At 70.4% G+C, this 55,991-nt stretch carries 56 protein-coding genes, 2 rRNA genes and 1 riboswitch (1 of these 59 running past the window's edge); of the genes, 17 read left to right on the top strand and 41 right to left on the bottom strand.

Features of this window, described 5'->3' with window-relative positions; genetic code table 11:
• On the bottom strand, positions 1-352 hold the 5' portion of the coding sequence (locus JD276_RS12870; protein WP_200116058.1) for a type II toxin-antitoxin system VapC family toxin. It extends 32 nt beyond the left edge of the window; only the first 352 of its 384 coding nucleotides appear in the window; it begins with the start codon at positions 350-352; its stop codon lies off the left edge, out of view.
• Positions 349-573, bottom strand: coding sequence for a FitA-like ribbon-helix-helix domain-containing protein (locus JD276_RS12865; protein WP_200116057.1), 225 nt, complete (start codon positions 571-573; stop codon positions 349-351). The genes JD276_RS12870 and JD276_RS12865 overlap by 4 nt, the downstream gene beginning before the upstream one ends.
• A 269-nt stretch (positions 574-842) precedes the next feature.
• Between JD276_RS12865 and JD276_RS12860 the strand changes: the two genes are divergently transcribed.
• Positions 843-2,035 (top strand): IS3 family transposase gene (locus JD276_RS12860; RefSeq protein WP_200116056.1). Its coding sequence is split into 2 segments (ribosomal slippage): positions 843-1,127 and positions 1,130-2,035, totalling 1,191 coding nucleotides; the frame shifts between segments, so codons are not numbered across the junction.
• Positions 2,036-2,254: 219 nt separating this feature from the next.
• On the opposite strand, the gene JD276_RS12855 is transcribed toward JD276_RS12860, so the two are convergent.
• Complete coding sequence (locus tag JD276_RS12855) at positions 2,255-3,295, bottom strand: hypothetical protein (protein ID WP_200116055.1); 1,041 nt, start codon at positions 3,293-3,295, stop codon at positions 2,255-2,257.
• Positions 3,296-3,388: 93 nt separating this feature from the next.
• On the opposite strand from JD276_RS12855, the gene JD276_RS12850 reads away from it, so the two are divergent.
• Positions 3,389-3,973: an HhH-GPD-type base excision DNA repair protein gene (locus JD276_RS12850; protein ID WP_200116054.1), complete on the top strand. Its 585-nt coding sequence runs from the start codon at positions 3,389-3,391 to the stop codon at positions 3,971-3,973.
• Between the two features lie 86 nt (positions 3,974-4,059).
• On the opposite strand, the gene JD276_RS12845 is transcribed toward JD276_RS12850, so the two are convergent.
• From JD276_RS12845 to JD276_RS12835, 3 genes are all read right to left on the bottom strand, one after another.
• Positions 4,060-5,052 (bottom strand): SRPBCC family protein, encoded by a 993-nt coding sequence (locus JD276_RS12845; protein WP_200116053.1) that lies wholly within the window; start codon positions 5,050-5,052, stop codon positions 4,060-4,062.
• A gap of 101 nt (positions 5,053-5,153) precedes the next feature.
• Positions 5,154-5,516, bottom strand: coding sequence for an ArsR/SmtB family transcription factor (locus tag JD276_RS12840; protein WP_200116052.1), 363 nt, complete (start codon positions 5,514-5,516; stop codon positions 5,154-5,156).
• Positions 5,517-5,586: 70 nt separating this feature from the next.
• Entirely contained in the window at positions 5,587-5,913 is a 327-nt protein-coding gene (locus JD276_RS12835; RefSeq protein ID WP_200116051.1) for an ArsR/SmtB family transcription factor, read from the bottom strand.
• Positions 5,914-5,929: 16 nt separating this feature from the next.
• Between JD276_RS12835 and JD276_RS12830 the strand changes: the two genes are divergently transcribed.
• The gene (locus JD276_RS12830; RefSeq protein WP_200116050.1) at positions 5,930-6,406 is read left to right on the top strand and encodes an SRPBCC domain-containing protein; all 477 of its coding nucleotides are present in this window, start codon (positions 5,930-5,932) and stop codon (positions 6,404-6,406) included.
• Positions 6,407-6,451: 45 nt separating this feature from the next.
• Here JD276_RS12830 and JD276_RS12825 read toward each other — a convergent pair whose 3' ends face one another.
• A complete protein-coding gene (locus tag JD276_RS12825) occupies positions 6,452-7,201 on the bottom strand; it encodes a VTT domain-containing protein (RefSeq protein WP_200116049.1) in 750 nt (249 codons plus the stop codon).
• A 461-nt stretch (positions 7,202-7,662) separates the two neighbouring features.
• Between JD276_RS12825 and JD276_RS12820 the strand changes: the two genes are divergently transcribed.
• The 3 genes from JD276_RS12820 (at position 7,663) to JD276_RS12810 (ending at position 10,851) form a co-directional block, all read left to right on the top strand.
• A complete protein-coding gene (locus tag JD276_RS12820) occupies positions 7,663-7,944 on the top strand; it encodes a helix-turn-helix domain-containing protein (protein ID WP_200116048.1) in 282 nt (93 codons plus the stop codon).
• A gap of 71 nt (positions 7,945-8,015) precedes the next feature.
• Positions 8,016-8,453 (top strand): DUF6907 domain-containing protein, encoded by a 438-nt coding sequence (locus JD276_RS12815; protein WP_200116047.1) that lies wholly within the window; start codon positions 8,016-8,018, stop codon positions 8,451-8,453.
• A gap of 337 nt (positions 8,454-8,790) precedes the next feature.
• Entirely contained in the window at positions 8,791-10,851 is a 2,061-nt protein-coding gene (locus JD276_RS12810) for a DUF5979 domain-containing protein (RefSeq protein ID WP_200116046.1), read from the top strand.
• 111 nt (positions 10,852-10,962) lie between these two features.
• On the opposite strand, the gene JD276_RS16465 is transcribed toward JD276_RS12810, so the two are convergent.
• The 6 genes from JD276_RS16465 to JD276_RS12785 all read right to left on the bottom strand — a co-directional run bounded on the left by JD276_RS16465 (position 10,963) and on the right by JD276_RS12785 (position 16,423).
• Complete coding sequence (locus JD276_RS16465; protein WP_504739342.1) at positions 10,963-11,076, bottom strand: DUF8730 family Cys-rich protein; 114 nt, start codon at positions 11,074-11,076, stop codon at positions 10,963-10,965.
• A 1-nt stretch (position 11,077) separates the two neighbouring features.
• On the bottom strand, positions 11,078-11,956 hold the full coding sequence (locus tag JD276_RS12805; RefSeq protein WP_200116045.1) for a bifunctional methylenetetrahydrofolate dehydrogenase/methenyltetrahydrofolate cyclohydrolase: 879 nt from the start codon (positions 11,954-11,956) through the stop codon (positions 11,078-11,080).
• A gap of 4 nt (positions 11,957-11,960) precedes the next feature.
• Positions 11,961-13,244 (bottom strand): serine hydroxymethyltransferase, encoded by a 1,284-nt coding sequence (gene glyA, locus JD276_RS12800; RefSeq protein ID WP_200116044.1) that lies wholly within the window; start codon positions 13,242-13,244, stop codon positions 11,961-11,963.
• Between the two features lie 41 nt (positions 13,245-13,285).
• A riboswitch (ZMP/ZTP riboswitch) is annotated at positions 13,286-13,368 on the bottom strand.
• 62 nt (positions 13,369-13,430) lie between these two features.
• Positions 13,431-14,399: an ArsA family ATPase gene (locus JD276_RS12795; protein ID WP_200116043.1), complete on the bottom strand. Its 969-nt coding sequence runs from the start codon at positions 14,397-14,399 to the stop codon at positions 13,431-13,433.
• Positions 14,390-14,689 carry a cory-CC-star protein gene (locus JD276_RS12790; RefSeq protein ID WP_372432871.1) on the bottom strand — a complete coding sequence of 100 codons (300 nt, stop codon included), beginning with the start codon at positions 14,687-14,689 and terminating at the stop codon, positions 14,390-14,392. Before JD276_RS12790 ends, JD276_RS12795 begins: the two co-directional genes overlap by 10 nt.
• A 6-nt stretch (positions 14,690-14,695) precedes the next feature.
• Positions 14,696-16,423 carry a carbon starvation CstA family protein gene (locus tag JD276_RS12785; RefSeq protein WP_200116042.1) on the bottom strand — a complete coding sequence of 576 codons (1,728 nt, stop codon included), beginning with the start codon at positions 16,421-16,423 and terminating at the stop codon, positions 14,696-14,698.
• A 165-nt stretch (positions 16,424-16,588) separates the two neighbouring features.
• Here JD276_RS12785 and purU point away from each other — a divergent pair, with 165 nt between their 5' ends.
• Positions 16,589-17,473 carry a formyltetrahydrofolate deformylase gene (gene purU / locus JD276_RS12780; RefSeq protein ID WP_200116041.1) on the top strand — a complete coding sequence of 295 codons (885 nt, stop codon included), beginning with the start codon at positions 16,589-16,591 and terminating at the stop codon, positions 17,471-17,473.
• On the opposite strand, the gene JD276_RS12775 is transcribed toward purU, so the two are convergent.
• The 3 genes from JD276_RS12775 to JD276_RS12765 all read right to left on the bottom strand — a co-directional run bounded on the left by JD276_RS12775 (position 17,470) and on the right by JD276_RS12765 (position 20,492).
• Positions 17,470-18,150: a TetR/AcrR family transcriptional regulator gene (locus JD276_RS12775; protein WP_200116040.1), complete on the bottom strand. Its 681-nt coding sequence runs from the start codon at positions 18,148-18,150 to the stop codon at positions 17,470-17,472. The two genes, purU and JD276_RS12775, sit on opposite strands and share 4 nt — an antisense overlap.
• Positions 18,147-19,523: an APC family permease gene (locus tag JD276_RS12770; protein ID WP_233615688.1), complete on the bottom strand. Its 1,377-nt coding sequence runs from the start codon at positions 19,521-19,523 to the stop codon at positions 18,147-18,149. Before JD276_RS12770 ends, JD276_RS12775 begins: the two co-directional genes overlap by 4 nt.
• A gap of 144 nt (positions 19,524-19,667) precedes the next feature.
• Positions 19,668-20,492, bottom strand: a complete 825-nt coding sequence (locus JD276_RS12765; protein WP_200116039.1) for a biotin--[acetyl-CoA-carboxylase] ligase — start codon at positions 20,490-20,492, stop codon at positions 19,668-19,670.
• Positions 20,493-20,629: 137 nt separating this feature from the next.
• Between JD276_RS12765 and JD276_RS12760 the strand changes: the two genes are divergently transcribed.
• The 3 genes from JD276_RS12760 to JD276_RS12750 are packed head-to-tail and all read left to right on the top strand — an operon-like array spanning position 20,630 to position 23,347.
• Positions 20,630-22,258, top strand: a complete 1,629-nt coding sequence (locus tag JD276_RS12760) for an acyl-CoA carboxylase subunit beta (protein WP_200116038.1) — start codon at positions 20,630-20,632, stop codon at positions 22,256-22,258.
• Positions 22,259-22,282: 24 nt separating this feature from the next.
• Entirely contained in the window at positions 22,283-22,657 is a 375-nt protein-coding gene (locus tag JD276_RS12755) for a hypothetical protein (RefSeq protein WP_233615687.1), read from the top strand.
• Positions 22,658-22,660: 3 nt separating this feature from the next.
• Complete coding sequence (locus JD276_RS12750) at positions 22,661-23,347, top strand: NUDIX hydrolase (protein ID WP_200116037.1); 687 nt, start codon at positions 22,661-22,663, stop codon at positions 23,345-23,347.
• 38 nt (positions 23,348-23,385) lie between these two features.
• Here JD276_RS12750 and JD276_RS12745 read toward each other — a convergent pair whose 3' ends face one another.
• A complete protein-coding gene (locus JD276_RS12745; protein ID WP_200116036.1) occupies positions 23,386-24,696 on the bottom strand; it encodes a HipA domain-containing protein in 1,311 nt (436 codons plus the stop codon).
• Complete coding sequence (locus JD276_RS12740; protein ID WP_307866570.1) at positions 24,680-25,336, bottom strand: helix-turn-helix transcriptional regulator; 657 nt, start codon at positions 25,334-25,336, stop codon at positions 24,680-24,682. Before JD276_RS12740 ends, JD276_RS12745 begins: the two co-directional genes overlap by 17 nt.
• A 220-nt stretch (positions 25,337-25,556) precedes the next feature.
• On the opposite strand from JD276_RS12740, the gene JD276_RS12735 reads away from it, so the two are divergent.
• Complete coding sequence (locus JD276_RS12735; protein WP_200116035.1) at positions 25,557-26,525, top strand: diacylglycerol/lipid kinase family protein; 969 nt, start codon at positions 25,557-25,559, stop codon at positions 26,523-26,525.
• A gap of 14 nt (positions 26,526-26,539) precedes the next feature.
• On the opposite strand, the gene panB is transcribed toward JD276_RS12735, so the two are convergent.
• The 5 genes from panB to JD276_RS12710 all read right to left on the bottom strand — a co-directional run bounded on the left by panB (position 26,540) and on the right by JD276_RS12710 (position 32,178).
• Entirely contained in the window at positions 26,540-27,391 is an 852-nt protein-coding gene (gene panB / locus JD276_RS12730; RefSeq protein WP_200116034.1) for a 3-methyl-2-oxobutanoate hydroxymethyltransferase, read from the bottom strand.
• Complete coding sequence (gene panC / locus JD276_RS12725; RefSeq protein ID WP_200116033.1) at positions 27,388-28,245, bottom strand: pantoate--beta-alanine ligase; 858 nt, start codon at positions 28,243-28,245, stop codon at positions 27,388-27,390. The genes panB and panC overlap by 4 nt, the downstream gene beginning before the upstream one ends.
• Positions 28,242-29,102 carry a DUF2520 domain-containing protein gene (locus JD276_RS12720; RefSeq protein ID WP_307866569.1) on the bottom strand — a complete coding sequence of 287 codons (861 nt, stop codon included), beginning with the start codon at positions 29,100-29,102 and terminating at the stop codon, positions 28,242-28,244. The genes panC and JD276_RS12720 overlap by 4 nt, the downstream gene beginning before the upstream one ends.
• Positions 29,099-30,799, bottom strand: coding sequence for a deoxyguanosinetriphosphate triphosphohydrolase family protein (locus JD276_RS12715; RefSeq protein ID WP_200116032.1), 1,701 nt, complete (start codon positions 30,797-30,799; stop codon positions 29,099-29,101). Before JD276_RS12715 ends, JD276_RS12720 begins: the two co-directional genes overlap by 4 nt.
• Positions 30,800-30,990: 191 nt before the next feature.
• Positions 30,991-32,178, bottom strand: a complete 1,188-nt coding sequence (locus tag JD276_RS12710; RefSeq protein WP_200116031.1) for a RimK family alpha-L-glutamate ligase — start codon at positions 32,176-32,178, stop codon at positions 30,991-30,993.
• Between the two features lie 26 nt (positions 32,179-32,204).
• Here JD276_RS12710 and JD276_RS12705 point away from each other — a divergent pair, with 26 nt between their 5' ends.
• The 4 genes from JD276_RS12705 (at position 32,205) to JD276_RS12690 (ending at position 36,460) form a co-directional block, all read left to right on the top strand.
• Positions 32,205-32,834 carry an ATP-dependent zinc protease family protein gene (locus JD276_RS12705; RefSeq protein ID WP_307866568.1) on the top strand — a complete coding sequence of 210 codons (630 nt, stop codon included), beginning with the start codon at positions 32,205-32,207 and terminating at the stop codon, positions 32,832-32,834.
• Positions 32,810-33,517, top strand: coding sequence for a YceI family protein (locus JD276_RS12700; RefSeq protein ID WP_200116029.1), 708 nt, complete (start codon positions 32,810-32,812; stop codon positions 33,515-33,517). The genes JD276_RS12705 and JD276_RS12700 overlap by 25 nt, the downstream gene beginning before the upstream one ends.
• A 94-nt stretch (positions 33,518-33,611) precedes the next feature.
• Complete coding sequence (locus JD276_RS12695; protein WP_200116028.1) at positions 33,612-35,039, top strand: MalY/PatB family protein; 1,428 nt, start codon at positions 33,612-33,614, stop codon at positions 35,037-35,039.
• Positions 35,036-36,460, top strand: a complete 1,425-nt coding sequence (locus JD276_RS12690; protein WP_200116027.1) for an O-acetylhomoserine aminocarboxypropyltransferase/cysteine synthase family protein — start codon at positions 35,036-35,038, stop codon at positions 36,458-36,460. Before JD276_RS12695 ends, JD276_RS12690 begins: the two co-directional genes overlap by 4 nt.
• 21 nt (positions 36,461-36,481) lie before the next feature.
• On the opposite strand, the gene JD276_RS12685 is transcribed toward JD276_RS12690, so the two are convergent.
• Genes JD276_RS12685 through JD276_RS12650 form a run of 8 tightly spaced genes read right to left on the bottom strand, consistent with a single transcriptional unit; the run spans position 36,482 to position 45,143 of the window.
• Positions 36,482-37,603 carry a site-specific tyrosine recombinase XerD gene (locus JD276_RS12685; RefSeq protein WP_307866567.1) on the bottom strand — a complete coding sequence of 374 codons (1,122 nt, stop codon included), beginning with the start codon at positions 37,601-37,603 and terminating at the stop codon, positions 36,482-36,484.
• The gene (locus JD276_RS12680; RefSeq protein WP_200116026.1) at positions 37,600-38,331 is read right to left on the bottom strand and encodes an NUDIX domain-containing protein; all 732 of its coding nucleotides are present in this window, start codon (positions 38,329-38,331) and stop codon (positions 37,600-37,602) included. The genes JD276_RS12685 and JD276_RS12680 overlap by 4 nt, the downstream gene beginning before the upstream one ends.
• A gap of 18 nt (positions 38,332-38,349) precedes the next feature.
• On the bottom strand, positions 38,350-40,038 hold the full coding sequence (gene pyrG, locus JD276_RS12675) for a CTP synthase (protein ID WP_307866566.1): 1,689 nt from the start codon (positions 40,036-40,038) through the stop codon (positions 38,350-38,352).
• Positions 40,039-40,079: 41 nt separating this feature from the next.
• Positions 40,080-41,342 (bottom strand): AI-2E family transporter, encoded by a 1,263-nt coding sequence (locus JD276_RS12670; RefSeq protein ID WP_200116024.1) that lies wholly within the window; start codon positions 41,340-41,342, stop codon positions 40,080-40,082.
• Positions 41,343-41,398: 56 nt separating this feature from the next.
• On the bottom strand, positions 41,399-43,078 hold the full coding sequence (gene recN, locus JD276_RS12665) for a DNA repair protein RecN (protein ID WP_200116023.1): 1,680 nt from the start codon (positions 43,076-43,078) through the stop codon (positions 41,399-41,401).
• Complete coding sequence (locus JD276_RS12660; protein WP_200116022.1) at positions 43,075-44,004, bottom strand: NAD kinase; 930 nt, start codon at positions 44,002-44,004, stop codon at positions 43,075-43,077. The genes recN and JD276_RS12660 overlap by 4 nt, the downstream gene beginning before the upstream one ends.
• Positions 44,005-44,038: 34 nt before the next feature.
• Positions 44,039-44,890 (bottom strand): TlyA family RNA methyltransferase, encoded by an 852-nt coding sequence (locus tag JD276_RS12655; RefSeq protein WP_200116021.1) that lies wholly within the window; start codon positions 44,888-44,890, stop codon positions 44,039-44,041.
• Complete coding sequence (locus JD276_RS12650) at positions 44,883-45,143, bottom strand: hypothetical protein (RefSeq protein WP_200116114.1); 261 nt, start codon at positions 45,141-45,143, stop codon at positions 44,883-44,885. Before JD276_RS12650 ends, JD276_RS12655 begins: the two co-directional genes overlap by 8 nt.
• Before the next feature lie 96 nt (positions 45,144-45,239).
• Here JD276_RS12650 and JD276_RS12645 point away from each other — a divergent pair, with 96 nt between their 5' ends.
• A complete protein-coding gene (locus tag JD276_RS12645; protein WP_200116020.1) occupies positions 45,240-46,031 on the top strand; it encodes a FadR/GntR family transcriptional regulator in 792 nt (263 codons plus the stop codon).
• Between the two features lie 35 nt (positions 46,032-46,066).
• Here the strand turns inward: JD276_RS12645 and JD276_RS12640 are convergent, their stop codons facing one another.
• The 8 genes from JD276_RS12640 to JD276_RS12605 form a co-directional block, all read right to left on the bottom strand.
• Entirely contained in the window at positions 46,067-47,707 is a 1,641-nt protein-coding gene (locus JD276_RS12640; protein ID WP_200116019.1) for an amidohydrolase, read from the bottom strand.
• Between the two features lie 22 nt (positions 47,708-47,729).
• Positions 47,730-48,584: an ABC transporter permease gene (locus tag JD276_RS12635; protein WP_200116018.1), complete on the bottom strand. Its 855-nt coding sequence runs from the start codon at positions 48,582-48,584 to the stop codon at positions 47,730-47,732.
• Positions 48,581-49,528 (bottom strand): ABC transporter permease, encoded by a 948-nt coding sequence (locus tag JD276_RS12630; protein ID WP_307866565.1) that lies wholly within the window; start codon positions 49,526-49,528, stop codon positions 48,581-48,583. The genes JD276_RS12635 and JD276_RS12630 overlap by 4 nt, the downstream gene beginning before the upstream one ends.
• A gap of 4 nt (positions 49,529-49,532) precedes the next feature.
• The gene (locus tag JD276_RS12625) at positions 49,533-50,672 is read right to left on the bottom strand and encodes a polyamine ABC transporter substrate-binding protein (RefSeq protein WP_200116017.1); all 1,140 of its coding nucleotides are present in this window, start codon (positions 50,670-50,672) and stop codon (positions 49,533-49,535) included.
• Positions 50,673-50,717: 45 nt separating this feature from the next.
• On the bottom strand, positions 50,718-51,812 hold the full coding sequence (locus JD276_RS12620) for an ABC transporter ATP-binding protein (RefSeq protein ID WP_200116016.1): 1,095 nt from the start codon (positions 51,810-51,812) through the stop codon (positions 50,718-50,720).
• A complete protein-coding gene (locus JD276_RS12615; RefSeq protein WP_233615693.1) occupies positions 51,809-52,324 on the bottom strand; it encodes a gluconokinase in 516 nt (171 codons plus the stop codon). Before JD276_RS12615 ends, JD276_RS12620 begins: the two co-directional genes overlap by 4 nt.
• A gap of 199 nt (positions 52,325-52,523) precedes the next feature.
• Positions 52,524-53,573, bottom strand: coding sequence for an HAD-IIA family hydrolase (locus JD276_RS12610; protein WP_200116014.1), 1,050 nt, complete (start codon positions 53,571-53,573; stop codon positions 52,524-52,526).
• A complete protein-coding gene (locus JD276_RS12605; protein ID WP_307866564.1) occupies positions 53,574-54,437 on the bottom strand; it encodes a tetratricopeptide repeat protein in 864 nt (287 codons plus the stop codon).
• Positions 54,438-54,482: 45 nt separating this feature from the next.
• On the opposite strand from JD276_RS12605, the gene JD276_RS12600 reads away from it, so the two are divergent.
• Entirely contained in the window at positions 54,483-55,535 is a 1,053-nt protein-coding gene (locus JD276_RS12600) for a hypothetical protein (RefSeq protein ID WP_200116013.1), read from the top strand.
• A gap of 87 nt (positions 55,536-55,622) precedes the next feature.
• Here JD276_RS12600 and rrf read toward each other — a convergent pair.
• Together rrf and JD276_RS12590 are read right to left on the bottom strand one after the other, a co-directional pair.
• A 5S ribosomal RNA gene (rrf, locus tag JD276_RS12595) occupies positions 55,623-55,739 on the bottom strand.
• A gap of 159 nt (positions 55,740-55,898) precedes the next feature.
• A 23S ribosomal RNA gene (locus tag JD276_RS12590) occupies positions 55,899-55,991 on the bottom strand; the annotation flags it as partial.

The raw sequence follows: 55,991 nt of genomic DNA, 5'->3' as shown, positions 1-55,991 counted from the left end.
CCGAGAGACGAGCGTCGAGAGTCAGCAGTGAGCACTGCGCTGCCCGCGCGAGCACGACGTACATGGCGTCATAGGCGCTGACATTGTGCCGCAGGGAATAGACGGCGGGCAGCATGGACATCATCGGCACCTGCTCGATGCCGAGCGCGTCGAACTCGCGGAATGCACGCAGCGCCTGCTCGTCGGTGACCTGCTGGCTGAGAGACCAGCCGCGGATGACGGAGGCGACCTCGGCCGTGAGGTGCTGCGGCGCCAGCAGTTCGTGCTGGCCTATCAGCGCAGCCGCCCGTCGCCCTGCTTCGGTTCCGAATAGGATCTCGGCGACCGCAGATGCATCGACGACGAGCGTCATCGACCGCGTCGCTGCTCGGCGAGCACCTGTGCCGCCGGTTCGAGTGCGACAACGCTACGGCTCGCGATCCGCTCCAGCAGTTCGGCCCGGCTCGGACGCGTCGCGAGGCGGTCGAGCTCGCGCAGCAGGTAGTCGCTCAGCGAACGACCCTCGAGCGCCGCCTTCGCTTTGAGCGCACGGCTCGTCTCCTCGGAGACGTTGCGAACCTGGATCGTTGTCATGCAACTAGCATATAACACATGCATTCTACATGCAATGCTCATCGAATGACCTGACCCGTCCTCCCGCGGCATCCGTTCAAGTGCCAGACCAGCCGAGGTACAGTTCGCAAGCCTTGGCACGCATCGTCACCGAGTGTGATTGCGCATGTGGAGTCACGTCGAGCCGCCGGAGTGGACACCCCGGAACCCCTCGGGCAAGAGGGTCTGATGCAGGAACAGGTGACATCAAACGTGGCTAGCCGAGAGGGCTGGCCTGGAAGGATGTCATCATGCCCAAGCCGTTTCCTAAGGAGTTCCGCGACGACGTGATCCGCGTCGCCCAGAACCGTGATCCAGACGTCACTCTCGCGCAGATCGCGAAAGATTTCGGCGTCCATGTTGGAACGCTCGACAAGTGGATGCGTCAGGCACGTGTCGAGGCCGGCGAACAGCCGGGTGAGACGAAGTCGGAGTCCGCCGAGCTGCGTGAGCTCCGCAAACGCAATCGCCTCCTCGAACAAGAGAATGAGGTGCTGCGTCGCGCAGCGGCGTATCTGTCGCAGGCTCATCTGCCGGGAAAAGGCTCTACCCGCTCGTGAGCGAGCTCGCCGCGGACGGGATTCCCGTCGTGGTGTCGTGCCGGGTATTGAAGCTCGCCCGCCAGCCCTACTACCGCTGGTTGAAGACGCCAGTCACCAGCCGGGAGTTGGGCGAGGCGTATCGCGCGAACGCGCTGTTCGACGCACATCGTGACGACCCCGAATTCGGGTATCGGCTCCTCGCCGACGAAGCCCGCGACGAGGGACAAGCGATGTCGGACCGGACGGCGTGGCGGATCGCATCGGTGAACGGCTGGTGGAGTGTGTTCGGGAAGAAGCGGAGCAAGAATGGGAAGAAGCCTGGCCCTGCTGTTCACGACGATCTCTGTGTCGTTATCGACGAGCACGGGCGTGAGCGTCACCAGTTCACAGCTTCCCGACCGAACCAGCTCTGGCTGACAGACATCACGGAACACAAAACGAGTGAAGGCCGACTCTATCTTTGCGCGGTCAAGGACGCTTTCAGTGGTCGGATCGTGGGCTACTCGATCGACTCGAGAATGAAAGCATCACTCGCGGTCCGCGCCGTCCGAAACGCGGTCCGGATGCGCCAAGACGTGAACGGCTGCATCGTGCATTCCGACCGTGGATCGCAATTTCGAAGCAGGAAACTGCGTCGAGAACTCGCCGCGCACAACCTCGTCGGCTCGATGGGCAGGGTCGCGTCCTGCGGCGATAACGCGGCAATGGAATCGTTCTTCAGCCTGCTGCAGAAGAACGTCCTGAACCGGCGCTCCTGGGCCACACGTGAAGAACTGCGGATCGCGATCGTGACCTGGATCGAGCGGACCTACCGCCGGCGACGCAGGCAGGTCCGCCTGGGCCGTTTGACGCCGATCGAGTTCGAGGCCATCATGAACAACGACCTGGCCCTCGCGGCCTAACCAGAACTGTCACCTGTTCCTACATCAGACCCCGCTGCCGACCGCCTGCTCACGGAGAATCCGCTCGCGCTGCTCAACGGCATGCTGCTCGACCAGCAACTCCGTTAACCAGGAGATAGCAACTTGTATTTTAGCGCGCTACCCAGAGCTCCAATCAAAATGCTTCAGCCAAGAACGCAACGAACACATGAAAATTTGCTCCACTGATTCATCGGGGCGTTAGTCAAGAGGCTCAAAGTATGGCTTGGGTGCAACGGCAGGGACCCTTGACGCGTTCAAATGCAGCCAGCCTGGTGCATCCACCGAAACCAGACGCCGTTCGACTCCAACGAGTTGCTGCTGAGCGGCTTCATTCAGGGCGTATTCGATATCGACCACTTTCGCTGTTGGGTACTTTTCTAGCTGTTCTTGGAGACGGCGACCCATAGGGGTCGGCTTATAGAAGTAGTGACCGCGTTCATGCTTACCGAGGGTATAGATTGCTTCCGCCACAGCCTCGTACGCATCGTTGAAGAGACCCATGAACCCACCTGGATCAGGTAGCACCGTAAGCCAAAGCCCATGCTTTTGTGAAAAGCGAACACCAGCACGAAGATCCGGCGCCTCAGGAACAATCGCCACTCGTAGGCCCGCTCCTCCTTCTAGCGTGTGCCAATTACTCTTGATTGTCGTGGCGAGATGTCTATGACGTTCCTCATCGCTGAGGAACAGATCGGTCTTCCAAATCTGTTTGATTCGCGAGCGCAGGAGGGGCTCAGAGGCTTTACCACCAGCAGCTACTGATACCCAAGTATCGAATTTGAAGGGCCGACCTTGACCATCGGGAAGTAGAACTGCCATGTCCGCAGCCTCCTCAACCATGGCGTCGATAAATCCTAGATACTTTGCCCTTTCATACCCAAAAAGCAACGATCTAGGCACCTCAAGAGTTCTAAACCGTGGAGGAGAGGCCTTCTTCATCACATTTACCAGCGGCTCCAGTACCGACGGCTCTTCGCCGAGAATGGCCTCGTGAACAGCCCACTCGAAACCGTCCCCACGCATTCCTTTGTCACGGTTCAACCGGGCCATCTTGGCTAGCTGTCGCATCGTCACATCAGCGCGGTCTCGGTCCAAATCTTCCAGGTCCGAGTGGGTCAGCTGATCAAGCTGAGCTCGTAGTATTGATCTGGCAATTGCGTACAGCGCGCGCCCACGTTCATCGACCGGCGCTTGCTGCGTAATGAAACTAATATCGCCTGCAGATCGAGGTTCAGTCATGGAACCAGACTATTGTACAGAGGCAAGACAAGGTACTTTCATCTCACACTCAAAGGTGCCCTGTTGCGACTCAAGGATTGGAATAATCTACCCATGAAGCTCCAGCTGACCGGCGACGCCGCCGCCGATGAATTGCTCACGAACAACCCCCTCGCACTTGTTCTGGGCATGCTGCTCGACCAGCAGGTGGCGATGGAGGTCGCGTTCGTCGGGCCGCTGAAGATCGAGCAGCGGCTCGGCGCGTTCGACGCCGCGGCGATCGCGGGGGCGGATCCCGAGGCCTTCGTCGAGGTGTTCAGGCAGACCCCGGCCGTGCACCGGTTCCCGGGATCCATGGCCGGCCGCGTGCAGACGCTGTGCCAGCAGCTGCTCGACGACTGGGGCGGGGAGGCGAGCGCGATCTGGACGACGCCCGACGGGAGCGGCGCCGGCCCCGACGGCCCGACGGTGCTGAAGCGCCTGCGGGCGCTTCCGGGCTTCGGCGAGCAGAAGGCGAAGATCTTCCTCGCGCTGCTCGGCAAGCAGTGTGGTTTCGAGGGCGACGGCTGGCGCGAGGCGAGCGCCCCCTACGGCGAGGAGGGGGCATTCCGCAGCGTCGCCGACATCGTGTCGCCCGAGACGCTCGCGAAGGTGCGCGAGACGAAGCGGGCCGCGAAGGCCGCTGCGAAGCGGAAGTAGACGCCCGCCCGGCTCCGTGCGAAGCGCGGAACCGGGCGGGCGAGCACGGGCGCGGAACTGCGGTCTCGCCTCCCGCCTGCACCGAACTATGCGGCGATCACCTCGTTCTCGAGGCGGGCGTAGCTCGCCTCCATGCCGTCGACCATGCCGGTCGAGAGGATCATCTCGCGCGTGGCGGAGTCGGGGTAGGTGATCAGCAGCGAGACGAGCGTGCCGCCCTCGACGGGGGTGAGGGTGAGCTCGTTGATCGTCTCGGGGCTGTTCGCCGCATCCGGATCCTCGAGGGTCCACATCGCCTCGGTGCTCACCGAGCGGTGCGGCGGCGCGATCTCCTGCACCACGCCGGTGAAGCCGAACCGCTGACCGTCCGCCGAGTTCTCCCAGCCGCTGCGATGGCGCTGCCCCGGCTCGGTGCCGACCTCGCAGATCGGCATCGTCCAGCCGTCGGGCCCCAGCTGCCACCGGCGCAGCAGGTCGGGGTCGTGGTGGGCCCGCCAGACCTGTTCGACGGTGCCGCGCACGATCCGCGAGGTCCGCGCCTGGTTCTCCCCGATGAGCTGCAGCTCGGTGCCCCGGCCCGCCGCGAACGACGCGAGATCCTCGACGACCGCGTCGATCTGCCCCATCGCTGCGCTCATGCCCTCGACCATGCCCATGCCCTGCAGCTGCTCGAGCTCCTCGAGTGAGCTGAAGTGGGTCGTCGTGGTGAGGCGGGAGCCGAGCGCGGTCTCCGCGAACTCGAAGACCATGCGCATGCTCGGCATCTCGGCGTTCGGGGTGCCGTCGTCGTGCGAGAACCCGTCGCGCACCTCGAAGGCGCGCGGCTCGTCGACGGCGACCCATTCCCAGTAGCCGTGGCTGCGGTCGCCCTCGGGCCCGGTCATGTAGTAGTTGGTGAGCCCTCCGGGGAAGGCGTCGTGACGCAGGAAGGTCGCGGGGTACTCGGGCGGCCCCCAGAAGCGCTCGATCTGGCGCGGATCGAGGTAGGCGTCCCAGAGCCTGCGCACGGGGACGGTGAAGTCGGCGACGACGGTGAGCGTCAGCGCCTCGGGATCGGTGTTCACAGCGGTGATGGGCATGATGCGCCTTTCGGTGAGGGTGATGCGGATCCGGGCTCCGACGGTCGTCGGCGGTGCCCGGAGGGTTCGGGGAGCGATCCTCCCCGTGGACTCGGGGCGGCTCAGCCCTGGCGGGTCGGGCCGGGCGGCTCCTCCGCGAGCAGCGCGTCGAGACGATCGATGCGCGCTCGCCAGATCTGCTCGAAGTGCCCCAGGAGCTCCCGGGTGCGACGGATGGTGTCGGGGTTGCCGCGGATGATGCGCTCCCTTCCCCTCGGGATCCTGGCGACGAGGTCGGCGGCCTCGAGCACCGCGACGTGCTTCTGCACGGCGGCGAAGGACATGTCGTAGTCGCGCGCGAGCTCCGAGATCGAGGCCTCGGCGTCGAGCGTGCGGCGCACGATGTCGCGTCGCGTCGCGTCCGCGAGCGCCCGGAAGATCCGGTTCACCCGTTCGTCTGAGAGATCCTGCTCATTTACAACCATTTGGTTGTACATTACGTCGGGAAGGGCACTCGGTCAAGCCCCCGTGGAGGATCGCCCAACCCCGGCACCCTCACTCCCCGTCGAGCCGGGCGAGCAGGTCGACCGCCGCGTTCATGTAGCCGCCGATCCAGCGGTCATGGATGCGCTTGATCGGCAACGGCGCAAGGGAAAGGTGGCGCTCCCGGCCCGCCTTGCGCCCGGAGACCAGCTCGGCGCGCTCGAGCACCCGCAGGTGCTGCAGCACGGTGGTGCGATCGAGCTCCGAGAAGCGCGCGCAGAGCGATCCGGTGGTGCGGGGAGACACCTTCAGCTCATCCAGAATCCTGCGGCGCACCGGGGAGGCCAGCGCCTTGAACACCCGATCATCATCGGAATCCTTGTCGATCGCGCTATTCATGTTGTAATTTTATAACATGAATAGCGACGCCCCTCTCTCCGAACTCTCCTTCACCGTCTCGGGGCGTGTCGCGCGCCCGCGCGCGCAGGTGTACGAGGCCGTGGCCGATCCCGAGCAGCTCTCGCGGTACTTCACCACCGGCGGTGCCCGCGGGCGCCTGTCGCCCGGCGAGCAGGTGGAGTGGGATTTCGCCGACTTCCCCGGCGCGTTCCCCGTTACGGTGGTCGCCGCCGACCCCCCGCACCGGCTGGTCATCGAGTGGGACGGCGAGGCCACGACCGACCGGAGGGGCTCCACGCGGGTGGTCTTCGAGTTCGAGTCGCTCGACGGGGACGCCCGGACGCTGGTCACCATCACCGAGACGTCCTGGCAGGCGACCGCCGCGGGCGCCGATGCCGCGTTCGGCAATTGCGAAGGATGGACCGGCATGCTCGCGGCGCTCAAGGCCTGGCTGGAGCACGGCATCAACCTGCGGGACGGGTTCTACCGATAGACGCCGCGCAGCCGCGCCCTCGGCGCGCCGTCGGGGGCGAGCGCCCTACTCGGGGGCCGAGCTCGGCTCGGCCTCCCGCCCCGCTGCAGCGCGGCCGTCGCGATCAGCGCGGCCGGCGCGCCACGTCGAGAACGCGCGCCACAGCTCGATGAGGATCGGGACGCCGGGGATCAGCACGAGCACGATGATGAAGACCTCGCTGTACTCGCGCACGAACGGCACCTGTCCCAGGAAGAACCCGAGCAGCGTGACGCCGACGCCCCAGAGCAACGCCCCGATCGCGTTGTACGCCGCGAAGTGACGGTACTCCATCCGCCCGACGCCGGCGGCCGCGGGCACGAACGCCCTGAAGACGGGCAGGAACCTGGCGATGATGATCGCCTTGGGGCCGTGCTTCTCGAAGAACACGTGCGTGCGCTCCACGTTCTCGGGATTGAAGAGACGGCTCTTCTCGCGCGTGAAGACGGCGGGGCCGAGCCTGCGGCCGATCATGAAGCCCATCTGATCGCCGGCGAAGGCGAACACGAAGAGGGCGAGGCACGCCATCCAGATCGGCACGTCGATGATGCCCGTCGCGCTGAAGAGGCCGACGGTGAACAGCAGCGAGTCTCCGGGCAGGAACGCGAGCACGAGCACGCCCGTCTCGAGGAAGACGAACGCGCACGCGAGGATCAGCGCCGCCCATCCGCCCGCCTGCAGCAGGGTCTCGGGATCGAGCCAGTCGATGCCGAGCAGCGCGGGCAGAGCCGCTGAGACGGCCGGGAGCGCAGCCAGGGCGGAGGTCGGCAGGATCACGGCGGTGCTCGGCTTTCGGGTCGGCGTTCTCTGAGCGGAGCTGGCCCCGGTCGCGGCGCACAGTCCGCAGACAAGTATGCACGCCGCATCACGGGATTTGCCGCGAGAACCCCGAGAGATCGGAGGGGAGACGGGCCCGCGTTCGAGCGTCTCCGCTCTTCCGCGGACCCTGCCGACCGGTTCGCCCGGTCGGCCCCGCCACAACGAGCCGTCGACTATCGGAGAACCACCTCTCGGGGAGACCGGGCAGCTCCACCGATCGTCGAAGGCCGCCCGCCATCCGGGACTGAACGGCGGACGCGGCGGGAGCAGCACTGCGCGCGGAGCGAGATCGGTCAGGACGGACGCCGCACGCAGCGAACTCGGAATCGTTCATGCTTCACCCACATCTTGCCTCAAGAACAGGTAAAAGCCAAATGAAGATGGCCACTCACAACTGCCCACTGCTCGAACCTTGAGAGGTGGCAAAACAGAGACCCGAAGAGACCTGGGATGAGTTCGCGCGCCGACTGGGCACGCGGCTGCAGCAGCGCAGGATCGAGCACGGGTTCAGCCAGGAGCGTCTCGCCCACGCCGCCGGCATCACGCGCTACACCTACCAGAAGCTCGAGAAGGGCGAGTCTTCCCCGGGAAGACCGGCGAATCCCAGCCTGCGCAACATCATGGCGGTAGCCCAGCAACTGGAGGTCACTCTCGACGAGCTACTTCCGGCACCATGGCCCGACTTGGGCGGGGGACGCTGAGCGCGCACCCGATGTCGGGGGCCGGCCCTATCATGTGATGACCGTGCCACAGTCGCCATGAAGGGAACCCGATGCCCCGCGTCCGACCGAGCTGGCAGCGGCACCTCTGCCCGCCCTGGTGCACCGTCGTGCACACCGAACAGGACCACCCTGACGACCGTACCCATCGCGACGACGGAGTCGCCCTCAGCGTGGTCGCACGAAGACGAACCTTCGTCGACTCAACTCTCGTCGAGCGCACGGAGGAGCGCACGCTGATCCTCGGGCGCTGGCAGCGCGACGGCGACCGGCGGAGATGGTTCTTCCTCGGCGATGACGAGGGGCTCGAACTCGAACTGGACGAAGCGAGCTTCGTGCGCCTCATTCACTCGATGAGCGCCCTGGCCACAGAAGCACCTACCGACGTCGACGGCCACCCGAGTGCCACCAAGGACGGGCAGCCCGGCGCCGACGAGAGCGAAGGCGACCCTCCGGCGGCCTGGCGAGAAGGTCCCTCGAGCGCATTCTGAGCTTCGGGGCCGTCGCCGACGAGCCGAAGAAACCGGCCATTTCCCCTGAAAGCCATATTTATTTTGCTAATTCCGTCTATGAATGCATAATGAAAGTGGCTCCGCCCGCCCTGTGCTTCGGATCATCGTCCGTCAGGGGCGGCTGGGGCGGCGCGAAGCTGGGGGGACTTCGGCGCTTCGGCAGATGGAAACCGAACGAACTGGAGACTCAGTGTTCAGGCAGCACCCCGCATCGCTCGGACGCGATGCCCTCCGCCCGCATCGCTCGAGGGCGCGTATCGCCCTGGCTGCAGCGGCCGCTCTGCTGATCGGATTGTCCTCGTTGCTCGCGGGCCCCGTGAGCAGCGCGCAGGCGCAACCGGGCACCATCACCTCCGTCGACTTCCAGAACGAGGAGTTCACCGACGGCAGCAGGCAGCAGATCAACGTCGACTGGACCGTCGACGGCACAGCAGAGAACCCCGTGACCGTGAGCATCGATCTGCCGGAGGGTCTGCAGGGCTATACAGACCGCTTCGACATGATCGGCGCCGATGGGGAGGTCGCGGGAGAGTGCGTGGTCTCGACCGACAGGATCGACTGCGTCGTCGATCCCGAATACGTGAACAGTCATCCGCGCAACATGAGCGGCAGCTTTTTCTTCTTCGTCGATGTGAGGCTCGGCAACGACGAGACCGTCGAGCACGAGTTCGTATTCGGCAGCTTCACCACGTCGGTGACCGTGACCCCGCCGACGAGCAACCCCTGCACCGAGAACTGCGACTTCACGGGTCAGGGCGGATACAAGAGCGGCTGGGTATCCGATCTGGGGAACGACGAACTGGTCTGGCGCGTCGGCGTCCCCGCCCCGGCCGACGGCATACCCGCCGGGAGAACGGTCGTCGTCAAGGATCACTTGGACACCGATCTCTACGAGCTGGTCGGCGGGCCCACGGTGCGCGAGGCGCGCTCCCTGGCGCTCGGCGCCAACGGCCGCTGGGCTCCCGCATACGCGGTCAAGTCCGAGGGGGTGACGGTCTCGGAGAACGGCACGCGCGCGCAGTTCGAGTCGGTCGCCGGGCTCACCGGGGCCGACCTCCCCGATGGGCACCGCGAGATCGCCGGTTCCGTCTACCTCGTCGACTGGGTCGTGAAGGTCAGAGCGGGGATCGAGTCGGGTGTGGAGTACACCAACACCGCCGAGTGGTCGGTCGAGGGGCAGGGTTCCGGCGAGGGCTCCGGAAGGGTCGTTCGCCAGGGCGGCGGCGGCACCGTCGTCGGCGAGAACGAGGGCAAATTCACGCTCACCAAGGAGCTCGCGGGAGACACCACGCTGAACCCCGAGTTCACGGTGAAGTACTCGGTCGACGGTCAGCCCCAGGACGACATCGTCATCGGCGCGGGCGAGACCTTCACCAGCGCCACCCTGCCGCAGGGGACGACGATCGCACTCGAGGAGGTCCGGCAGACCGCGCCGACCAACGTCACCTGGGCCGATCCGGTGTTCGTGCTGCCCGACGGCACCGAGACCGACCGCCTGGAACTGACCTTCTCGGACGCCGCCGGCACACTCGGCAAGGTCACCGAGATCCGCCTGCTGAACGAGGCGACGCTCGACACCGGGTCGATCGCCGCCCTCAAGCGCATCGTGAACGACGATGGCGTGCTGCTGCCCGAGGACCTCGCGTTCGAGCTCGACTACGCCTGGGAGGCCGACGAATCGCTCGGCATCCCCGCGGGCTCCGGCTCGATCGAGCTGCCGGCCGACGGCACCCGGGTCGAGGTTGACGGGCTGCCCGTGGGCGCGGTGGTGACCTTCTCGGAGCAGGATCCCGTCCAGGTCGCGGGCGGCGCCTGGGAGGTCCCGGTGATCGAGCCGGCGAGCGTCACCGTCGGGGCCGACGAGGTCGCCGAGGTGCGGGTGACCAACACGCTCACGGCACTCGTGGGGGACTTCTCGGTGAAGAAGCTCATCGAGGGCACCGGTGCGGGCCTCGTGCCGGCCGGGACGACGTTCACCGTCGGCTACGAGTACCCCTCCGGCCCCGGTTACGAGGCGGGATCCGGGGAGCTGACGGTTCCGGCGGACGGCACCGTCGTGACGAGCGGACCGCTGCCCGCCGGCGCGGAGGTGACGCTGAGCGAGATCGCGCCCGCCACAATCGAGGGCGGCACCTGGACCGGCGCCGAGTTCAGCGTCGACACCCTGACCATCGGCGAGTCCCGGACGGTGGAGGTCGCTCTGACCAACACCATCTCGGAGAATCCCCCGCCGAGCGCGAACGAGCCGAAGACACCCGGTGAGAAGCTGAGCAGGACCGGCGGGCCGGGCCTCGCGCCGGGTCTGATCGGCGCGGCGATCCTGCTGGTCGGCGCCGGTGGATCGATCCTCGTCGCGAGATCGCTCCGCAGAGGGTGACCGCGCTCCGGCGAGAGCCGATACCGGAATGACGAGTGCCGGGGCGGATGTTCCCATCCGCCCCGGCACTCGTCGTCATCGGACGCGTCGGTCAGCCGATGCGCTCGGGTCTCAGCAGCTGCAGCGCTCCTCCGCGGAGAAGGGCGCGAGGGCCTGCTCCACGTGCTCACCGCACCCGACCCATGTCGCCTTGCCGCACTTCTCGCAGCGCACCGCCTGGCACATCTCAGCTCCTCCGCTCCGCCATCTCGACCACGTTCTTCAGCAGCAGCGCGCGGGTCATGGGCCCGACCCCGCCGGGGTTCGGCGACACCCAGCCGGCGATGGACGCCACCTCGGGATCGACGTCGCCCACGACGCGGCTCTTGCCGGTCTCGGGGTCGACCTTGCGCGAGACGCCGACGTCGAGCACGACGGCGCCGGGTTTCACGTTCTCAGCCTGCACGATCCCCTCGACGCCGGCCGCCGCGACGATCACGTCGGCGCGCCGCAGCTCGGCGCCGAGATCTCGCGTGCCCGTGTGCGTGAGCGTCACGGTCGCGTTGTACTCGCGGCGCGTCAGCAGCGGGCCGATGGGGCGGCCCACCGTGACGCCGCGGCCCACGACCACGACGTGCTTGCCGGCCCACGAGATGCCGTTGCGCTCGACCAGCTCGATCACACCGCGCGGCGTGCACGGCAGCGGGCTCGAGATCGGCGAGTTCGCGTTGAGCACCAGCCGGCCGAGGTTCGTCGGGTGCAGCCCGTCCGCGTCCTTGTCGGGATCGATGCGCTCGAGGATCCGATCGGTGTCGATGTGCTTCGGCAGCGGGAGCTGCACGATGTAGCCGGTGCACCCGGGGTCGGCGTTGAGCTCGTCGAGCACCGCCTCGAGCTCCTCCTGCGTCACCGTCTCCGGCAGCTCGCGCTTGATCGAGGCGATGCCGACCTCGGCGCAGTCGCGGTGCTTCCCCGCGACGTACCACTGCGATCCGGGGTCCTCGCCGACCAGCACGGTCGCGAGACCCGGGACGACGCCGCGCTCGGCCAGCGCGGCGACCCGCTCGGCCAGCTCCTGCTTGATGGCTGCGGCGGCGGCCTTCCCGTCGAGAATCTGGGCGGTCATCGTCCTACCACTCCTCGAGGCCGGGGTAGAGCGGGAACGCGTCGGCGAGAGCCTTCACGCGCGCCGAGAGCGCATCGACGTCGGCGCCCTTCTGCAGCGTGAGCGAGACGATGTCGGCCACCTCCGCGAACTCGGCGTCGCCGAAGCCGCGGGTCGCGAGGGCGGGAGTGCCGATGCGGAGACCGCTCGTCACCATCGGGGGGCGGGGGTCGAAGGGCACCGCGTTGCGGTTGACGGTGATGCCGACCGCGTGCAGCGCGTCCTCGGCCTGCTGGCCGTCGAGCTCGGACTCGCGCAGATCCGCGAGCACGAGGTGCACATCGGTGCCGCCGGTGAGCACGTCGACACCCGCGGCCTTCGAGGCCTCGCTCGTCAGCGCCTCGCCGAGGAGCTTCGCGCCCGAGATGGTGCGCTCCTGGCGGTCCTTGAACTCGTCGGTCGCGGCCAGCTTGAAGGCGGTCGCCTTCGCCGCGATGACGTGCATCAGCGGGCCGCCCTGCTGACCGGGGAAGACGTTCGAGTTGAGCTTCTTGTGCAGCTCGAGGTCGTTCGTGAGGATGAAGCCGGAGCGGGGGCCGCCGATCGTCTTGTGGACGGTCGAGGAGGTGACGTGCGCGTGCGGCACCGGGCTCGGGTGCAGCCCTGCCGCGACGAGACCGGCGAAGTGCGCCATGTCCACCCAGAGCGTCGCGCCGACCTCGTCGGCGATCGCGCGGAACTCGGCGAAGTCGAGGTGCCGGGGGTACGCCGACCAGCCGGCGATGATGACCTTGGGCTTGTGCTCACGGGCCTTCTCGCGCACCACGTCCATGTCGATGCGCATGGTCTCGGGATCGACGCCGTACGAGACGACGTTGTACAGCTTGCCCGAGAAGTTCAGCTTCATGCCGTGGGTGAGGTGGCCGCCGTGGGCCAGCTCGAGGCCGAGGATCGTGTCGCCCGGCTCGGCGATGGCGGAGAGCACCGCCGCGTTGGCTGAGGCGCCCGAGTGGGGCTGCACGTTCGCGTACTTGGCTCCGAACAGGCTCTTCGCGCGCTCGCGGGCCAGCTCCTCAGCGACATCCACGAACTCGCAGCCGCCGTAGTAGCGGCGGCCGGGGTAGCCCTCGGCGTACTTGTTGGTGAGCACCGAGCCCTGCGACTCGAGCACCGCGCGCGGAACGAAGTTCTCGCTCGCGATCATCTCGAGCGTGCCGCGCTGGCGGCCGAGCTCGTTCTTCAGCACCTCGGCGATCTCGGGATCCACGACCTCGAGGGGCTCGTTGAAGAAGGATGACTGGGTTGACATTGCTTAGCTCCGTTTCACCGCGCACGCGCGGATGGTGAGGATCCTGCGGCCCAGGCGAGCGGCCATCTCTGAATGTTGTCGTTCCCCGATGGTGACCATCTGAACGCCAGTCACGACGCTGACCATTCTATAGCTCCGCCGCCCGAGGGTCATCTCTCGATCCTCCCCCGCTCGCCCGGCGGCCCGTCAGGGCAGCGCGTCCGCGAGCGCGGCCACGGCGGCCTCCCCGCGGGGATCGCCCCCGAGCAGCGGCACCTCGGCGAGCGGCACGCCGGGCAACCGGTCCTCGAGCGCGCGGAGGCCGCGATCCTCGAGCCGTCTGCGCGCGGCCAGCAGCTCCCCCGCGTCCTGCGGCGAGCGCCGGTTGACGACGAGCGCGGCGATGTCGACGCCGATCCGGCGCAGCGACTCCGAGAGCTCGAGGGTCTCGGCCACGGGCATCGGTTCGGCCACGCTGACGATCACGAACCCGGTCGCCAGCGGGTCGGCGACCGTGCGCTGCAGCAGCTCGAAGCGGCCGCGTCGGCGCAGCAGCGCCTGCCTGATGAGGGCGTCTCCGCTGCGCTCCGGGTCGCTGTCGCGGCCGCTGGCGAGCCCGCGCATCGCGGAGGAGAAGCGCTCGGAGCGGTCGCGATTGGCGAGCAGCGTCTCCGTCCAGTCGCCGAGCTGCCGGGGAAGCGCCATGAGCCGCAGCGTGTGCCCGGAGGGGGCGGTGTCGAACACCAGCAGGTCGTAGTGCTCGCGCGCGAGCTCCACCGTGTCGGCGACCCGCTCGAGCACGGCCGCCTCGTGACTGCCCGGAGCCTCGCGCGCGAGCTCGAGATGCCGCTTGGCGTGCGGATGCATGCGCTCGGGCAGGATCCTGCGCATCGCGTCGTGCACGGCCGCGAGGTGCCGGTCGACCGTCGCTCGCGGGTCGATCTCGATCCCGTCGACGTACCCGTGCGCCGCCGTCGCCAGGCGCACCGGCTCGTCGCCGACCTCGGCTCCCCAGAGGTGCCCCAGGTTGTGGGCGGGGTCGGTCGAGACCACGAGCACGCGGGCGCCCTCGCGCGCCCGGGCGAGGGCGATGGCCGACGAGATCGAGGTCTTGCCGACACCGCCCTTGCCGCCCACGAACAGCACGCGCCGGGAGCGCAGAACGTCTAGCAGCATGCGAGGTGGTCCAGAGGGGATCGGGGCATGCCCATGCGGCGATGCCAGTCGTGGAAGTCGTCGTAGAGCGCCGGCAGCAGCTCCACGGTGTAGTAGGCGGCCGGATCCGGCACCCCGAGAGCCTCCCCCAGCACGATCAACGTGAAGAAGTCGTCCTCGTCGCGGCCCTCGCGGGCGAAGGTGCGCCGGTACGGGCCGGCGTAGAACTCCTGCAGCCCGTCGCGGAACGCGGCCCAGCGCTGCGAGAGCGGGGCTCCCCGCCGCCGGGCCGCGTTCCGATCAGCGCTCACCGCCGCCTACACCTCTTCGCGTACGGCTTCGAGCCTCACGTCGGCGTCCTCCGCCTCGGGCGGCTCGGTCGCCGCGCGCCGCATCGCGATCATGGCCTCGATCACGACCCAGACGCTCACCACGATGATGACGACGTCGATCACGAACAGCAGCCAGTCGGGGCTCTCCGGGTTGGCGAAGGAGGAGAGCTGGTCGATCGCCGCCCAGAACGACATCACGAAGACGAAGGCGAGCGGGATCAGCGCCGGCCAGGGGGTGCGGCGCTTGCGGATCAGCATCACCGCGATGATCGAAAGGGTGAGCGAGGCCAGCAGCTGGTTGGTGGTGCCGAACAGCGGCCAGATGCGCAGGCCGCCGTCGCCCCCGAGCCCCTGCGAGAAGGTGAGGCCGAGCCCCACCGCCACGACGACGATCGTCGCCGGCACCTTCGTGATCCGCACGTTCACGGCGTCGCCGATCTCCTGCACGACGAAGCGCAGCAGGCGCATGCCGGTGTCCATCGTCGTCGCGGCGAACAGCACCGCCATCGTCGCGAGCACGGTGGCGCTGAGCGAGGCCGGGAGCCCGATGCCGTCCTGCATCAGCATGCCGCCGCCCTGCACGAAGGCGTCCACTCCGCCGGCACCGAAGGCGCTGTAGACCTCTTCCCACTCGGCGACGGTGCGGAAGCCGGCGATGACCGCGAGGATGGTGCCCAGCGAGAGCAGCCCCTCGCCCACCGCGCCGAAGTAGCCGACGAAGCGGGCGTCGGTCTCCTTGTCCAGCTGCTTCGAGCTGGTGCCGGAGGAGACCATGCCGTGGAAGCCGGAGATCGCGCCGCACGCGATGGTGACGAACAGCAGCGGGACGATGCTCGGCGTGCCCGCGGGCACGGCGTCGTTGATCATCGGAGCGACGATGTTGTGCTTCGCCTCCGTGAAGAGGGCACCGATCAGCACCGCGCCGTAGAGCAGCGCGAGGCCGACGAACAGCTGCACGCCGTTGATGTAGTCGCGCGGCTGCAGCAGCACCCAGACGGGCAGCAGCGAGGCGATCGCGCCGTAGACGAAGAGCGTCACGATCCAGAAGGTGGCGGGGCTCATGCCGAGGAACGACTCGGGCAGCACGACGGGCACCCGGTCGCCGAGCACGATCAGCGCGTAGAGCGCGGTCACGCCGACGATCGTGACGGGGATCAGCGGCCAGCGGAGGCGGTACACCGCCACGCCCACGAGCAGCGCCACGACGATGGCGCCCCACGTGGGGATCACCGAGGTCGGCGTGCTGATGAGCAGGTTCTTGATGACCACCGCGAACGCGGCGATCACCATCAGCAGCAGGAGGAAGATCACGATGAGGAACAGGTTCGCGCCGCGCTTGCCGATGTAGCGGCCGGAGAGCGCGCCGATCGAGCGCCCCTTGTTGCGCGCCGAGGCCCACAGCGCCCCGAAGTCGTGCATGCCGGCGAAGAACACGGTGCCGATGGTCACCCAGAGGAGGGCTGGGAGCCAGCCCCAGATGACGGCGATGGCGGGGCCGACGATCGGGGCCGCCCCGGCCACCGAGGTGAAGTGGTGCCCCCAGAGGATGAACTTGTTGGTGGGCACGTAGTCGACGCCGTCGTTCAGCTCGTGCGCGGGCGTCTCGAAATCGTCGTTGAGCCGGTACACGCGTTTCGCGAGGTACTTCGAGTAGACGAAGTAGCCGAGCGCGAAGATCGCGAGGCCGATGAACATGAGAACCACGGGACTCATTCGGGTCTTTCCTCTCATCCGTTCCCCGCGACGGTGCGAGGAAGTCGTGACGGGTTGATCTTCTTGGGTCGAGCGATGGGCCCGTTCTCGCGGCGATGCGCTCACGAACCTGATCACAGGCTACCAATCGCCTGAGTACCGGGCGATCCAGTACCCTGGTGGATCGTGAGCACGAACGCATCCAGCACCTCCAACGCCCAGTGGGTCCTCACCCTGAGCTGCATCGACGGCCCCGGCATCGTGCACGCCGTCAGCGGCGCGGTCGTCGCCGCGGGCGGCAACATCGCCGAGAGCCAGCAGTTCGCCTCGAGCGACACGGGCCGCTTCTTCATGCGGCTGCAGGTCGAGGCCGTCGCGCAGCCCGAGACGTTCGACGCGCGCTTCGCCGACGCCCTCGCCCCCGTCACCGAGCGCTACCACATGACCTGGCGCCTCGACGCGGTCGGCCGGCCGGTGCGCACGCTGCTCCTCGCCTCGACCGCGACGCACTGCGTGAACGACCTGCTCTACCGGCGCCGCAGCGGTCAGCTGCCGATCGAGGTGCCGCTGATCCTCTCGAACCACGAGACGGTACGCGACATCGCCGAGTTCTACGGGGTCCCGTTCGAGCACCGCGCGATCGCCGGGCCCGAGGACAAGGCCGCCTTCGAGGCGCGGGTGCTCGAGGCGGTGGAGGAGCTCGACATCGAGCTGGTCGTGCTCGCCCGCTACATGCAGATCCTCTCCCCGGGACTCTGCGAGGCGCTCGCCGGCAAGGCCATCAACATCCACCACTCCTTCCTGCCCGGCTTCAAGGGGGCGAACCCCTACAAGCAGGCGCACGCCCGCGGAGTGAAGCTCATCGGCGCCACCGCCCACTTCGTCACGACCGACCTCGACGAGGGGCCGATCATCGAGCAGGACGTCACCCGCGTCGACCACTCCTACTCGCCGGCGGAGCTGGTGCAGCTGGGGCAGGACGAGGAGGCCCGCACCCTGCGCCGCGCCGTCGCGTGGTTCGCGGAGAACCGCATCCTCGCCGACGGCGACCGCACGATCATCTTCCGCTAGTCGGCGACCAGCGCCCGGAGCTCGGCGCGGAACCCGGCGAGCATCGCGGCGAGTCCGGCCTCGAAGGCCGCGTCGGCCGGCCGGATCCCCGCCGCCCGCGCCGCTTCGCGGTGCTCCGCGTAGGCGCGCGAGAACGTCGGCACGTCCGCGCGCGGCCCGGGATCCATCATGGTGTCGTCGGCCGCGGCGTCGAGGGCGGAGCCCAGCAGGAACGACTCCAGCGCGACGATCAGGGCGAGGGCGCGGGCCGGGGGCCAGCCGGCCTCCTCGAGCGCGCGCAGCACGAGGTCGTACGCGGCGGACGTCCGCGAGTCGGGGGCGAGCGGCGTCGCGCCGAGCACCGCGATCGTCGGCGGGTGCGCGGCGAAGGTCTCCCGGTACGACCGGGCCCACACGGCGAGCGCCTCGTCCCAGGGCCGGCTCCCGAAGGCGGAGGTGTCCATGCGCTCGCCCATGAGCTCGCGGACCCCGGCGAGCAGGTCGCCGCGCCCCGACACGTGGTTGTAGAGCGCCGACGGCCGGACCCCGAGCTCACGTGCGATGTCGCGCATCCCCGTCCGCTCCGAGCCCCGCTCGTCGAGGAGGCGCAGACCGGTCTCGATGATCGTCGCGCGGGAGAGGACCGGGGTGCGCGGCCTCCCCGCGCGTCGCGGCGGCCCGGCTCCGGCGCCCGTCACTCCTCGAGGTCGAGCGTCGGCGTCGGCCGGGTGAAGAAGCGGGTGATGATGAGCAGGAGGACGACGCCGACGCCGAGCCAGGACAGGCCGAGCACGAAGGTCTGCGGCGAGAGGCTCGTCCAGAGCCAGATCGTGAGCCCGACGCCGACGACCGGCAGCACCAGGTTGTTCAGCCACGCCCAGCCGCTGCGCTCACCCTTGCGGATGTAGAAGTGCACGAGCACCGACAGGTTCACGAAGGAGAAGGCGAAGAGCGCGCCGAAGCTGATCATGTTCGACAGCGTCGCGAGGTCGATCACGATGGCGAGCAGCGACACGACCGAGACGATCGAGATCGCCGTGACCGGGGTGCCGAACCGCTTGCTGAGGCGGCCGAAGACGGGCCGCGGCAGCACGCCGTCGCGACCCATCGCGAACAGGATGCGCGAGACCGAGGCCTGCGAGGTGAGGGCCGAGCCGAGCGCGCCCGCGGAGTAGCCCGCGACGAACAGCACGGCCAGCCAATCGCCGGCGGCTGCGATCACCTGCGTGCTGGCGGTGTCGACGTTGTCGAACTCGTTCGACGGGAACACCAGCTGCGAGACGTAGGCCAGCAGGATGAAAATCAGACCGGCGCCGAGCGTCACGCTCATGATGGCCCGCGGCACGGTGCGCCGGGCGTCCTTCGCCTCCTCCGCGAGCGTCGACACCGAGTCGAATCCGAGGAAGGAGAGCGCCAGGATCGCCGCGCCGTTGAAGAGCACGCCGGTCTGCCCCGCGGCCTCGCTGCCGTCGCCGACGAACGGGGCGAGCAGGTCGACGTCGTTGCCCGTGGCCGTCGAGATGCCGAACCCGACGAACAGCACGACGAACACGGCCTGCACCGCGATGATGACGAAGTTCGTCCGCGCGACGGAGACGATGCCGACGATGTTGAGCACCGTCACGATCGCGATGCTCACGAGGATCCACACCCAGTTCGGGATCGCCGGGAAGTACTCGTTCATGTACAGGCCGACGACGAGGTAGTTGATCATCGGCAGGAACAGGTAGTCGAGCAGCAGCACCCACCCGACGAGGAAGCCGGTCGCGCCGCCGAGGCTCTGCTGCGTGTAGACGTAGGCCGAACCCGCGTAGGGCATCGCCGTCGACATGCGGGCGTACGACCGTGCGGTGAACAGCATCACCACGAGGGTGATGAGGTAGGAGTCGACCAGGCGGCCGCCGGTGAGCGAGGTGACGATGCCGTAGGTGGTGAACACGGTGAGGGGCACCATGTAGACGAGACCGAACAGCACCAGAGACGGGGTGCCGAGCACGCGTTTGAAGCGGCCCTCGGTGACCTGCGCGGTCATCTCCGTCGCGGGAGGGAGCGGGGATCGGGTATCGGACATCGGCGTCATCCTTGGCTAGTGCGGGCAGAGGCGCGTCGAGCGCACCCGCAACACTACTCCGCTCCGCCGCCGCCGGTGGCACGAAGTCCGTCCCCGGCCGCGGCACCGCCGCGCTCCCCCTTCGCGGAGCGGGACGAGCGACGTTCAGCGCAGGTGCTCGACGTCCCCGGCGGAGACCGTGAGCGTTCCGCCGGTGACGCGGTCGACCGCGAGCGATCCGTCCTCGGCGAGGGCCCGCGCGCGGCCGTCCACGACCTCGCCGCCGGGCAGGTGGACGCGCACCTCGGCGCCGAGCGTCAGGGAGTGGCGGAGCACCGAGGAGCGGGCGGCCTCCGGCTCCGCCGCCGCCAGCTCGATCAGTCGCAGCAGCTCACGGGCGTAGGCGGACAGCACGCGGTCGGCGAGGTCGCGCCCCGCGGGATCGGCGAGCGATTCCGCACCGCCGACGTCGGCGCCCGCGGCGAGCAGCGAGGTGGCGCGCTCGGTCGGCAGCTCCTCCTCGCGCAGCAGCAGGTTGACGCCGGTGCCCACGATGATCGCGCCGTCCGGCAGCATCTCGCACAGGATCCCGACGAGCTTCAGACCGGGACGCCCGGCGATCGCGTCCTCCTCGTCGCGCACGTGCACGTCGTTCGGCCACTTCACGCCCACCCGCATGCCCTCGCCGAAGCACGGCTGCAGCGCAGCGGTCATCGCGGAGCCGGTGAGCAGCGGCAGCCACCCCGGCCCGAGGCCGCTCCGCTCGAAGCCCCGCACCAGCACCGACGCGGCGAGCGCCGTGTCGGCCGGCATGGCCCATCCCCGGCCCGCCCGCCCACGGCCCGCCGTCTGGTCCGCGGTGGCGAGCACCGTGCCGTGCGGCAGGCCGGGGTCGTCGGATGCGAGCTCTCGAAGCTCGACGTTCGTCGACGGCGAGCTCTCGCGCCACAGGACCAGGGGCATCAGCTCGCGCGTGCGGGGCAGTTCCATCCCTCGAGGCTAGCGCAGCGCCCCGGCGGAGCCCCGGCGGGGCGCGTCGCCGTTCGTAGGGGTCCGCACAATGATCCCGGCATCCGTTGGAGGTGTTCCTACGCGGAGCGCACCCTCCTCGCGCTAGGCTGACATTCGTGACTGCAGAGAACGCCACCGCCAGCGCCCCCGCCGAGGCATCGGCCGCCGAGTCGCTCGCCTCCACCGCGGGCCGCATCGCCGACCACCGACGCAAGTACCAGGAGGCCGTCGGCGACCGCGATGCCGCCGCAGCCGCCAAGCAGCACCCCCGCGGCAAGCTGACGGCCCGCGAGCGCATCTCCGAGCTGCTCGACCCGGGATCCTTCGTCGAGTTCGACAAGTACGTCAAGCACCGCACCCACGGCTTCGGCATGGAGCACAACCGGCCCTTCGGCGACTCCGTCGTCACGGGCGCGGGCACCATCCACGGGCGCCAGGTCGTCGTGTTCTCGCAGGACTTCACCACATTCGGCGGCTCGCTCGGCGAGGTCGCCGGCGAGAAGATCGTCAAGGCGATGGAGTTCGCGCTGAAGACCGGTGCCCCGCTGCTCGGCATCCTCGACTCGGGCGGCGCCAGGATCCAGGAGGGCGTCGTCGCCCTCTCCAACTACGCGAAGATCTTCCGCCTGAACACCATGTGCTCGGGCGTGATCCCGCAGATCTCGATCGTCATGGGCCCCTCGGCCGGCGGCGCGGTGTACTCCCCCGCGCTCACGGACTTCGTGATCATGGTCGACAAGACGAGCCACATGTTCGTCACGGGCCCCGACGTCATCAAGACGGTCACGGGCGAGGAGGTCGGCTTCGAGGAGCTCGGCGGCGCCCTCACCCACAACCAGACGAGCGGCGTCTCGCACTACCTCGCGAGCGACGAGCACGACGCGCTCGACTACGCCCGCGCCCTGATCAGCTACCTGCCCGACAACAACCTGGCCGAGCTGCCCGTCTACGACAGCGACACCGCGCTCGAGATCACCGATGCCGACCGCAGGCTGAACTCGCTCATCCCCGACAGCCCGAACCAGCCGTACGACATGAAGGTCGTCATCGAGGGGATCCTCGACTCGGGCGAGTTCCTCGAGGTGCAGCCGCTGTTCGCGCCGAACATGCTCATCGGCTTCGGCCGCGTCGAGGGCCGCACCGTCGGCATCGTCGCGAACCAGCCGAACCAGATGGCCGGCACCCTGAACATCGACGCGAGCGAGAAGGCCGCCCGCTTCGTGCGGTTCTGCGACTCCTTCTCGATCCCGATCCTCACGCTCGTCGACGTGCCCGGCTACCTCCCCGGCACGGATCAGGAGTTCCAGGGCGTGATCCGTCGCGGCGCGAAGCTGCTCTACGCCTACGCCGAGGCGACCGTCCCCCTCGTCACGATCATCACGCGCAAGGCCTACGGCGGCGCGTACATCGTGATGGGATCGAAGCAGATGGGCGCCGACTTCAACATCGCCTGGCCGACGGCGGAGATCGCGGTGATGGGCGGCGCCGGCGCCGTGAACATCCTGTACCGCAAGGAGCTCGCCGCGGCTGAGGCCGAGGGGCGCGACGTCGAGGCGCTCCGCGCCGAGCTCACCGCGAAGTACAGCGCCGACGTGACGAGCCCGTTCCTCGCTGCCGAGCGCGGCGAGCTGGACAACGTGCTCGAGCCGGCCGGCACCCGCCTCGCCGTGATCAAGTCGCTGCGCGGGCTGCGGGGCAAGCGCACCGAGCAGCCCGCCAAGAAGCACGGCAACATCCCGCTGTAGGCGGGAAGGAGGCACGAGGGCGCGATGAGCGAGACACAGGACGCACCCCGGCGCGGCCGTCACCGCGCCGACGAGGACGGCGCGGCGGGCGGAGCGGCCGGGGCCCCCGGCCCCGCGGCGCGGGCCGACGAGGATCTCCTGCCCCCCGACGCCGCGGCGCGCGACGCCGCCAAGCGCGAGGAGCTCGGCGATGCGGACGACGCCGTGCGCGGCGAGGACATCCGCTTCGTGACCCGCGAGGTGAGCGACGAGGAGCGCGCGGCCGCCATCGCGGTGCTCACACGGGTCCGCGCCGAGGAGACCCAGCAGGTGAAGCGCGTCGCGCGGCGCGACCGCGAGCCCTGGTCGCGGTCGCAGCGCGTCCCCGAGGGCATCTCGGACCTGCTCGCAGAGGGATAGGCGTTGGCCTCGGGGGCGCTCCTCGCCCGGCGGCAGCTCGTCGAGCTGCTGGGCTCGGACCCGGCGCTGCCGTTCGAGCCGCAGGGTGAGGATCCGGGTCTCCCGCTGCGCCGTTCGGCCGTGCTGATCCTCTTCGGGGCGCTCGACCGCGTGCCGGCCGTCGAGACCGTGCGCACGGTGCCGCCTGAGCTCGACGTGCTGCTCACCCGGCGGGCCGAGGGGATGCGGCACCACGCCGGCCAGATCGCCTTCCCCGGCGGCGGGGTCGAGCCGGGCGACGCCGACGCCCCTGCGACCGCGCTGCGGGAGGCCGCCGAGGAGACGGGTCTCGACCCCTCCGGCGTGGAGGTGCTCGGGTCGCTTCCCGACGTGCACATCCCCGTCAGCGGCAACCTGGTCACCCCCGTGGTCGGGTGGTGGGGTCTGCCGAGCAGGGTGGCCGCCGACCGCACCGAATCGGTCGAGGTGTTCCGCGTTCCCGTCGCCGAGCTGCTCGATCCCGACGCCCGGGGCACCTCCGTGCTGCTGGGCGGACCCGTCCCCCATCGCGGCGCCGCATTCCGCCTGGGGCCCCACTTCGGGGGCAGCACCGTCTGGGGATTCACCGGCATCGTGCTCTCGACCCTCTTCGACCAGCTGGGCTGGGCGCTCCCCTGGGATCGACGGCGCGAGTTCGAGGTGAACCGATAGTGTCCCCGGCGCCCCTCCACCCCTACAACCTCAAACGCTCAGGGTTCCATTGGAGCGTCCAGGACATCGGCCACACGATTCAACTGCGAGTATGCAACGAACGGGAAGTTCTTCACCGCTGTCAGCAGCCGTAGCTTCTCCGGCAGCTCATCGATGATTTCGTTCACAGTCGGCACCAACCGCGCTGCGAGTGCGAACGCGTACGTGGCGAGATAGCCGTCCTGCAGGCCGGCGTCACGCTCGAGAATTCTGAGTGAGCTGCGGTCGAACTCGCCCAGTGCGCGCTTGCCGCCCACTGAAAACGCGAGTTCCAACGAATCGAACGCCCGATAGTCTTTCGCCCGGCACGTCGCTTCCGGCTCGAATACCGGGTTGCAGTTCAGATCGTAGAGTGGCGATAGAAAAGATCCCTCTGGCAGAAGAGTGAGCGAGTAATTCTTCGAGTGGCCATCCGCATGGCCGATAATCCACGAGAAGACGAGGCTCTCCGCAAATCTCAGTTTCGCGTCAGAGGCGGCCCCCGGATCGAGGTAACGGTCGAACAGATCGAATATTCTCCGGTACCCGGGGCCGCCTGTGCTTTCATACTTCTTGATCGTCGGTGTAGCCGTCGCTTGCGCCAGATCCTCTTGATGAATGCGGATGAGCCGACCGTCGACCTCGATACGATCGAACCGCTCGACAACCAGAGCATGCTCGCCCGCGAAGAGCTCGATGTGAGTACGAGCCACCGGAATACCCAAACGACGGGCAGTCTCCATCGTGATGTGCTCAGTCACATCCGAACCCTCGAAGTTCTTCACCCCGGGCTTGATGATGTGCGTCGAAGGAGCCGTCCCGGTCGGCTCGCACCACTGGCCGTCGCGGCGGGCGAGCGCAAACTTCCCCTGCGCACCGCCGAGCGAGAACGGAGCGTTCTTACCGATGCCCTCCGTCCACCGGGAGTCGTCCGCGCGGATACTCCGAATCCGTGCTGCGATGTCTTCCTCGTGGATCGGCCTATGGACGGAGAGATCTCGTGGATCCCGCCCCTGCGGATAGAACTCCAGCGCCCCGGCCACATCGGCACCGTACACAGCGAGCAGATCGAACGCATCAGTGCTGTCCAACCCGGCCTCAACAGCCCAGGCTTCCTTCACATCGGGACGATCGGGCAACAGATTCTCGAGGAACCACCTGACGCCTCTGCCGATAAACAGCTCAGGGGTGACCGGAAACTGCACCGAGATCGGTACGCTGTCGTCGCCTGCAATATGCTCGCGGGTGTACCGCAGTCGCAGATCGCTTCTGAGTCGATCAATGGTCGCGATGCGCTCACCGTACAGATAGACATCAAGCGTCCGAGTCATTCTCGGGTCCTCTCGTCATCCGGGGGTCAGCGTCATCGTCAGCACCGGTCGGGGAGATCTCGTCGCCAGGAGATTCGGGTTCGTCTTCCGTTCCCTGTTCGTGGACAGGGATTCCGAGCAGCTCCCGGTACGAGAGGCGAGGGAGCCGCATGCTTGGAATCCTCGTGGCGAGCCCAGCGCCGATCGGAGAGCGAGCACTGTCCGATCCAAGCGAACCGAGAAACGACGTGTTCGATAGCGGTTTCAAGGCGTTCAATACGGAATCGGTTCCTGCCCCCGGGAGTTGCTTGAGGGCAGAGGCGCTAGCGGTCCCGCCTGCTCGTTTGAAGATATCTGCATAGGGGCTTCCGGTCTTCGACCCCAGCAGGCTGCTCAACGCTGCTCCGCCGCCCAGAGGGAGGGTGCGGTTCTGCGCCCTGTTTTCCTCCTGCTCCCCGGAGGTGGCACTGAGCGTAATCCCGAGCGCGGAGAAGATACGCAAGAAGGTGTCCAGCGACGCACCTCCGTGCCCCTTCTCGATACGCGCCAGTGACTGCCGGGTGATCCCCACAGCTCCGGCCACCTCCTGCTGCGTGAGCCCGCGGCTGAGTCGCTCGGTCTTGATCAGGCGGGAAACGTCTGCCGGCTTCAGAACCTTCACGCCATCACCTTCTCAACACACTGTCAAACAAAACGACCATCTCATCGATGTTCAAAAAATAGCACATTCACCAAATGTTTGCTATATATAACATCTCTGATATGTTAATAAAATCTGACACACAAGCCGACGCTGCTTCTCATTGACCGGCGTGACGCGAAGCGGCAAGCTGAGGGTGGCGCGACCTCCGCGCGCCTGGAGCGAACTCGAAGGGGTCTACATGAGCGAGAAGATCGGGATCGTCTGGAATCCGTCGAAGGCCGAGCGGGGCAAGCTGTCGGCCGCCTTCGAGGAGGCCCTCGCGGAGGCCGCGGGGATCGCGGCCGATGCGAACGGCGAACCCGAGCTGCTCTGGTTCGAGACCACGCTCGAGGATCCCGGCCAGGAGGCCGCGCAGCGGGCGCTCGACGCGGGATGCGGCGTGGTCGTCGCCGTGGGCGGCGACGGGACCGTTCGGGCCGTGGCCGAGCGCCTCGGGCGGGCCGACGGCACCGCCGACCTCGGCATCGTCCCGCTCGGCACCGGCAACCTGCTGGCCCGCAACCTCGGCGTGCCCCTCGGCGACCCGCAGGCGGCGTTCGCGCGGGCGATGGCCGACGAGGGCATCCCGCTCGATCTGGGCGAGGTCCGGGTGACGCTCGCCGACGGGGAGGAGCAGCACCACGCCTTCGTCGTGATGGTCGGCTTCGGCATCGACGCCCAGATGATCGCGGAGACGGACGCGGGGCTCAAGGACCGGGCCGGCTGGCTCGCCTACGTCGAATCGCTCGGACGGGCCGCGTCCGGCACGCAGCGCGTGAGGTTCTCACTCGCGCTCGACGACGCGGAGGCCCGCGAGGAGGAGGCGCACACCCTGCTCGTCGCGAACTGCGGCACCATCCAGGGCGGGATCACGCTGCTGCCCGATGCGAACCCCTCCGACGGCGAACTGGACCTCCTGGTGCTGCGGGCCGACGGCGTCGGCGCCTGGCTCGAGACCATGCGCAACATGATGTGGGACAACGGGCTGAAGCGCCTCATCTCCAAGGCCAAGGTGGCCGAGAGCACCGACTCGACGACGCATCTCAGGGCCCGCAGCGTGAGTGTATCGCTCCCGGTGCCCCTCGCCTTCGAGATCGATGGCGAGCAGATCGGCGAGACGACGGGGTTCGAGGCCTCGATCCGGGCGGGCGCCCTCCGCGTGCGCTGACCCGCGCTGCGCCGTCAGTCGCGGCCGGGCAGCGCCGCCCGGGCGGCCTCGACCGCCTCGTCGCTCGCGCCGTACTGGTGCTCGTCGGCCGGGAACGCTCCGCTGCGCACCTCCGCGGCGTAGGCGGCGATGCCCGCGACGGTCTCGACGCCGACGCTCGCGAAGCGCTTCACGAACTTGGCGGTCCTCCCCTCCGTGATGCCGAGCAGGTCGTGCAGCACGAGCACTTGGCCGTCGGCGGGGCCCGCCCCGATCCCGATGACCGGGATCGCGAGCTCGGGGAGGAACGCGTCGACCACCGGCGTGGGCACCGCCTCGACGACGAGGGCGATCGCCCCGGCCGCCTCGACGGCCAGCGCCTCGCGGGCGACGCGCGTCGCCGTCGACGAGGTCCGGCCCTGCGCTCGGAGGCCGCCGAGCGCGGTCGCCGTCTGCGGCGTGAGCCCGATATGCCCGACGACGGGGATGCCCGCGGCCGTGATCGCTCGGATGCGGCTCAGCCGCTCGGGGCCGCCGCCCTCGAGCTTCACCGCGTCCGCGCCGGCCTCCTTCACGAAGCGCATCGCCGTCGCGACGGCCTGCTCGTCGGAGAGCTCCGTGGAGCCGAAGGGCACGTCGCACACGACGAGCGGGGAGGCGGCGCCGCGGCGCACCGCGCGGGCGAGCACGAGCATCTCGTCGGTGGTCACCGCGACCGTCGATTCCTGCCCCAGCACGACCTGGGCACCCGAATCGCCCACCAGGATCATGTCCACCCCGGCCCGCTCCGCGGCTCTCGCGGAGGGGTAGTCGTAGGCGGTCACCATCACGATGGGCTCGCGCTGGGCCTTCATCTCGGCGAGGCGGGGGATCGTGAGCGCTGTCATCGGTCTGCTTCTCCCTGGGCGAGTCGGACGTTGTCGATCAGGCGGACTCCGCCGACTCTCGCGGCGACGGCGACGAGCGTCGGGCGATCGACGGCGGGCACCCTCTCCAGCGTATCCGGGTCGACGAACGCGAGGTACTCCTCCTCGATCCCGTTCTCGCGCAGGATCCGGGAGGCGGCGGTGCGCAGTTCCGCGGGCCTCGTCTCGCCCTCGCGCGCCAGCCGCTCGACGAGGCGCAGGGCCTGCGGGATCGCGGCGGCCCGCCGCCGCTCGTCGGGGCCGAGGCGCACGTTGCGGCTCGATCGCGCGAGGCCGTCGGCCTCCCGGGAGGTCTCGCAGACGTCGATCGCCACGGGGATGTTCAGGTCGGCGACGAGGCGGCGCACCACGACGGCCTGCTGCGCGTCCTTCGCCCCGAAGTAGGCCTTGTCGGGCAGCACCGCGAGCAGCAGCTTGGCGACGACGGTCGCCATGCCGTCGAAGTGGCCGCGCCCCCGCCCCTCGGCCTCGAGGGTCTCGGTGATCGAGCCGCCGACGCTCACCACGGTGGCGAATCCGGCAGGGTACATCTCCTCGGCGTCGGGGGCGAAGACCACGTCGACGCCGGCCTCCTCCGCCAGCCTCAGATCCCGCGCCTGGTCCCGGGGATAGGCCTCGAGGTCCGCGGCCTCGGTGAACTGCGTCGGATTCACGAAGATCGAGAGCACGACCGTGTCGTTCGCCCGACGAGCCGCGCGCACGAGCGACAGGTGCCCCTCGTGCAGCGCCCCCATGGTCGGCACGAAGCCGATCGTCCCGGCCCGCGCCGGCCGCAGCGCCTCCCTCAGCTCGCGTATGGTGCGAACGGTCCTCATGCTGGTGCTCCGTCTCGTCCGGTCCGGTCTGCCCGACTGCTCGTGCCCCGGGGCGTCGACCCGACGTCCCGGCCCGCCCGGCGGTCCTGCCCGGGGTCGCTCCGCGCTCCGCCCGCGCTCCTCGCCGCGAGTTCGCGCGTGGCCGCCACGAGAGCGTCGAACAGGGGAAGCCTATCGGGAAGCCGCTCGGCCACGGCGGCCCGCTGCCGCTCGACGGTGGCCTCGTCGCCGCGCGCCACCGGTCCCGTGAGCGCGGCGGAGGCGCCGGATCGCACCCAGTTCTCGACGGCGGCCCGCACGAGCGGAGCGAGAGCGTCGCGGCTCACCCCCGCCGTGCCCGCGAGCTCCTCGGCGAGCCCCTCCACGACCACGAGGAAGTTCGAGGCGACGGATGCCGCCGCGTGATACGCCGCCCGGTCCTCCTCGGCGACCTCGAAGGCGCGCAGGCCGAGCGCTGCGGCGAGGTCCCGTGCGACGCGCAACGCGCGCGGCGTCGATCCCGCGATGGCGGCCGAGGCGCCGTCGAAACGCGCCTCGGGCCCCGTCACGGTGAGCAGCGGATGCAGGCCGAACGCCTCGTGCGGTGCGAGCGAGCGGAGGCCGGTCGCCCCCGAGAGGTGGCCCACGAGCGGCCCCGCGCCGACGCGCGCGGCCGTCTCGGCGATCGCCGCGTCGGGCACGGCGAGCAGCACGACATCCGCCGCGGACGCCGGGATCGCTGCCCCCTCGCGCCCCGCGGCGAGCGTCACCTCCGCCCCGGCCCGCGTCAGCGCGGCGGCGAGCGCCCCGCCCATGCGGCCGCGCCCGACGATCAGCACCCGGACGGACCCGCCGTCTCCGATGGCGAGCCCCCTCACGCGCGCCCCGAGGTCAGAGACTCGTAGGTCGTGATCGCCTGCTGGTCCGTGAACGACGACACGTAGTCGAGCACGGCCCGCGCCCGGCCCTGGCGGCGGAGCGCGGCATCGCTCGCATCGCCCGCGAGCAGTTCGGGCCGCTCCTCGCGCAGGGCGAAGGTCGCCTCCGTCGCCTCCTCGACCCACTCCAGCAACCTGCGCGGAGCGCGTCCCGAATCGGAGTCGTCGGCGAGCCAGGCGTCGAAGCCGAGCGCCAGCCCCTCGACGACGCGCGCCATGCCGCGCTGCGACTGGGCGAGCTCCGGTCGCTCCAGCACGAACCGGGCGTGCACGAACTTCAGCACCGCGACCTCGTGCCACGCGCGCCGGTTCAGATGCACGTGGCCGCTGCGCACGTGCGGGTGCTCCTCGACGACGATCGAGGTGCGCAGGTGCTCGATCCAGCGACGCGTGAAGCCGGAGACGGCGCGCTCGCTGTCGATGCCGCCGTCGTAGGGCGTGCTGAGCAGCCCGTCGCCGAGCTCGGCGCTCACCCGGATCACCGCCTCGCGGAAGGCGTCCCGGTCGGCGATCCAGGCGTCCTTGGTGATGAGCCGGCGCCAGAGCAGCTCCAGCGAGACACCGGGCCGGCGCCAGTCGGCCTCGAGCTCGCCCTGCTCCGCCTCCTCGAAGGCTGCGGCGTCGCTCAGCCAGCAGCGCAGCTCGCCCGACACCACGGCCTGCTGGAGCACCCCGGCGCGGGTGAAGTCGTCGAGGTCGTGGATCGCGTAGGCGATGTCGTCGGCCAGGTCCATCACCGCGCACTCGATCGTCTGCACGCCCCGCGCGATCGCGGGGAAGGCCGCGAGCGACGCCTCCATCTCGGCGGCGTCGAGGCCGTAGCTCGAGAACTTCTCCGCCCCGGCCGCGGCGTCGGTGCCGACACCGCGCGGGCGATCCGCGGCCGAGCGCTCGTCGAGGTCGAGGCCGACCCACTCGACGCGGGTCCAGGGGTACTTGAGCACCGATGCGCGCACGGCCGCGGTGACATTCAGGCCCGGGAAGTCTCGGCCCAGGGTGTCGAGCGAGGTCAGGATCCGGAAGGTCTGGGCGTTCCCCTCGAAGCCCTCCGCCAGGCCGAGCCGCTCTCGGGCGACCCGGTCGAGCACCCGCTCGCCGAGGTGCCCGAAGGGCGGGTGGCCAAGGTCGTGGGCGTGCGCCGCGGCCTGGGCGACGATCGTGTCGCACCCGCCGAGCCTCGCGATCAGCGCACCGGTGGCGTCGTCGCGCTCGGCCTCGCCGCGCCGGAACGCCTCGTGCTGCGCCCGATGCCCGGCGAGGTTCGCCGCGATGACGCGGGCCACCGCGCTCACCTTCAGCGAGTGGGTGAGGCGGTTGTGCATCACGGGACCGACCCCGCTCTGCGGCACCACCTGCGTGACGGCCGACAGCCGCGCGAAGTACGGGGAGAAGCGGATCCGCTCGAGGTCGATCCGGAACTCCTGCGGCTCTCGCGGCGCCGCGTGGGGCTCCGGTCCCGCCGCAGCGGGCGCCGGCCCGGGCGTGACGGCCGCCGGGCCGGTGGCGACGTCGGTCACGTCCCACCCGTCGCCGGCCCCCGCCGAGCGATGCTGCGAGGTCTCGAATTCCGTGTAGCGCCGCGCCTCGCGAGGATCGTCGGGGGCCGCCGCTCCCCGCTCACCGGTGCCAGTAGTCATACCGCCCATTCAAGCACGCGTCCTCAGAGGTCCTGCCACCCCTCGCTGCACTCCGCGGGCTGCCGCCGTGGGCGGCACCGCAGGACGTCTTCGAACGCTTCGCGTCCTCAGAGGTCCTGCCACCCCTCGCTGCGCTCCGCGGGCTGCCGCCGTGGGCGGCACCGCAGGACGTCTTCGAACGCTTCGCGTCCTCAGAGGTCCTGCGCCTCCGGCGGGAGTTTGCGCACGCGGGCCCGCCGCCGCCGGCGCTCCGGGATCATCGACCGCATCTCGTCGAGCCTGCCGAAGCAGAGCAGGCGGTCCTCGGCCTCGACGACCACGTGCTTGCGGGGGTTCGGGATGACCGAGACTCCGCGGTGCAGCGTCAGCACCGTGATGTCGCGATCCCAGAGCCCGAGCTCGCCCAGGGTCTTGCCGATCTGCTCGGTGCCCGCGTGCATCGCCAGCTCGGCCACGCCGTACCCCGTCGACACGCTCAGCCGTTGCCGCACGTCGATCTCGGGGAAGCCCACGCGGTCGGCGATGTAGTCGATGATCGCGCCCGCGACGTCGAGGCCCGTGGCCGACTCGATGCCCTGCAGCCCGGGCGAGGAGTTCACCTCCATGACCAGCGGCCCCTCGTCGCCCTCGAGCATGTCGACGCCCGCGACCCGCAGCCCCATGATCTGCGCGGCCCGCACGGCGGCCTGCTCGTAGGCGGGGTCGAGCTTCACCGCTTCGACCGTGCCGCCGCGATGCACGTTGGAGCGGAACTCGTCGCCGCTCGCCACGCGCCGCATCGCGGCGACCACGCGGTCGCCGACCACGAGCGCCCGCACGTCGCGCCCGCGGCTCTCCGAGACGAAGCGCTGGATCAGCACGTTCTGCCGGGTCGAGTGCAGGGTCTCGATGATGGCCTCGGCGACCTTCACCTGGGGTGCGAGGATCACGCCGATCCCCTGCGTCCCCTCCAGCAGCTTGATGACGACCGGTGCGCCGCCCACGCTCTCGATCGCCGGGCGCACGTCGGCCCGGTTGCGCACGAACGCCGTCGCCGGCATGTCGATGTTGTGCCGCGAGAGGATCTGGATGGCGCGCAGCTTGTCGCGGGCGTTCGAGATGCCGTTCGCCGTGTTGGGCGTGTAGACGTCCATCTGCTCGAACTGCCGCACCACCGCCGTGCCGAAGTAGGTGATCGAGTTGCCGATCCGCGGCAGGATCGCGTCGTAGTCGCTCAGCTGCTTGCCCCGGTACTGCAGATCCGGCTCCTCGCTCGAGAGGTCGATCGCGAAGCGGAGCGTGTTGAGCACCTTCGCCCGGTGCCCGCGTTCGAGGGCCGCCGCCAGCAGCCGCTGAGTGGAGTACGCCTGCGGAGCGCGCGAGAGGATCGCGAGTTTCACCGTGATGACCTGCCAAGATGGGGTACGTGTCGGAACCACACTATTCAAGCACCACCACGGGCTGGCGTGAATGGGTGAGCCTGCCGGATATCGGCGTGTCCTGGATCAAGGCCAAGATCGATACGGGAGCGCAGACCTCGGCGCTCCACGCCTCGGCCGTCGAGGAGTTCTCGCGCGAGGGCGAGACGTGGGTGCGGTTCCGCGTGCACCCGTGGCAGCGCAGCGAGGACGACGCGGTGACCGTGGAGCTGCCGCTGCACGACCGGCGCACCGTGCGCAGCTCCTCGGGGCACGCGCAGGATCGCCTCGTCGTGCTCATGGACATCGAGCTGCTGGGGCACCGGCGCCAGGCCGAGATGACGCTCGCATCGCGCGAGGAGATGGTCTTCCGCATGCTGGTGGGGCGCGAGGTGCTGGGTCAGGGCTTCACGGTGGATCCCTCCGCGTCGTACCTGGGCGGCCGCCCGCCGCGGGAGATCCGGCGCCGCAACCGGGGCCGCGCGGAGGGCGGTGCCGAGGCGGCGCATTCCGCAGCGAACTCCCCGCTTCCTTCCAGCGCGTTCATGAGCTCCGCTGGGAACCTGGAGTCGCGTCCACCGTCCGGTGACGCACCCCCTCGCGGAGAGCAGCCATGCAGAAGAAGCAGAAGATCCTGATCGGCGTCGCCGGCGGCCTCGTCGTCATCGGGGTGGCCGGAGCTCTCGCGGGGCCGGGCCTGTACCGCGATTTCATCGCCGCGCCCGCAGCCGAGGCCCCCTCGCTCGAGATCGACGAGGGGGAGAGCCTCGAGCCCGCGGCTCCCCTCGCTGCCGCCGACCTCATCGGCGACTGGGCGATCGTCTCGGGATCGGAGGCCGGCTACCGGGTCGACGAGGTGCTGAACGGCACCGACGTCACCGTGACCGGCCGCACCGACCGGGTCGAGGGGGCCATCGCGATCGGCGAGGGGCTCACCCTCGAGAGCGCCGAGTTCACCGTCGACGTGGCTTCCATCGAGACCGACAACGGCAGCCGCGACGAGTACTTCCGGGCTCGGGCGATGCGCGTCTCGGAGCACCCCACGGCGACCTTCCGCACGACGGAGGCGATTCCGCTGGGAGAGGCGCCGGGGTCGGGAGAGACCGTGGAGCAGGAGGTGACGGGCGAGCTCACCCTCGCGGGCGTCACGCAGCCGGTCTCGGTGACGGTCGAGGTGCGCAGCGACGGCGCGCGAACCGAGCTGGCTGGCGCGATCCCGATCGTCTTCGCCGACTACGGAGTGGATGCCCCGAGCCTCGGCTTCGTCTCGGTCGAGCCGACCGGGCAGGTCGAGTTCCAGCTCATCGCCGAGCGCGGATAGCCGGGGCGGCGCCCCAGGCGGGCCCGACCTCGAAGATGACGCCCGCTTACGGGATCGCCTGTGCACCACGCCGACGATGCGCGACCATGGGGGCATGGCTTCCCCAGACGACCCCGCCCGCCTCGATGGCGCCGACCCCGGCGGCACGCCCTTCGCGCTGCTGGCCCCGGCGCTGCTCCGCGAGCAGCGCACGAGCATCAAGTGGACCAGGTACCCCGAGGACGTGCTCCCCCTCTTCGTCGCGGAGATGGACTTCGCGGTCGCCCCGGAGATCCGCCGCGCCCTGATCGAGCGAGTCGAGGCCTCCGACCTCGGCTACATCGACGAGGCCGGCCCGCTCGCCCCGGCCTTCGCCGACTTCGTGCGGGATCGCTGGGGGTGGGAGGTCGCGCCCTCCCGCGTGCACCTCGCCACCGACGTCGCCACGGGCATCGTCGAGTCGCTGCGCGTCTTCCGCCCCGAGGGCGGCCGCATCGCGCTGCCGACCCCCGTCTACCCGAGCTTCTTCGAGATGCTCGAGGAGGTTCCCTTCGAGGTCGTCGAGATCCCGCTGCGGAACGCGGCGCCGGACGGGGAAGCGGCGCAGGATCGAGACGCGGCGCCGGACGGGGAAGCGGGAGCGGCTCAGGAGGCGGATCCGCCGCGCCTCGACCTCGCCGCGATCGAGCGCGCCTTCGCGAGCGACCCGGGCATCGACGCGTTCCTCCTGTGCAGCCCGCACAACCCGCACGGGCTCGTCCACTCCGCCGACGAGCTCGCCGAGCTGGCCCGTCTCGCCGCCGCGCACGACGTGTTCGTCATCTCCGACGAAATCCACGCCCCCCTCGTGCACTCGGGGGTCGGGTTCGCCCCGTTCGCGCCGCTCGCCGCCGCCGCGGGTGCGCTCTCGGTGACCGTCACCTCGGCGAGCAAGGGCTGGAATCTCGCCGGCACCAAGTGCTCGGTGATCGTGGCCGCAGACGAGCGGGCCGACGCCGTCCTGCGGCGGCTGCCGCCCGAGACCCCCGTGCGCGCGAGCATCCTCGGCCTGCACGCCAACGTCGCGGCGTTCCGCGACGCGAGGGACTGGCTCGACCGCGCGATCACCCGGATCCAGGAGAACGACCGGTTGCTCGCCGACCTCGTGCGGGATCGCCTTCCCGGGGTACGCTACACGCGTCCGCGGGCCGGCTACCTCGCGTGGCTGGACTTCCGCGAGGCCGGGCTCGGCGACGACCCGCACGCGCGCATCCTGCGCGAGGCCCGCGTCGCCCTGAACAGGGGCGGGGCCTTCGGCACGGGCGGGGCGGGCCACGTCCGTCTGAACCTGGCCTGCGCCCCCGATACGCTCCGCGATGCGGTCGACCGCATCGCGGCGATCCTGCCGCCTCAGGAAGACGACCGCCGAGCCACCGGCTCCCCGGCCTCCACCCCCTCGGGAGAACAGGCGCGAGAGGCGGGAAAAGCGCCTGGCAGCGGTGATCCGGAACGATCTTCCGCCTCTCGCCTCCCATCGCAGCTCACCACGGAGGACCCAGAATGAACAGCGCGCCGCCCCCGCAGAGCGCGGCTCCCCCCGTCTACGACTGGGAGGGCTTCGGCTTCGACACCCGCCAGGTGCACGCGGGCGAGTACCCCGACAGGAACAGCGGCCTCCGCGTGCCGCCGATCGCCCTCTCCGCGGGCTATCTGTTCGACGATTTCGACGACCAGGTCAGCCGCTTCGACGGCAGCATCCACTGGCGCGCCGACGAGCACGCGGGGCACGGCGAGGCGGGCGGCTTCTCCCCCAGCGAGCATGCCCCCATCTACTCGCGCCAGGGCAACCCGACGAACTGGGTGGCCGAGGAGCGGCTCGCCTCGCTCGAGGGCGGCACCGTCTCCGTCGCGGTCGCCAGCGGGCAGGCCGCGATCTCCGCCGCGCTCTTCGCGCTGGCGCAGCAGGGCGACCACATCGTGTCGACGGGGTCGATCTACGGCGGCACCCGGATCCTCTTCGGCCGCAGCTTCAAGCGCTTCGGCATCGAGTTCGACTACGTGTGGGATGCCGAGAACGACGCGGAGTGGGAGCGGGCGATCCGCCCCGACACGAAGGCGATCTACACCGAGACGATCCCGAACCCTCGCAACGACATCACCGATCTGCGCCGCATCGCCGAGGTCGCCGCCCGATACAACCTGCCGGTCGTCGTGGACAACACCGTCGGCACGCCGGCACTCATCCGCCCGTTCGAGCACGGCTGCCACATCGTCGTGCACTCGACCACCAAGTTCCTCACGGGGCACGGAGCGGCGGTGGGCGGCGCCGTGGTGGACGGCGGCACCTTCGACTGGGAGGCCGCGGAGCGCGCCGGCCGCTCCTATCCGCTCGTCACGCAGTCGTCGAGGCCCGGCGTCGCGCCGATGCTCGAGCGCTTCGGCCGAGGCGCCTACGCGCGCGCCGTGCGCGAGTCGGTGGTGAACGACATCGGCCCGACCCTCTCGCCGTTCCACGGCTTCCTGCTGCACCAGGGCATGGAGACGCTGTCGCTGCGCATGGAGCGCCACGTCGAGTCGTCCCTGCGGATCGCGACCTGGCTCGAGGAGCAGCCCGAGGTCGAGTCGGTCGACTACGCCGGCCTGCCGTCGAACCCGCTGCACGGGCTCGCGGTGCGCGACTACGGCGCGGACGCGGCAGGGCGGGGCAGGACCGGATCGGTGTTCGGCGTGACCGTGCGCGGCGGGATCGATGGGGCGCGCGCATTCGTGAACGGGCTGCGCGTCTTCTCGCGCATGACCGGCATCGGCGACACCCGGTCGATGGTGCTGCATCCGCTGACGTCGACGCACGGCACCTTCGCCCCCGAGGTCAACGGGCGGCTCGGGATCACGCCCGGCCTGCTGCGCCTCTCGGTCGGCCTCGAGTCGGCCGACGATCTGATCCGAGACCTGCGCGGCGCGCTCGACGCGGTGCGCGCGCTGTAGCGGCACGGATCCGCGGCCGCGCTACTTCGCCCGGGGATGGGCGCTCAGGTAGTGCTCTCGCAGCGTATCGGCGGTCACCTGCGTGTAGATCTGCGTGGTCGTCACCGAGGCGTGGCCGAGCAGCTCCTGCACCGTGCGCACGTCCGCGCCGCCCGCGAGCAGGTGCGTGGCGAAGGAGTGGCGCAGGGTGTGGGGAGACACCTCGGCCGCGATCTCGGCGCGCTCGGCGGCCGCCTTGATCACGAGCCACGCGCTCTGACGCGAGAGCCTGGCGCCGCGGGGCCCGACGAACAGCGCCGGCGTCCCGACGCCCTTCGCCGCCATCTGCGGCCGTGCGCGCACCAGGTACGCCGCGAGCGCGCGGCCCGCGTAGCGCCCGTAGGGCACGATCCGCTGCTTGGAGCCCTTGCCGGTCACGCGCAGGAAACCGCCCTCGCCGAGCGCCCGCTCGGGATCGCCCCAGGCGTCGCCGCCTCCGCCTGCGAGCAGGTCGTCGATGTCGAGGGCGGTGACCTCGCTGACCCGCGCCCCGCTGGCGTAGAGCAGCTCGAGCAGGGCGCGATCCCGCAGGCTCACCGGGTCGTCCCCGCCGATCGCGCCGAGCAGCGCCTCGACCTCCTCGAACGCCAGCGCCTTCGGCAGCCGCCGACCCTTCTTCGGCGTGCGCACGCCGCTTCCGGCGTGCGCGGGCAGCGCGCCCTCCTCGAAGAGGAAGCGGTGCATCCCCCGCACCGTCGACATGCGCCTCGCCATCGAGGCCGGGGCGAGACGACGCGGCGGCGGCGCTGCGGGCTCGGGACCGGGACCGGGATCGGCGGGATCGGCGGCGAGCCCCGGATCGCGGTCGGGGTGAGGATCGGAGCCGGGATCGCGCTCGGATCGGCCGCCGCTTCCCGCCCCCGGCGCGCCCCCGAGCTCGGCGACGTAGGCGGACAGCGTGTCGGGGGTGACCTCCGCGAGATCCCGGATGCCGCGCCCCGCGAGCCACTGGGCATAGGCCGTCAGATCGCGCCGATAGGCGCCGCGGCTGTTCTCCGAGAGCCCGCGTTCGAGCGCGACGTGCCGCAGGAAGCGGTCGGCTCCCTGCTCCGGGCTCACGCCGCCTGAACTCACGCCGCCCGAGCCCGCGCTGTCCGCGCTCACGACGCCGAGCGCTCTCCCCGCACCGCGGCGCGCCGGTTCCACGGCGTGTCCGCCGGGCGCAGCGTCGCCCAGCCGCGCGCCCGCGAGGCCGCCGCGGCGAGCACGGCGTTCGCGGTGATCGCGTTCTGCACCCGCCCGGCGAGCACCGCGTCCACCACCGCGTCGAGCGGCTCCCACCGGAGCACCATCTCGGCCTCCTCGCCCTCCCGCACGTAGTCGTGCTCCACGGCGCCCAGATCCCGCGCCAGGAAGATGCGGACGGCCTCGCTGTTGCCGCCGGGGGTGGTGCAGACGTCGACGAGCAGGTCCCAGCGCCCGGCGACGAGGTCGGCCTCCTCCACCAGTTCCCGCTGGGCCCCGGCGAGGCCGCTCTCCCCCGCGACGTCCATGAGCCCGGCGGGGATCTCCCAGTCGCGGTGGGCGATGGCGTGTCGGTACTGCCGGATGAGCAGCACCCGCTCGTCGGAGTCGACGGCGAGCACGGCGACGGCGCCGGGGTGGTCGACGTAGTCGCGCACCAGCTCGGCGCCGCCGAACTCGAAGCGATCCCGGCGCACGTCCCACACGCGGCCCCGGGCGATCAGCTCGCTGGCGAGGATCGGCACCTCGGCGGGCGCATCGGCCAGCTCGGCGGGAGCCTCGGCCGGCTCGGCGGGAGCCTCGGCCGGCTCGACGGGCCCGCAGGGCTCAGCCGACCCGGCCGCACCGCCTCGCTCGTGACTCGTCATGCCGCGCGCCGTTGCCGCTCAGGCATCCGCTTCGAACAGGCGGGTCGCCTCGCGGCGCTCGATCGCCGCGCCAGCGAGGCCCGCGAACAGCGGATGCGGGATGCCGGGGCGCGAGCGCAGCTCGGGGTGGGCCTGGGTGGCGATGTAGAACGGGTGGACGTCGCGGGGAAGCTCGACGTACTCGACCAGCTGGCCGTCGGGGCTGGTGCCCGAGAACACGAGGCCGGCCTCCGCGATCTCGTCGCGGTAGCGGTTGCTCACCTCGTAGCGGTGGCGGTGGCGCTCGCTCGCCGAGGCCGAGCCGTAGAGCTCCGCGGCGAGGGACCCCTCCGCGAGCGCGGCCTCGTACATGCCGAGCCGCATGGTGCCGCCGAGATCGCCTCCGTCGATGATGTCGACCTGCTCCGCCATGGTGGCGATCACGGGCACGGCGGTGTCGGGGTCGAACTCGGTCGAGGACGCCTCCTCGAGCCCGGCGACGTTGCGCGCGTACTCGATGACCATGCACTGCAGGCCGAGGCAGAGGCCGAGCGCCGGGATCCGGTTCTCCCGCGCGAAGCGCAGGGCGCCGAGCTTGCCCTCGATGCCGCGCACGCCGAATCCGCCGGGCACGCAGATCGCGTCGACGTCGCCGAGCGCCTCGAGCGCGCCCTCCGGGGTCTTGCAGTCGTCCGAGGCGATCCACTTGATGTTGACCTTGGTCGAGTGGGCGAAGCCCCCGGCGCGCAGCGCCTCCGTGACCGAGAGGTAGGCGTCGGGCAGGTCGATGTACTTGCCGACGAGGCCGATGGTCACCTCGCCCTTCGGGTGGTGCACGGCGTCGAGCACGGGCTGCCAGGTGCGCCAGTCGACCTCGGGTCCGCGCTCGGCGAGGCCGAGGTGCTCCACCACGGTCTGGTCGAGCCCCTGGTCGTTGAACAGCCGCGGCAGGTCGTAGATGCTCTTCACGTCGACGGCGTTGACGACCGCGCCCTCGTCGACATCGCACATGAGCGCGATCTTGCGCAGGTTGTCCTCGGTGACGGGCCGGTCGCTGCGGAGCACGAGCGCGTCGGGCTGGATGCCGATCGACCGGAGCGCGGCGACCGAGTGCTGGGTCGGCTTCGTCTTCTGCTCGCCGGAGGCGCCCATGAACGGCACGAGCGAGACGTGCACGAAGATCACGTTGTTGCGGCCGAGCTCGTGGCGCACCTGACGGGCGGCCTCGAGGAAGGGCTGCGACTCGATGTCACCGACCGTGCCGCCGACCTCCGTGATGATCACGTCGGGGCGGGGCGTCTCCTGGGCCTGCAGACGCATGCGACGCTTGATCTCGTTGGTGATGTGGGGGATCACCTGGACGGTGTCGCCCAGGTACTCGCCCCGGCGCTCCTTCGCGATCACGGTGGAGTAGATCTGGCCCGTCGTCACGTTCGCCGCCTGGGAGAGGTTGATCCCGAGGAAGCGCTCGTAGTGCCCGATGTCGAGGTCGGTCTCGGCGCCGTCGTCGGTGACGAAGACCTCGCCGTGCTGGAACGGGTTCATGGTGCCCGGATCCACGTTGAGATAGGGGTCGAGCTTCTGCATGACCACGTGCAGCCCGCGCGCCGTCAGCAGATTGCCGAGGCTGGCGGCCGTGAGGCCCTTCCCCAGCGAGGAGACGACACCCCCGGTCACGAAGATGTGCTTGGTAGTGTTCGTCTGATCCGCGTTCTGCTCTGCTCCCACGGGCTTCAATCCTATCATTCGGCGCCTGCGACGGCGAGCGGTCAGCGAAGTTCCTGCCGCGGCACCCAGACCTGCTTCACGATCATCAGCACCATGGCCGTGACGGGGATCGAGATCAGCGCGCCGAGCAGTCCGAGCAGCGTGCCGCCGGCGAGCGCGCCGATCACCACGAGCGAGCCCGGCACCGAGACGACGCGGTTCATGATGCGCGGGGTCAGCAGGTAGGACTCGATCTGCATGTAGACGAGGTAGTAGGCCGCCGCCGCGATCGCCGTGGCGGGGGAGTTGAAGAGGGCCACGATCGAGACCAGCACGGTCGCCATGACCGACCCGATGAGCGGGATGAGCGCCAGCAGGAAGACGCCCACGGCGACGAGCCCGGCGAAGGGGACGCCGACGATCGTCATCATGATGAAGCCGAGGATCGAGTTCAGCAGCGCCAGCACGACCATGCCGTTGACGTAGCCGCCGACCGACTTGGTGACCTGCTCGGTGATGTCCATCACCTTGGCGCGGCCCGATCGCGGCACGAGCGAGTAGAAGCCGCGCTTGATCGACCGCAGGGAGGCGAGGAAGTAGAGGCTCAGGATCAGCACGATGAGCGCCGCCGTGAGGCCGTTGGCGATGCCGATGCCCGCCTGCCACACGCCACCCGCCACCTGGGCCCAGTTCTCGGGGTCGCCCACCGCGTCCTGCCCCATCTCGAGGAGGCCGTCGAAGTCGACGAAGGACCCGAAGCGCTCGTTGACGTCCTCGAACCAGGCCTGGTTCACGACGTCGTTCACGAGGGAGGGCGCGCTACGCACGAGCAGCGACACCTGGTTCGCGATCATCGGGATGATGACCCCGAGCACGCCGCCGACCACCGCGATGAACCCGAGGAACACCACGGCGATGCCGACGGGCCGGCTCACGCCCTTGCGCTCGAGCCAGCGCACGACGGGGTCGAGGCCGAGCGCGATGAACAGCGCGCCCACCACGTACATGATGATCGTGCTGAGCTGGCCGATCATGCCGCCGACGAGGATCGCCACCAGCACGCCGAGGGTGACCGTGAAGCCGAGCTGGAACGGGGCGCGCACCACGAACTCGCGCGTGTGCGCCTTCGAGCGCTCCTCCTGCGCGTCGATCGCCGCCTCCCGGGCGTCGCGATACATCTCGCGCGTCTCCGCGTCCATCTGGAGCGGGTCGGCGTGCACCACGTCGGGGTGCGTGTCGAGGAACTCGGCGCGCTCGGAGGCGCTCAGACCGAGGTCGGGGACGACCCCCTCCGCCCGCATCCGGCGGCGCAAGAACTTGATCATGTGGTGAGCGTAGCAGCAGCCCCCGACACGGCAGCGCCGCCCCTCGACGCGCCCCCTCAGCGGAGCGCGAGCAGCTCGGCGGCGTGCTCGAGCGCGCTGCTCGAGTCACTGAGCCCCGAGAGCAGCCGCGCCATCTCGCCGAGGCGCTCCTCCCCCTCGAGCCGGCGGCAGCTCGACTCCGTGAACCCTCCCGCGGAGTCCTTCACCACCTGGAGGTGGTTGTTCGCGAAGGCGGCCACCTGGGCGAGGTGGGTCACCACGATCACCTGCGAGGTGGCGGCCAGCCTCGCGAGCCTGCGCCCGATCTCGATCGCCGCGGCGCCGCCGACTCCGGCGTCGACCTCGTCGAACACGAAGGTCGGCACGGGATCGACCGCGGCCACGACCACCTCGAGGGCCAGCATCACGCGGGAGAGCTCGCCCCCGGACGCGCCCTTCGCGATCGGCCGCGGCTCCGAGCCGGGGTGCGGGCGCAGCAGGAACTGCACCTCGTCCTTGCCGGAGGCGCCGAGCTCCGTCTCCGAGACTTCCGCGACGAACTCGGCGTCGGGCAGCGCGAGCTGGCGCAGCTCCGCGCTCACCCGCTCGGAGAGGGTCGACGCCGCCTCCCGCCGCAGCGTGCTCAGCCGCTCGGCGAGCTCCCGTTCCCGCTGCGACACCGCGTCCAGACGCTCCGCCAGCTCGGCGACCTGCTCGTCGTCGCCGTCGATCTCGGCGAGCCGTGCCGCTCCGGCGGCGGCGTAGGCGATCACCTCGGCCGAGTCGGCCCCGTAGCTGCGGAAGAGCCCGTTCAGGGCGGCGAGCCGCTCGTTCGCCCGCGCCAGCTCGCCCGGCCCCTCCTGGTCGAGGTCCCCGGCGTAGGCGGCGAGCTCGCGCGCGGCGTCGCTCACCTGGAAGCTGAGGCCGCGCAGGGCTTCGAGCACCCCCTCGAGGCGGGCGTCGTGCGCCACCGCGCGCTCGAGCTCGCGCTGTGCCGTGTCGATCAGGCTGCCCGCGTCGCGGCTGAACGGGTCGTCGGAGTCGGTCGCCAGCGCCTCATGGGCGGCCGACGTGGCCTCGCGGAGCTCCTCGAGGTTGCCGAGTCTCGCGATGCGCTGCGCGAGCTCCGCCTCCTCTCCGGCCACGGGGTCCACGGCCGCGATCTCCTCGAGCTCCGCGCGGAGCCGGACGGCCTCGTTCGCGCGGTCCTCCCGGGCGCTCGTCAGCTCCTCCACGCGCGCCGCCACCTCGCGCCGTTCGCGGTGCGCTTCGCGGTAGTCGTCGAGCACCGCGGCGAGCTCCTGCCCGCCGAAGCGGTCGAGCGTGTCGCGCTGGGCCGCGGCGCTGCGCAGGCGCAGCTGATCGGACTGCCCGTGCACGGCGAACAGCCGTGCGGCGAGCCGTCCGAGGCTCGCCGCCGGGGCGGCGACGCCGCCGACGCTCGCCCGGCTGCGTCCCTCGGCGCTGACCGTGCGGCCGAGCACGAGCTCCCCGTCCTCGATCTCCCCGCCGACCTCGTCGACGAGCTCGGCCACCTCGGGATCCCGCGTCTGCACGATGCCCCCGACGCGGGCCTGCGACGCGCCGCTGCGCACCGCCCCCGCGTCGCTGCGGGCGCCCATCAGCAGCCCCAGGGCGGTCACCACCATCGTCTTGCCCGCCCCGGTCTCCCCGGTGATCGCCGTGAATCCCTGTCCCAGCGCGAGCGTGGTGTCGGCGATGACGCCGAGGTCCCGGATGCGCAGCTCCTCGATCACCCGTCGCCCCTCTCCGCGGCTCTCGGCCCCCGCCAGCCGGCGACGGGCAGGTGGAACTTCCCGACGAGCCGGTCCGTGAACACGGCCTCGTCCAGCCTGGCGAGCAGCACCGACAGCGGCGAGCGCCGCACCTCGATCACCGCGCCGGCGGGCAGCTCGGTGCGCCTCCGTCCGTCGCACCACAGCACCCCCTGGCCGACGCTCTGGTGCAGGATCTCGACGCTCAGCACCGATCGCGGGCCGACGACGAGGGGCCGGTTGAAGAGCGCGTGCGCGGCGATCGGCACGAGCAGCATCGCCTCCACGCCGGGCCACACGACCGGCCCGCCGGCGGAGAACGCGTAGGCCGTCGACCCCGTCGGCGTCGCGAGCACCACGCCGTCGCACCCGAACGACGAGAGCGGCCTGCCGTCGACGCCGACGGCGACCTCGAGCATGCGCTGCCGCTTCTCGACGCTCGCCTCGTTGAGCGCCCACGTCTCGGCGATGACCTCGCCGTCGATGGTGGCCCGCACGTCGAGCGTGACGCGCTGCTCGACGGTGTAGTCGCGGGCGAGCACGCGGTCGACGGTCACGGCGAGGTCGTGGCTCTCCATCTCCGCGAGGAAGCCGACGTGGCCGAGGTTCACCCCGACGATGGGGCAGTCCGATCCCCGCAGCAGCTCGGCCGCGCGCAGGATCGTGCCGTCGCCCCCGAGCACGAGCGCGATCTCGAGCTCCGAGACCGCGACGTCGACGCCGAGCTGCGCGGTGCGCTCGGGCTGCAGGTGCGGCGCGAACTCCTCGCGGTCGCCCGCCTCCATCACGGGCAGCACCCCGGCCGAGCGGAGCGCCGAGACGACGCTCAGGGTGGCGGCGATGGCCTCGGGTCGCGCCGTGTGCGAGACGACGAGAATGCGTCTGGCGGTGTCGACGTGCGCGGTCATGCCCCTCCTCGGATCTCTCGGCGGTCGTCCTGGTCTAGGCCTCGGCGACGGGCCCGGCGTCGGAGCAGAGCTCGCGGATCCGCCCCTCCCATTCTGTCGGATCGGGCGGTGTTTCGCGCGGTGAGGGGGCGAAGTGCACCAGGAACTCCCGGTTGCCCGCCGTGCCTGCGATCGGCGAGGCGTCGAGGCCCCGCGTCGCGTACCCGAGCCCCGCCGCGGCGGCGAGCACCGCGCGCACGGCCGAGGCGCGCTGCTCGGGATCGGTGACGATGCCATCGCGGATCCCGAGGCGGCCGACCTCGAACTGCGGCTTGATCAGCAGCACCAGGTCGGCGCCCTCCGCCGCGGTGCGCGCGATGGCGGGCAGGATCAGCGTGAGCGAGATGAAGGAGAGGTCGGCGACGACGAGGTCGGGACGCCGGTCGATCCCGGTGTCCGCGGCCAGCCGCTCGGCCGTGAGGTCGCGCGCGTTGCAGCCCTCCACGAGGCGCACCCGGTCGTCGTTCCTGAGCTGCGGGGCCAGCTGGTCGTGCCCCACGTCGATGGCCTGCACGGCCTCGGCCCCGCGCTCCAGGAGCACCTGGGTGAAGCCGCCGGTGGACGCGCCGAGGTCGAGCGCGAGACGACCCGCCGGATCGACGCCGAACGCGTCGAGCGCGGCGACGAGCTTGTGGGCCGCCCGGCCGACGTAGCGGTCGGCGCCCTCGAGCTCGATCCGGGAGCCGGGCGCGATCCGCTGGCCCGCCTTCGCCGCGACGGCGCCGTCGACGAGCACCCGTCCCTCGGCGACGAGTTCGGCGGCGCGGCTGCGAGATCGCACGAGCCCGAGCTCGGCGAGCGCGCGGTCGAGGCGCTGCGCCGCCCCGGCCCAGGTGCCGCTAGGCACCGTTCCCCTGCGGGGCCGGGGAACCGGGGCCCGCCCCCGAGCCGCTCTGATCGCTGCGCTGCAGCTCGGCGAGCAGCTCGTCGTGCAGCTGCTCGAACCCGGCGGCGCGCTGCGCGAGCGGCTGGGACTCGATCAACCCCACCCGATCGAGCAGGCCGTCCGCGGACCCGCCCGGCTCGCCGCCCGGCGCCGACGCTCCGGCGTCGGATGGCGCCGACGCCTCTCCCGCATCCCGAACCCGCTCGTCGCTCATGCCTCCCAGCGTAGTCCCGCCGCCGCGCGGCCGGCGGGCGCGCCCGCCGGCGGAGGCCCCGGCGGCCTGCCGCCGAGAGCCGGATACGATGTTCCCATGGCCGAGACTCTGCACGATCAGCTCCTGCAGGCGCTCGGCACCCGGATCGTGAGCGGGGAGCTCCCCGAGGGGAGCGTGCTCCTCGCCGACAACGTGGCCGGCGAGCACGGCGTCTCGCGCCCCGTGGTGCGGGAGGCCGTGCGCGTGCTGCAGTCGCTCGGCCTCGTCGCCGCGACGAAGCGGGTAGGCATCCGCGTGCTGCCTCCCACCCAGTGGAACCTCTACGATCCGCTCGTGATCCGGTGGCGCATCGCCGTCGGCTCGACGGGCGGTCAGCTGCGCTCGCTCACCGAGCTGCGGTCGGCCGTGGAGCCGAAGGCGGCCGAGATGGCGGCCGAGCACCGCGAGGATCGGATGGCGGTGCGGATCCTGGATCTCGCCGCCGAGATGCGGACCGTCGGTCGCAGCGGGGACCTGCACCGCTTCCTGGAGCTCGACATCGCGTTCCACAGCCTGGTCCTCGAGGCGAGCGGCAACGAGATGTTCGTCCAGCTGGACTCGCTGGTCGCCGAGGTGCTCACCGCCCGCACGGAGCAGGGGCTCATGCCGGAGCGCCCCCACGAGGACGCCCTGGCCCTCCACCTGGCGGTCGCCGAGGCGATCTGGGAGCGCGACGCCGGCGCCGCGCACTCCGCCATGGACCGGATCATGCGCCGCACCGTGGCGGAGGTCTCGAAGACCTGGTCGCACGTTCCGCGGCCCTCCGTCCTCGCCACGGACGGCGGCGACGGCGCCGCCGGCGAGGGCGTGGCCGGCGAGGGCGTGGCCGGCGGCACCCTCGGCGCCTGAGAGCGCCGGGCCGGAGCCTCAGGCGCCCACGCGACTCACCGCGCCGCCGGCTCCCCGCCGCGCTCGAACAGCGTCTCGCCCCTGACGATCGTCGCGTCGACGCGGACGCTCCGCAGCTCGGGATCCGGCACCTCGCCGAGGTCCGAGTCGAGCAGCACGAGATCGGCGAGCAGCCCCGGCCGCGTCGCGCCGCGCAGGCCGTCCTGGCGCGCCGCGTGGGCGGCGCCGCTCGTCGCCGCGCGCAGAGCGCTGTCGCGCGACAGCGCCTCCTCCGGCAGGAAGGGGGCGGCGGGCTCCGAAGGGTGGCTGCGGTTCACCGCGACGTGGATCCACTCGAGGGGATCCGGCGTGGTCACGGGCCAGTCCGACCCGAACGCGAGCGGCACGCCCGCGCGCTCGAGCGAGCGGAACGCGTACTGGTGCGCGTGCAGCGAGGGGTCGAGGAACGGCAGCGTCATCTCCGTCATCTGGGCGTCGGCCTGGGCCCAGAAGGGCTGCACGTTCGCGATCACGCCGGCCCGCGCCATGCGGCCGATGAGCCGCTCGTTCAGGATCTGCAGGTGGGCGAGCTGGTGCCGGCGGTCGCGGACGGGCGCATCGACGAGCGCGGCCTCGATCATCGAGAGGAGCTCATCGGTCGCGCGATCGCCGATCACGTGCGCGTGCACGTCGAAGCCGAGGCGGTCGAGCTGCAGGATGATCGGGGCGAGCACCTCGGGCTCGAAGAACGTGATGCCGCGATTCGGCTCGGCCGCACCGTCGAGGTACGGGATCGAGACCGCGCCCGTGAGGGTCTCGCACACCCCGTCGTACATCACCTTCACCGCGCCGATGCGGAAGCGCTCCTCCCCGGCGAAGGCGTCCCGCCTGGCCACCAGATCGGGAAGCGCGCCGGCGGGGTCCTTCCTGGGCAGCCACAGGTTGCCGGTCACCTGACCGCGCAGCACCCCCGTGTCGAGCGCCCGGCGGTAGCACCCCTCGACGTCGGTGGTCGGCACGAAGTCGCCGACGATGGCCTCCTGCCACCCCGTGACGCCGAGCGAGAAGGCGTGCCGCTGGCCGGCGATCAGCCCCTCCAGACGCGTGTCGTCGTCGAGCGGCGGGATCAGATCGGCGACGAGCAGCATCGCCGCCTCGTGCAGCAGCCCCGACGGGCGCCCGGCGGCGTCGCGCTCGATCCTCCCGCCCTCCGGGTCGGGGCTGCGCTCGTCCACCCCCGCGAGCCGCAGCGCGGCCGAGTTCACCCAGGCGCTGTGCCCGTCCTTGTTCGAGAGGTACGCCGGCCGCGCACCCGTGAGCCGGTCGAGGTCGTCCCGCATGGAGTTGGTGTCGGCGAAGTGGTCGAGGGACCAGCCGCGCCCCACCACCCACGGCGCCTCCGGCCGGCGCTCCAGGTACGCGGCGATCAGTTCGAGGGCGTGGGCGCGCGAGCGGCTGCCCGACAGGTCGCAGCGCGCCAGTTCGATCCCCGACTCCACGAGGTGCACGTGGGCGTCGGTGAACCCCGGCAGCACCGACCTGCCGGCCGCGTCGAGCTCCTCGCCCCCGCGCGACGCCCACTCGCGCATCGGCACCACCCGCGAGATCCTCGAGCCCGACGTCTCGATGGCGAAACGGCCGGGGCCGACGAGCGGCAGCGTGCAGTCGACGATGGCGAGCGAGCGCGTTGCGGTCATGGGGGACTCCTCAGGAACGGGACTACGGGTTTTCCACGAGCGCGTGGGCGAGGCTCTTCGAGGAGCCTCCGCGACGCAGGATCAGGGCCGCGACGGCGAGCAGCACCAGCGTCGCCACGAGCATGACGGTTGCCATGGCCGCGAGCTCGGGGCGCAGCCCGGAGCGCAGCGAGCTCAGCACGTAGACCGGCCACGGGGTGCTCCCCGTCACCTGCACGAAGGCCGAGATGATCGTGTTGTCGAGGCTCAGCGTGAAGGCCATGAGCCCGCCCGCCGCGACCGCGGGCGTGAGCTGGGGCAGCAGGATCTGCCGGAAGCTGTTCCACCGCGAGGCGTACAGATCCTCGGCGGCCTCGAACAGGGCCGGATCGAGCGATCGCACGCGGCCCCGCACGAGGAAGGACACGATGGCCGACGCGAAGAGCGAGTGGCCGATCGCGAGACGGAGGATCCCGTCGCCGAAGAGGGCGACGCCCCAGTCGACCGTCAGCGAGGTGAGCCACGGCATCAACGAGACCGCCTGCACGATCTCGGGGGTCACGAGCACCATGCCGAGCACCGCCATGAGTGCCGAACTGAACCCGCCCGTCCGCAGGCCGAGGCCGATGCCGAGGGTGGAGCCGAGCAGCACCGCGAGGGCGGTCGCGACCACGCTCGCCCGCAGCGAGACCAGCACGGCGCTCACGATGGGGCTCGAGTTGAACGCCGCGATGTAGGCATCCGGCCCGGCGCCCTCCCACGCGCCCAGCAGGCGCCCGGTGTTGAACGAGTAGACGACGATGACGATGAGCGGCGCGAACAGGAAGAGGAGCACGAGCACTCCCCAGACCCCGAGCGCCGCATCGCCCCTGTTCCGGTGCGGCTTCGCAGCGCTCATGCCGGCACCTCCTTCCGCATCGGGGCGGCCTGCGGCTCCGGTGCGACGGTCGCCACCCGGTTCCGACGCCGCAGGATCGCGCCGGCTGCGACGCCCGCCGCGGCCACGAGCGCGATGCTCAGCATCGTGCTCAGGATGAGCACGACCGACATCGCCGACCCCAGCGCCCAGTTCTGGCCCTGCTGGAACTGCCCGGCGATCATCTGCCCGACCATGTTCCCCTTGGCGCCGCCGAGCACCTGAGCCGTGATGTAGTCGCCCATGAGCGGGATGAAGACGAGCAGCATGCCCGAGACGATGCCCGGCCTCGCCAGCGGCAGGGTGACCTGCCGGAACGTCGCCCACCGGCCGGCGCCGAGATCCTTGCTGGCCTCCCGCAGTGCGGGCGAGAGCCGCTCCATGGCGACGAATATCGGCAGGATCATCAGGGGGAGATAGTTGTAGATGACGCCCAGCTGCACCGCTCCTCGGGTGTAGAGCATGGAGAAGGCCGGGTCGACCAGTCCCAGCTGCCTGAGCACCTGGGTGATCGGCCCCTCGGGCGCGAGCAGCACCTGCCATCCGATCGTGCGGATCAGGAAGTTCGTCCAGTAGGGCACGAGCACCAGGGCGAGCACGGCGTAGCGCCAGCGCGGCGCGACCTTGACGGCGAGCCAGTAGCAGAACGGCACGGCGATGACCACGCAGAACAGCGTGCCGATGGCCGCGATCTGCAGGGTGTTGACGAAGGTCTGCAGGAAGGCCCCGCTCAGCACCTCACCGTACCGGTCGAGCGACAGGACGTCGTTGGAGTGGGTGCGGTAGAGGTCGGGCTTGCTGCCGAAGCTGTACCAGATCACCACGACGATCGGGGTCAGGAAGAAGAGCGCCATCCAGAGCGCGCCGGGAACGGAGAGCAGCGTCGAGAGCCCCCGCTGCCTTCCGCCGGTGTTCGTGCGTGCCACTCCCCTACGCCCCCGCGCGCGCCTTCATCTCGGCGACGATCTCCATACGGACCTGCTGGGCCTCGTTGATCTCTCCCGTGTACATCCGCTGGGTCTCCTCCTCGGTCGGGAAGATCATCTCGAGGCGCTCGACGCCGGCCTCGCGCGCCGCCTCCTCGGTGCCGTCGATGCCGGTGCCGTACCCGACGTACTCGGTGTTCAGCAGAGCCGCCTCCGGCGCGAGCGAGTAGTCGATGAACTCGTACGCGGCGTCGATGTTCTCCGCGCCCTTCACGATCGCCCAGTTGTCCATCCACAGGTTGGTCTCGGGGGTCGGCAGCACCCACTTCCAGCGATCCGGATCCGGGCTGGCGAGGATGCCGCGTCGCGCCTCGCCGTTCCAGGTGTGCACGAGGGCCTGGGAGCCCTGCGGGATCGCCCCGCCGCCGGGCGCCGAGTCGAACGCGGAGATGTGCGGAGCGAGCTCGTCGACCAGGAAGGTGCGGATCTGCTCGAGCTCCGCGGGATCCTGCGTGCTCTGGTTCCATCCCTTGATGAACGGCAGGATCGCGCAGATCTCACCGGGGTCGTCCGAGAGCGCGGTGCGCCCGCTCGCCTCGTTCTTGACGGCGTCGACGAAATCCTCCCACGAGGTCAGCTCGCGCTGGATCACCTGGGTGTCGTACGCGAAGCCCGTCGTGCCCCAGAACTTGCAGACCGAGTACGTGTTGTCGGGGTCCCAGGCCTGCCCGCGGAAGGCGGGGTTCAGCTTCTCGAAGTTCGTGAGCCTGCTCAGGTCGAGCTCCTCGAGCAGCTCGTTCTCGGCCATCTGCGGGATGAAGACGCCGGTCGGGATGACGATGTCGTAGCCGCTCGTGCCGCGGGCGGCGACCAGCTTCGAGATCATCTCCTCGTTGGAGGAGTAGGAGTCGACCAGCACCTGCTTCGTCGTGAAGCCGTCGAGGTTCTCGGGGTCGTCGTACTCCGACCAGGAGTAGACCCGGAGGTCGCCGCCGCCTCCGCCGTCGCTCTTGCCCGCCGGGGCGCAGGCCGCCAGCGCGGCCGCCGCTCCCGCTCCGAGGACACCGCCGAGGAAGAGGCGTCGGGTGACGCGCCCCTCGCTCGAGCTCGGGATGAGAATGCGTGGGATCGAGTGTCGTTCCATGTCGTGCGCTCCTTTGACAATCACGGTTGAGAGTTATGCGGGTCTTCAGGTGTTCGGGAACAGGGCGACGTCCTCGGCGCGCCACGAGGCGCGGACGCGGTCGCCCGGCGCGAAGCCGCTCGGCTGGGCCGAGGTCGCGCTGCGCACCAGCAGCAGGCGATCCGCCTCGGTCCTGACGACGTACTGCCGCGCGTCGCCGAGGTAGTTCACGGCCTCGACCACGCCGCCGACCTGGTTGGCCGCGGCCGCGGCATGCGCGGCGTGCGCGCTGTCGGCCGAGAGCCGCACCGCTTCGGGGCGGATCGCGGCCGTCGCCGCCTCGGCCACCGCGGCCTGCGAGGAGATGCCGATGCCGTCTGCGGAGCGGTAGTCGCCCGCGCCCAGCCGCTCGATCCCCTCGAAGAAGTTCTGCTGCCCGACGAAGCCGGCTACGAAGCGGGTGCGGGGACGGGCGTAGACGGTCTCCGGGTCGGCGAGCTGCTCGATGCGGCCGCCGTTCATGATCGCCACGCGATCGCTCATGGCGAGGGCCTCGTGCTGATCGTGGGTCACGAAGAGGAACGTGGTCTTCAGCCGGTTCTGGATGAGGCGCAGTTCGATCTGCACCTCCTCGCGGAGCTGCCGGTCGAGGGCGGCCAGGGGCTCGTCGAGCAGCAGGACCCGAGGCCGGTTGACGAGCGCTCGCGCGAGCGCCACGCGCTGCTGCTGACCGCCCGAGAGCTGCGCGGGCTTGCGATCCGCGAAGCTCTGGAGGCGGACGAGGGCGAGGGCGTCGCCCACCCGCTCGGCGAGCTCGGCCTTCGGGACGCGTCGCTGACGGAGTCCGTAGGCGATGTTGGCCGCGACCGTGAGGTGGGGGAACAGGGCGTAGGACTGGAAGACCGTGTTGATCTCGCGCTTGTTCGCCGGCAGTCCCGTGATCTCGTCGTCGTCGAGGAAGATGCCGCCGCCGTCGACCCGCTCGAATCCCGCGATCATGCGGAGCGTCGTCGTCTTCCCGCAACCCGAGGGCCCCAGCAGAGACACGAACTCCCCGGCGCGCAGTTCGAGATCCAGCCCGTCCACGACGGCGACCCCGTTGAACTCCTTCGTCACTCCGCGCAGCGTCAGCGCCGAGCCCTTCTGAGCGTTCCGGTTCATATCGTCCTCTCCAGGGGTGTGTTCTCGTCTTCGAGTCTCGCCAGCCACTCCGCCGCCCGCTCGACGATGGCGGACACGTCGTGGCGGATGTCGACGCCGAGCACCCGTTCCTCTCCGAGCGGGGGCTCGAGCGTCTCGAGCTGCGAGACCAGCAGGCTCGACGGCATGTACTCGTGCTCGCGGGTGCCGAGCCGTTCCTCGAGGGTCTCCCGCTTCCCCTCGAGGTACACGAAGGCGAGGCGGGGGTGGAACTCGCGAAGCGCCTCGCGGTACGCGGCCTTGAGCGCTGAGCACGCGACCACGGGGGCGGCGCCCTCACCCGAGAGACGGGCGATCTCGGCGCCCACCGCGCTGATCCACGGCCCGCGGTCGAGGTCGTCGAGCGGGATCCCGCTCTCCATCTTCCTGCGGTTCTCGCTGGGGTGCAGGTCGTCGGCGTCGATGAAGGGGCGCCTCCGCTCGGCGGCGAGGGCGGAGCCCACCGTCGTCTTGCCGGCGCCCGACACTCCCATAACGATCACTGGCGACTGTGCCACTCCATGCCTCTCTGCGTTGTCCGAGTCAATAATAAAGCATATTTATTACGACGCAAATTCAGAACAGAGCAGACTTATTAGTGACGCGAGAGCGGCGCCGAGACCTCTGGCGCCGCCGCGGGCGACCCGGGATCGGCGCGTCCGCCGACGCGGCGTCGAGGCGCCGGTGGAGCCGTCAGGCGTCGGCGCGCCAGTGGTCCGCGTAGAGCAGCTCGGGGACCTTGAGGCCGTAGATCGCGAGACCCGATGCCCAGATCGCCGCGCAACCGGCGCGCAGCAGATCGATCTCCGAGTCGCCCTCGGCCACGATGCGCACGATGTGACCGTCCATGCGCACCCGGGCCGATCCCACCTTCGCCGTGCCGTCCTTCGCGAACTCGGTGGTCGGGTACGGCTCGTGCAGCCCGGAGAGGTCGGCGACGATGTAGTCGGGCCGCATGTCCTGCGAAGCGGCGACGAGCTGCTTGGGCCGGTCGACGCCGGTCAGCACCTGCAGCGACGGGATGCCGGCCGCGCGGGCGCCCTTGATGTCGGTGTCGAGACGGTCGCCGAGCATCAGCGCGTTGCGCGTGCCGAAGCGCTCGAATGCCGTCTCGTAGATGGCCGGCTCGGGCTTGCCCGCGAACACCGGCAGGCGCTGCACGGCGGTGTGCACCGCCGACACGAGCGTGCCGTTGCCGGGCGCGAGGCCGCGGGCGACCGGGATCGTCCAGTCGGTGTTGGTCGCGATCCAGGGCAGCGGTTCCTCGCCCGGGCGCTCCGCCAGTGCGAAGGCGGCCTCGGCGAGGTGCTCCCACCCCACGTGCGGCGCGAAGCCCTGGATCACCGCCGCCGGGCCGTCGTCGGCGCTCCGGGTCGCCTCGAAGCCGGCCTTCGCCAGCTCGTCGACGAGCCCGTCGCCGCCGACGACCAGCACCCTCGACCCCGCCGGCACCGTCTGCGCCAGCAGCGCGACGGCCGCCTGGGGCGAGGTGACGACGTCGGAGGTGGCCGGCGACAGGCCGAGACCGCGCAGGTGATCGGCGACCTGGGCATCGGTGCGCGAGGCGTTGTTCGTGATGTAGCCGAGCCGGGCCCGGGTGGACGCGAGGTTCAGGCTCTCGACCGCCCCCGGAATCGCCCCGGGCCCTTTGTAGACCACTCCGTCGAGGTCGGCGAGCAGCAGCTCGCGACCCTCGAGGGGCGCCGGCCCGAGCCGGGTCCCCCGTGCACCGAACAGCCCCATCTACGCCTCCCGCGTCTCGTCCGCGTCGGTCCCGCCCCCAGCGTCGCTCTCTCCGGCGTTCTCGCCCGTTTCCGCGGCCCCGGGCTCGACCTGCCCCGCCGTCTCGGGCTCGACCGACTCCGTCTTCTCCGCATCGAAGGCCTCGCCGGAACCTGACCCGGCGGCGTCGGGTTCCGGATCGTCGAGCTCGGCGGAACCGGCATCGGGCGTCTCGAACACCTCGAACACCTCGAGGGTGTCGTGGGCCCCGTAGTGCGCCTGGAGCGCCGCTTGCGCCTGCTCAGCACGACGCTGCCACTCGGCGGCCTCGTCGACGCGGCCGAGATCCTCGAGCACCGTGGCGTACGCGGCGAAGAGGTCGGGGCTCCACGAGAACGCGCGCTTCGGATCGAGCTCGGGGATCTCCAGCTCGAGCAGCGCCTGCTGCGTCTGCCCGAGGTCGAGCCTCGCCCCCGACATCGCGATCGCGAGCTGCACCCGCTGCTCGGAATCCAGGGAGGCGGGGTCGGCCTCCACGCCGGTCTCGAGGGCCTTCTCAGGACGCCCGAGACCGCGCTCGCAGTCCACCATCAACGCGACATGGGCATCGGATCCCGACAGGCGCCGATAGGTGCGCAGTTCTCGCAGCGCGAGGGCGTAGTCCCCGATGCGATAGGCGGTCACCGCGAGGGTCTCGCGGGCCACCGGGATCCGTCCGGCGCGGCGCGAGGCCGAGAGCGCGTGCTGGTGCGCGAGTTCCGGATCGGAGTCGATCAGCAGCGCCACCATCGCGAGATGACGGGCCACCCGGTCCTGGGTATCCGTCTGCAGGGTCTTCAGCTCGTTGCGCGCGGCGGGGTGCAGGTGCTTCGCGCGGACATCCACCGGGATCTCCGGGTCCTGATGCTCCGAGCGAACCGGGCGCAGCTCGTGGGCGAGGCGCTCCGACTCCGTGAACTCCCGGTCGCGGCCACCGCGGTCGCTGCGACCGGCGCCTCGGGTGCCTCCGCGGCCGAGCCGCTGCTCCCCTCCGTCCGCGCGGCCTCCCTCGCGGCCCTGGCCTCGGCCGCGGTAGTCGCGGTCGAAGCCGCGGCGCGGGCGATCCTCGCGGCCGAAGTCCCGACGCGGGCGGTCGTCCCGGTCGAAGTCCCGGCGCGGGCGATCGTCCCGGCGCGGGCGATCGTCCCGGCCGAAGTCCCGGCGCGGGCGACGGTCATCCTGTCCGAACCTCCGCTGGGGACGGTCATCGCGGGTGGATTCGCGTCGCTCCGGTCCGCCGCCGGCGTCGAAGTCCCGACGCGGCCGGCGGTCGTCTCGGTTGACGTCACGTCGAGAGCCTCGATCTCCACGATCCTGATCGCGACGAGGGGCGCGATCGTCCCGGTCGAAACCCCGGTCCTCCCGCCGCGGACGGCGATCGCGATCGTGCCCCCGAGCGTTGTCGCGTCCGTACCCGCGGTCGTCGTCCCGACCGTAGGAGCGCTTCTCGGCCCGACCGTAGGAGCGGTTCTCGTCCCGACCGAAGGAGCGGTTCTCGTCCCGCCGGTGTCCGCGGTCGTCGCTTCGACCGTAGCCACGGTCATCTCGACCCGCCCCGCGACTGTCGCTCCGGCCAGAGCCGCGACGACCGTCGCGATCGAAACGCTGCTGACGATCATCTCCGTCGCGGCCGTTCCGTCCGTCGCGACGGTCCCCCTCGCGGCGGTCCCCGGAGCGGCGGTTTCCGTAGTCGCCGCGGTCGCCACCGCGTTCTCCGCGCCGACCTCCCTCCTCGCGCCACTGCGGGCCGCCCCTCCTGGAGTCGGCGCCGCGCCGCGAGGAGTCGGAGCCTCGGTCCCCGCTCCGATGCCGTCGGGAGCGATCGTCGTCCGAGCGGCGAGGGTCGCGCCCTTCCGAGCCGTCTCGTGTCGAACGATCGTTCATGCTGCTGCCTCCCGGGGCGTTGTGCGTGTCGCTGGAGAAAATGCGTACAAACAGAAGTAGGGCCGCCAATCAGGAAGGGATCCGTGAGCGCCAGCACTGGCACTCACCCCTGTTTCCTGATCAACGACCCTATCTCCGTTACGAGGAGTCCGGCGGTGTCCTACTCTCCCACACCCTCCCGAGTGCAGTACCATCGGCGCTGTCAGCCTTAGCTTCCGGGTTCGGAATGTCACCGGGCGTTTCCCTGACGCTATAACCACCGTAACACTATTGACCTACCAAACACCCCACCACCCCACCACCCCAACACAAAAAAGGGGGGGGGAGTTATGGGTAGGGTTCTTGGACCATACGTCAAGAACCACAAAGCGGACGCGAACACACACACAACTGACACCCATGCCCCACACCAATATGCGGGATGAAGTCAAGTCATCGGCTTATTAGTACCAGTCAGCTCCACACCTTACAGCGCTTCCACATCTGGCCTATCAACCCAGTCATCTCCTGGGAGCC

The organism is Leucobacter chromiisoli (assembly GCF_016522505.1).
GTDB classification, from domain to species: Bacteria; Actinomycetota; Actinomycetes; order Actinomycetales; family Microbacteriaceae; genus Leucobacter; species Leucobacter chromiisoli.
This window is presented reverse-complemented; position numbering and strand designations above follow the sequence as displayed.

Coding starts and splice junctions, on each gene's coding strand:
- JD276_RS12865 (WP_200116057.1), bottom strand. CDS start 573: ATGACAACGATCCAGGTTCGCAACGTCTCCGAGGAGACGAGCCGTGCG.
- JD276_RS12855 (WP_200116055.1), bottom strand. CDS start 3,295: ATGACTGAACCTCGATCTGCAGGCGATATTAGTTTCATTACGCAGCAA.
- JD276_RS12850 (WP_200116054.1), top strand. CDS start 3,389: ATGAAGCTCCAGCTGACCGGCGACGCCGCCGCCGATGAATTGCTCACG.
- JD276_RS12845 (WP_200116053.1), bottom strand. CDS start 5,052: ATGCCCATCACCGCTGTGAACACCGATCCCGAGGCGCTGACGCTCACC.
- JD276_RS12840 (WP_200116052.1), bottom strand. CDS start 5,516: ATGGTTGTAAATGAGCAGGATCTCTCAGACGAACGGGTGAACCGGATC.
- JD276_RS12835 (WP_200116051.1), bottom strand. CDS start 5,913: ATGAATAGCGCGATCGACAAGGATTCCGATGATGATCGGGTGTTCAAG.
- JD276_RS12830 (WP_200116050.1), top strand. CDS start 5,930: ATGAATAGCGACGCCCCTCTCTCCGAACTCTCCTTCACCGTCTCGGGG.
- JD276_RS12815 (WP_200116047.1), top strand. CDS start 8,016: ATGCCCCGCGTCCGACCGAGCTGGCAGCGGCACCTCTGCCCGCCCTGG.
- JD276_RS16465 (WP_504739342.1), bottom strand. CDS start 11,076: ATGTGCCAGGCGGTGCGCTGCGAGAAGTGCGGCAAGGCGACATGGGTC.
- JD276_RS12805 (WP_200116045.1), bottom strand. CDS start 11,956: ATGACCGCCCAGATTCTCGACGGGAAGGCCGCCGCCGCAGCCATCAAG.
- glyA (WP_200116044.1), bottom strand. CDS start 13,244: ATGTCAACCCAGTCATCCTTCTTCAACGAGCCCCTCGAGGTCGTGGAT.
- JD276_RS12795 (WP_200116043.1), bottom strand. CDS start 14,399: ATGCTGCTAGACGTTCTGCGCTCCCGGCGCGTGCTGTTCGTGGGCGGC.
- JD276_RS12785 (WP_200116042.1), bottom strand. CDS start 16,423: ATGAGTCCCGTGGTTCTCATGTTCATCGGCCTCGCGATCTTCGCGCTC.
- JD276_RS12770 (WP_233615688.1), bottom strand. CDS start 19,523: ATGTCCGATACCCGATCCCCGCTCCCTCCCGCGACGGAGATGACCGCG.
- JD276_RS12765 (WP_200116039.1), bottom strand. CDS start 20,492: ATGGAACTGCCCCGCACGCGCGAGCTGATGCCCCTGGTCCTGTGGCGC.
- JD276_RS12755 (WP_233615687.1), top strand. CDS start 22,283: ATGAGCGAGACACAGGACGCACCCCGGCGCGGCCGTCACCGCGCCGAC.
- JD276_RS12745 (WP_200116036.1), bottom strand. CDS start 24,696: ATGACTCGGACGCTTGATGTCTATCTGTACGGTGAGCGCATCGCGACC.
- JD276_RS12735 (WP_200116035.1), top strand. CDS start 25,557: ATGAGCGAGAAGATCGGGATCGTCTGGAATCCGTCGAAGGCCGAGCGG.
- panB (WP_200116034.1), bottom strand. CDS start 27,391: ATGACAGCGCTCACGATCCCCCGCCTCGCCGAGATGAAGGCCCAGCGC.
- panC (WP_200116033.1), bottom strand. CDS start 28,245: ATGAGGACCGTTCGCACCATACGCGAGCTGAGGGAGGCGCTGCGGCCG.
- JD276_RS12715 (WP_200116032.1), bottom strand. CDS start 30,799: ATGACTACTGGCACCGGTGAGCGGGGAGCGGCGGCCCCCGACGATCCT.
- JD276_RS12700 (WP_200116029.1), top strand. CDS start 32,810: ATGCAGAAGAAGCAGAAGATCCTGATCGGCGTCGCCGGCGGCCTCGTC.
- JD276_RS12695 (WP_200116028.1), top strand. CDS start 33,612: ATGGCTTCCCCAGACGACCCCGCCCGCCTCGATGGCGCCGACCCCGGC.
- JD276_RS12690 (WP_200116027.1), top strand. CDS start 35,036: ATGAACAGCGCGCCGCCCCCGCAGAGCGCGGCTCCCCCCGTCTACGAC.
- JD276_RS12680 (WP_200116026.1), bottom strand. CDS start 38,331: ATGACGAGTCACGAGCGAGGCGGTGCGGCCGGGTCGGCTGAGCCCTGC.
- JD276_RS12670 (WP_200116024.1), bottom strand. CDS start 41,342: ATGATCAAGTTCTTGCGCCGCCGGATGCGGGCGGAGGGGGTCGTCCCC.
- JD276_RS12660 (WP_200116022.1), bottom strand. CDS start 44,004: ATGACCGCGCACGTCGACACCGCCAGACGCATTCTCGTCGTCTCGCAC.
- JD276_RS12650 (WP_200116114.1), bottom strand. CDS start 45,143: ATGAGCGACGAGCGGGTTCGGGATGCGGGAGAGGCGTCGGCGCCATCC.
- JD276_RS12645 (WP_200116020.1), top strand. CDS start 45,240: ATGGCCGAGACTCTGCACGATCAGCTCCTGCAGGCGCTCGGCACCCGG.
- JD276_RS12640 (WP_200116019.1), bottom strand. CDS start 47,707: ATGACCGCAACGCGCTCGCTCGCCATCGTCGACTGCACGCTGCCGCTC.
- JD276_RS12635 (WP_200116018.1), bottom strand. CDS start 48,584: ATGAGCGCTGCGAAGCCGCACCGGAACAGGGGCGATGCGGCGCTCGGG.
- JD276_RS12625 (WP_200116017.1), bottom strand. CDS start 50,672: ATGGAACGACACTCGATCCCACGCATTCTCATCCCGAGCTCGAGCGAG.
- JD276_RS12620 (WP_200116016.1), bottom strand. CDS start 51,812: ATGAACCGGAACGCTCAGAAGGGCTCGGCGCTGACGCTGCGCGGAGTG.
- JD276_RS12615 (WP_233615693.1), bottom strand. CDS start 52,324: ATGGGAGTGTCGGGCGCCGGCAAGACGACGGTGGGCTCCGCCCTCGCC.
- JD276_RS12610 (WP_200116014.1), bottom strand. CDS start 53,573: ATGGGGCTGTTCGGTGCACGGGGGACCCGGCTCGGGCCGGCGCCCCTC.